34 protein-coding genes and 4 pseudogenes are annotated in these 42,991 nt (G+C 70.2%); 21 read left to right on the top strand and 17 right to left on the bottom strand.

The window, feature by feature from the left end:
- The 3 genes from EAO72_RS01610 to EAO72_RS01600 form a co-directional block, all read right to left on the bottom strand.
- Positions 1-453 (bottom strand): aminotransferase class I/II-fold pyridoxal phosphate-dependent enzyme (locus tag EAO72_RS01610; RefSeq protein ID WP_148015527.1); only part of this gene is annotated, 453 nt, incomplete at its 3' end.
- A 4-nt stretch (positions 454-457) separates the two neighbouring features.
- Complete coding sequence (gntD, locus tag EAO72_RS01605) at positions 458-1,459, bottom strand: guanitoxin biosynthesis L-enduracididine beta-hydroxylase GntD (protein WP_148015360.1); 1,002 nt, start codon at positions 1,457-1,459, stop codon at positions 458-460.
- A gap of 260 nt (positions 1,460-1,719) precedes the next feature.
- On the bottom strand, positions 1,720-2,757 hold the full coding sequence (locus tag EAO72_RS01600) for an ornithine cyclodeaminase family protein (RefSeq protein WP_148015359.1): 1,038 nt from the start codon (positions 2,755-2,757) through the stop codon (positions 1,720-1,722).
- 177 nt (positions 2,758-2,934) lie between these two features.
- Here EAO72_RS01600 and dpgD point away from each other — a divergent pair, with 177 nt between their 5' ends.
- The 6 genes and pseudogenes from dpgD to EAO72_RS01575 all read left to right on the top strand — a co-directional run bounded on the left by dpgD (position 2,935) and on the right by EAO72_RS01575 (position 7,382).
- Positions 2,935-3,738, top strand: coding sequence for an enoyl-CoA-hydratase DpgD (dpgD, locus tag EAO72_RS01595; RefSeq protein ID WP_222724059.1), 804 nt, complete (start codon positions 2,935-2,937; stop codon positions 3,736-3,738).
- Between the two features lie 141 nt (positions 3,739-3,879).
- A complete protein-coding gene (locus EAO72_RS01590) occupies positions 3,880-6,000 on the top strand; it encodes an ArnT family glycosyltransferase (RefSeq protein ID WP_222724058.1) in 2,121 nt (706 codons plus the stop codon).
- Positions 6,001-6,124: 124 nt separating this feature from the next.
- Positions 6,125-6,211, top strand: a pseudogene (locus tag EAO72_RS43745) (cold-shock protein); the annotation flags it as partial.
- 162 nt (positions 6,212-6,373) lie between these two features.
- The gene (locus EAO72_RS43740) at positions 6,374-6,514 is read left to right on the top strand and encodes a hypothetical protein (RefSeq protein ID WP_315986283.1); all 141 of its coding nucleotides are present in this window, start codon (positions 6,374-6,376) and stop codon (positions 6,512-6,514) included.
- A 44-nt stretch (positions 6,515-6,558) separates the two neighbouring features.
- Complete coding sequence (locus EAO72_RS01580; RefSeq protein ID WP_148015358.1) at positions 6,559-7,098, top strand: GNAT family N-acetyltransferase; 540 nt, start codon at positions 6,559-6,561, stop codon at positions 7,096-7,098.
- Between the two features lie 98 nt (positions 7,099-7,196).
- The gene (locus tag EAO72_RS01575) at positions 7,197-7,382 is read left to right on the top strand and encodes a hypothetical protein (RefSeq protein ID WP_148015357.1); all 186 of its coding nucleotides are present in this window, start codon (positions 7,197-7,199) and stop codon (positions 7,380-7,382) included.
- A 1,347-nt stretch (positions 7,383-8,729) separates the two neighbouring features.
- On the opposite strand, the gene EAO72_RS01560 is transcribed toward EAO72_RS01575, so the two are convergent.
- Genes EAO72_RS01560 through EAO72_RS01550 form a run of 3 tightly spaced genes read right to left on the bottom strand, consistent with a single transcriptional unit; the run spans position 8,730 to position 12,600 of the window.
- Complete coding sequence (locus EAO72_RS01560) at positions 8,730-10,916, bottom strand: protein kinase family protein (RefSeq protein WP_148015356.1); 2,187 nt, start codon at positions 10,914-10,916, stop codon at positions 8,730-8,732.
- The gene (locus EAO72_RS01555) at positions 10,913-11,746 is read right to left on the bottom strand and encodes a hypothetical protein (RefSeq protein ID WP_261991267.1); all 834 of its coding nucleotides are present in this window, start codon (positions 11,744-11,746) and stop codon (positions 10,913-10,915) included. Before EAO72_RS01555 ends, EAO72_RS01560 begins: the two co-directional genes overlap by 4 nt.
- A 17-nt stretch (positions 11,747-11,763) precedes the next feature.
- Positions 11,764-12,600, bottom strand: coding sequence for a vWA domain-containing protein (locus EAO72_RS01550; protein WP_148015354.1), 837 nt, complete (start codon positions 12,598-12,600; stop codon positions 11,764-11,766).
- Positions 12,601-13,063: 463 nt separating this feature from the next.
- On the opposite strand from EAO72_RS01550, the pseudogene EAO72_RS43945 reads away from it, so the two are divergent.
- Positions 13,064-13,314: pseudogene (locus tag EAO72_RS43945) on the top strand (nuclease-related domain-containing protein); the annotation flags it as partial.
- A 660-nt stretch (positions 13,315-13,974) separates the two neighbouring features.
- Here the strand turns inward: EAO72_RS43945 and EAO72_RS01545 are convergent.
- The 4 genes and pseudogenes from EAO72_RS01545 to EAO72_RS01530 form a co-directional block, all read right to left on the bottom strand.
- On the bottom strand, positions 13,975-15,138 hold the full coding sequence (locus tag EAO72_RS01545; protein WP_187284886.1) for a caspase, EACC1-associated type: 1,164 nt from the start codon (positions 15,136-15,138) through the stop codon (positions 13,975-13,977).
- Entirely contained in the window at positions 15,135-15,497 is a 363-nt protein-coding gene (locus EAO72_RS01540) for an effector-associated constant component EACC1 (RefSeq protein WP_148015352.1), read from the bottom strand. Before EAO72_RS01540 ends, EAO72_RS01545 begins: the two co-directional genes overlap by 4 nt.
- Positions 15,498-15,697: 200 nt before the next feature.
- Positions 15,698-15,924, bottom strand: a pseudogene (locus tag EAO72_RS01535) (transposase family protein); the annotation flags it as partial.
- Between the two features lie 128 nt (positions 15,925-16,052).
- Entirely contained in the window at positions 16,053-16,475 is a 423-nt protein-coding gene (locus tag EAO72_RS01530; RefSeq protein WP_148015351.1) for a secondary thiamine-phosphate synthase enzyme YjbQ, read from the bottom strand.
- A gap of 131 nt (positions 16,476-16,606) precedes the next feature.
- On the opposite strand from EAO72_RS01530, the gene EAO72_RS01525 reads away from it, so the two are divergent.
- Complete coding sequence (locus tag EAO72_RS01525) at positions 16,607-17,698, top strand: NAD(P)-binding domain-containing protein (RefSeq protein ID WP_148015350.1); 1,092 nt, start codon at positions 16,607-16,609, stop codon at positions 17,696-17,698.
- A 7-nt stretch (positions 17,699-17,705) separates the two neighbouring features.
- Here the strand turns inward: EAO72_RS01525 and mltG are convergent, their stop codons facing one another.
- Together mltG and EAO72_RS01515 are read right to left on the bottom strand one after the other, a co-directional pair.
- The gene (mltG, locus tag EAO72_RS01520; protein ID WP_148015349.1) at positions 17,706-18,557 is read right to left on the bottom strand and encodes an endolytic transglycosylase MltG; all 852 of its coding nucleotides are present in this window, start codon (positions 18,555-18,557) and stop codon (positions 17,706-17,708) included.
- 415 nt (positions 18,558-18,972) lie between these two features.
- Positions 18,973-20,784 (bottom strand): ABC transporter ATP-binding protein, encoded by a 1,812-nt coding sequence (locus EAO72_RS01515; protein WP_148015348.1) that lies wholly within the window; start codon positions 20,782-20,784, stop codon positions 18,973-18,975.
- 246 nt (positions 20,785-21,030) lie between these two features.
- On the opposite strand from EAO72_RS01515, the gene EAO72_RS01510 reads away from it, so the two are divergent.
- Positions 21,031-21,474 carry a MarR family winged helix-turn-helix transcriptional regulator gene (locus EAO72_RS01510; protein WP_148015347.1) on the top strand — a complete coding sequence of 148 codons (444 nt, stop codon included), beginning with the start codon at positions 21,031-21,033 and terminating at the stop codon, positions 21,472-21,474.
- Positions 21,475-21,517: 43 nt separating this feature from the next.
- The gene (locus EAO72_RS01505; RefSeq protein WP_148015346.1) at positions 21,518-24,451 is read left to right on the top strand and encodes an FAD-binding and (Fe-S)-binding domain-containing protein; all 2,934 of its coding nucleotides are present in this window, start codon (positions 21,518-21,520) and stop codon (positions 24,449-24,451) included.
- Between the two features lie 125 nt (positions 24,452-24,576).
- Here the strand turns inward: EAO72_RS01505 and EAO72_RS01500 are convergent, their stop codons facing one another.
- Entirely contained in the window at positions 24,577-25,293 is a 717-nt protein-coding gene (locus tag EAO72_RS01500) for a L,D-transpeptidase family protein (protein WP_148015524.1), read from the bottom strand.
- 287 nt (positions 25,294-25,580) lie between these two features.
- Between EAO72_RS01500 and EAO72_RS01495 the strand changes: the two genes are divergently transcribed.
- Entirely contained in the window at positions 25,581-27,431 is a 1,851-nt protein-coding gene (locus EAO72_RS01495; protein WP_148015345.1) for an ABC transporter transmembrane domain-containing protein, read from the top strand.
- Positions 27,428-29,209: an ABC transporter ATP-binding protein gene (locus tag EAO72_RS01490; protein ID WP_148015344.1), complete on the top strand. Its 1,782-nt coding sequence runs from the start codon at positions 27,428-27,430 to the stop codon at positions 29,207-29,209. Before EAO72_RS01495 ends, EAO72_RS01490 begins: the two co-directional genes overlap by 4 nt.
- 165 nt (positions 29,210-29,374) lie before the next feature.
- Here EAO72_RS01490 and EAO72_RS01485 read toward each other — a convergent pair whose 3' ends face one another.
- A complete protein-coding gene (locus tag EAO72_RS01485) occupies positions 29,375-30,955 on the bottom strand; it encodes an MFS transporter (RefSeq protein ID WP_148015523.1) in 1,581 nt (526 codons plus the stop codon).
- 93 nt (positions 30,956-31,048) lie between these two features.
- On the opposite strand from EAO72_RS01485, the pseudogene EAO72_RS43735 reads away from it, so the two are divergent.
- Positions 31,049-31,297: pseudogene (locus tag EAO72_RS43735) on the top strand (hypothetical protein); the annotation flags it as partial.
- 107 nt (positions 31,298-31,404) lie between these two features.
- A complete protein-coding gene (locus EAO72_RS01480) occupies positions 31,405-32,208 on the top strand; it encodes an Lrp/AsnC family transcriptional regulator (protein ID WP_261991279.1) in 804 nt (267 codons plus the stop codon).
- Positions 32,209-32,230: 22 nt separating this feature from the next.
- On the opposite strand, the gene EAO72_RS01475 is transcribed toward EAO72_RS01480, so the two are convergent.
- Positions 32,231-33,022 (bottom strand): metal-dependent hydrolase, encoded by a 792-nt coding sequence (locus EAO72_RS01475; RefSeq protein ID WP_148015343.1) that lies wholly within the window; start codon positions 33,020-33,022, stop codon positions 32,231-32,233.
- Positions 33,023-33,192: 170 nt separating this feature from the next.
- Here EAO72_RS01475 and EAO72_RS01470 point away from each other — a divergent pair, with 170 nt between their 5' ends.
- Both EAO72_RS01470 and EAO72_RS01465 read left to right on the top strand, forming a co-directional pair.
- The gene (locus EAO72_RS01470) at positions 33,193-35,706 is read left to right on the top strand and encodes a DEAD/DEAH box helicase (RefSeq protein ID WP_148015342.1); all 2,514 of its coding nucleotides are present in this window, start codon (positions 33,193-33,195) and stop codon (positions 35,704-35,706) included.
- A 46-nt stretch (positions 35,707-35,752) separates the two neighbouring features.
- Positions 35,753-36,634: an acyl-CoA thioesterase gene (locus EAO72_RS01465; RefSeq protein WP_148015341.1), complete on the top strand. Its 882-nt coding sequence runs from the start codon at positions 35,753-35,755 to the stop codon at positions 36,632-36,634.
- A 29-nt stretch (positions 36,635-36,663) separates the two neighbouring features.
- Here EAO72_RS01465 and EAO72_RS01460 read toward each other — a convergent pair whose 3' ends face one another.
- The gene (locus EAO72_RS01460) at positions 36,664-36,888 is read right to left on the bottom strand and encodes a DUF6011 domain-containing protein (protein WP_148015340.1); all 225 of its coding nucleotides are present in this window, start codon (positions 36,886-36,888) and stop codon (positions 36,664-36,666) included.
- A gap of 133 nt (positions 36,889-37,021) precedes the next feature.
- On the opposite strand from EAO72_RS01460, the gene EAO72_RS01455 reads away from it, so the two are divergent.
- The 3 genes from EAO72_RS01455 (at position 37,022) to EAO72_RS01445 (ending at position 41,113) form a co-directional block, all read left to right on the top strand.
- A complete protein-coding gene (locus EAO72_RS01455) occupies positions 37,022-37,711 on the top strand; it encodes a hypothetical protein (RefSeq protein ID WP_261991265.1) in 690 nt (229 codons plus the stop codon).
- A 199-nt stretch (positions 37,712-37,910) separates the two neighbouring features.
- Positions 37,911-39,680: a cation:proton antiporter gene (locus EAO72_RS01450; protein WP_148015339.1), complete on the top strand. Its 1,770-nt coding sequence runs from the start codon at positions 37,911-37,913 to the stop codon at positions 39,678-39,680.
- 92 nt (positions 39,681-39,772) lie between these two features.
- The gene (locus tag EAO72_RS01445; protein ID WP_148015338.1) at positions 39,773-41,113 is read left to right on the top strand and encodes a chloride channel protein; all 1,341 of its coding nucleotides are present in this window, start codon (positions 39,773-39,775) and stop codon (positions 41,111-41,113) included.
- Positions 41,114-41,145: 32 nt separating this feature from the next.
- Here the strand turns inward: EAO72_RS01445 and EAO72_RS01440 are convergent, their stop codons facing one another.
- Positions 41,146-41,586 (bottom strand): DUF7144 family membrane protein, encoded by a 441-nt coding sequence (locus EAO72_RS01440; RefSeq protein ID WP_148015337.1) that lies wholly within the window; start codon positions 41,584-41,586, stop codon positions 41,146-41,148.
- A gap of 168 nt (positions 41,587-41,754) precedes the next feature.
- Between EAO72_RS01440 and EAO72_RS01435 the strand changes: the two genes are divergently transcribed.
- Both EAO72_RS01435 and EAO72_RS01430 read left to right on the top strand, forming a co-directional pair.
- Positions 41,755-42,324 carry a helix-turn-helix domain-containing protein gene (locus EAO72_RS01435; RefSeq protein ID WP_148015336.1) on the top strand — a complete coding sequence of 190 codons (570 nt, stop codon included), beginning with the start codon at positions 41,755-41,757 and terminating at the stop codon, positions 42,322-42,324.
- 13 nt (positions 42,325-42,337) lie between these two features.
- The gene (locus EAO72_RS01430) at positions 42,338-42,904 is read left to right on the top strand and encodes a GNAT family N-acetyltransferase (protein WP_148015335.1); all 567 of its coding nucleotides are present in this window, start codon (positions 42,338-42,340) and stop codon (positions 42,902-42,904) included.
- Positions 42,905-42,991 lie beyond the last annotated feature (87 nt).

Genomic DNA, 42,991 nt, shown 5'->3' with positions numbered 1-42,991 from the left:
GACCAGGCCGGCGAGCTCGTCGACGTCGGGGTGCCAGTCCCGCGCCGGGTCGAGGTGCCAGTCCTTGATGGTGCAGCCGAGGGCGGTCACGTACTCGACGAGCAGGTGGTACCCGGGCCGGACGACGACGACCTCGTCGCCGGCATCGAGGAGTGCGGACATCACCAGGGCCAGTGCTTCGCCGGAGCCGCTCGTCGTCATGACCCGGTCCGGGTCGACGCCGCCGGTGTGCCGGGCGACGGCGGCCCGTACGGAGGGGGCGCCGAGGGAGTAGCCGTCGTCGAAGACGAGCCGGTCGAGGTCGTCGTGGCGGAGCGAGGTCATCTCGCGGAGTTCGGCCATGGAGTACGAGTGGACGCCGCTGGAGCTGATGTCGAGGTCCGCGGTGAAGTAGGACTCGCGGAGCCAGTCCTCCAGGGGGGCGGGCCGGAGCCGCCTGGGTACGGAGGTCATCGGCTCAGGCCCCCGCTCGGATCGCCCTGGCGTCGCGGGCGCCGCGGGACTTGCGCAGGTCGCCGGTGACGTTGATCCGCTTGAGCCAGCGGTCGGTGCCGTCGTGGCGTGCGGTGAAGGGCTTGCGGCCGTGGACGACCCGGAAGTTGTCGAGGAAGCAGAAGTCGCCGCTCTCGAGGACGAGGTCGAACATGGCCTCGTCCATCGCCTTGCAGAGCGCCTCGAGGGCGAAGCGCGCCTCGGCGTCGTCCTCGGGGACGTCCATGAAGTACGGGTCGGCGCGGACGTAGGGCCGGTCCGGGACGCCGAAGAGGATGGCCACCGGCTCGGGGTTGGTCTGCATCATCTCGATGTCCTCGAACGTCTCCGCGTCGGCGGCGGAGTTGTTCTTTCTGAAGTGGGACTCGTCGGGACGGATGGTGAACCGCTTCTCGAAGAGCACGTCCCTGACGTCGTCGGGCAGGCGCAGGTCGTCGGCGTAGCCGACGGTGGTCGCCGCCTGGTAGGGGTTCCTCAGGCAGGCGAAGGAGAGGAAGTCGCCCCGGAGCGGGTGGAAGGCGTCCTCGGTGTGCCAGGTCAGGAGCGCCTTGCTGCTGGAGCCGAGCTGCTCGTGCTCGTGGCCCTGGATCGGGATGATGTCGTGGATGAGCCGGCCGTCCTGCTGGGTCGCCCAGCAGAAGGGGTCGCCGATCAGGGAGCTGTACATCATGAGGAGGAGTTCCTCACGGTGACTGGGCGACGGCTGCGCCTGTCCGCGCCAGTGCGCGGGGGTGCGTCCGAGGCGCTTCTCGTCAACCTGGTAGCCGGATATGCACAGCACTCCGGAGAGCTGTTCCAGCCGGAACGCGTTGAGGTGGTGCCGGATCCGGCGGGGCAGTTCGTGGGCGAGCAGGGTGGCGCGGTGCAAGGCGTCCTCGGAATCGAGGGTCTCGAACTCGCCCTCGACCGTGTCGAGGAGCTCGTCGACCGCGCCGATTTCGGTCACGTCGAGGATCAGTTTTTCCATGGTGGAACTACCTCCGTGCTTTTCAGGGATGACTGCATTTCGGATACGCCATCGAGAAGTTCTCTCCGGCCCGTTGAGAAGGTGCCAACCGAGCGGCGCCTCAAGGGCGCAGCTGGTCGCGATCCTTCGACATCGACATCCGCACATGGGATTGCTGCTGTGTGCTCTGCGCTGCCGCAGCGAACGCTGGTTCGCACTCCTCACCGGGCGATGGGCGCTTCCGCGCGGTGACATCGCCGGTCAAAGCAGGAGTCGCTGGGTCACGTCACGGCGGCTCCCGCGAGGGGAGACGACGTCGTGCCGAGGTGTGCTGTGTGGATCCGGCCCGCGACCGCCACGTCGTGCAGGGACATCCCGAACGGGTTGATCACGACGCGGTCGGTGGGGGACGTGCGGGGCGAGGCGGTGCCGCTGATGATGTCGCAGAGTTCGGCGGCGACCTCGACGCTGCGGGGGGTGTTGCCGTCGGTCTGGCGTGCGCGCGGCGGCTGGACGTCGCCGGCGCGGTACATCCTGCCGAGCAGCCGTGTGGTGTCGGCGGCGACGAGGCTCCAGTCGTCCACGATCACCTTGTCGGCGCTGGTGAACACGTCCGGCAGCAGGTCATCGAGGGACACGTTGACGACGACGGCTCCTTCCGCGATCCATTCCGCGGGGATGTAGCCGGTGGTCGTGGTCGTGGCCGGGATGACCAGCTCCGCCTCGCGTACGGCCTCCTCGGCCGTGTCCGTGGCCTCGAAGGCGACGTCGGGGTGGGCGGCTCCCAGCCGTTCGGCGAGGAGCGCCGCCCGCTCGGGGACCCGGTCGTGGAGCCGTACGGTCCGCAGGGACGGCCAGCGGCGCAGCGCCAGCCCGAGATGGGCGTCGGCGAGCGCCCCGGAGCCCACGACCGCGACGGAGCGGGTGGGGTGGGCCCAGCTGAGCTCGGTCGCGAGCACGCTCACCGCCGCGGTACGGGCCGCCGACACGCGGGCCGCCGGCATGAGGCAGACCGGGCGGGCGGTGGTGAGGTCGAAGAGGAGGACGAGGCCGTCGGCACGCGCCAGTCCGCGGTCGGGGTTGCCCAGACTCGCGTTGATGATCTTCGTGCCGGCGAATCGTGTGCCGCCGATCTCGACCAGGCCGGGCATGTTGAGGCTGCGACAGGACTCTCCCTGGTCGTTGGTCCAGCGCAGGCAGCTCTCCTCCGGGAGCACCGTGCGCTGTGCCGCGTGGGCCAGGAACACCTCGCGTACGGCATCCACGACGTCGACCGTCTCGATGAGCTTCTCCACGTCACCGTCGGTGAGCTGAAGCACGGCCCCTCCTGCACTTTGTTCGCGTCACACGGGGACTGGAACGGAAAGCGCGAATCGCGCTCTCCGTTGCACTATGGCCCGGCCGTGCGCCGGACATCAATATGCGGCTCGAACGGCAATTCGCACGTTCAACTGCGTCCGCGCTCCGGTTGAACACGGATATCTACAGTGCGGGCCATGATGAATCTGTCGCGGGTGCGCTACGAAAAGGCTGATCACGTCGCCCGAATCACGTTGAACAGGCCCGAGGTCCTCCATGCGATGGATCTTCGTATGCACGAGGAACTCTGCGAGATATGGGACGATTTCGAGGCGGACGACGCTATGCGGGTCGCCCTGCTGGCCGGTGAGGGCACCCGCGCTTTCTCCGTGGGCCAGGATCTCAAGGAACTGGCGGCCCGGGAGCGGGCCGGTCTCGCCGCGCCGTCGACGTTCGGCAGCCGTGGGAAGCCCGGCTGGCCGCGGCTCACCGAGCGGTTCGACCTGACCAAGCCGGTCGTCGCGAAGGTGCGCGGTCACGCGCTGGGCGGTGGTTTTGAACTCGCCCTGGCCTGCGACATCGTGGTGGCCTCCGAGGACGCGCGGTTCGCGCTGCCCGAGGCCGCGCTCGGGCTGATCGCGGGGGCCGGCGGCGTGTTCCGGCTGTCCCGGCAGGTGCCGTGGAAGACGGCCATGGGGCACCTGCTGACCGGGCGCCCGATGGGCGCCGTGCGGGCGTACGAACTCGGCCTCGTCAACGAGGTCGTACCGCCCGCGGAACTGGACGACTGCGCCGAGACGTGGGTGGCGGACCTGGTGCGCAGCGCCCCGCTGTCGGTCCGCGCCATCAAGGAGGCGGCGACCCGGTCGGTCGGTCTGTCCCTGGAGGAGGCTTTCGCGGCCGAATACCCTTGGGAGCGGCGGCGGATGCACAGCGCGGACGCGGTCGAGGGTCCTCGCGCGTTCGCCGAGAAACGCGAACCGAAGTGGCAGGGCCGCTGATCGGCCGCATCCACATCGTCGGATTCCGCCGACACCGACCGGCCGAATCCCTACCCCCGGATTCCGCTCGGCGTGGTGTTCGGCGCCAGCAACACCCAAGCTTCCTGCCATGGACACATCACGTTGTGAATGCGGTCGACGATGACCGCCCCGCCGGTCACCACCGCCGACGCCCCCACGTCGGAACGCGAGCCGGCACCGCCCGGCCGCCGCAGACGCTGGGAGGTGTGGAAGTCCCCCACGGACCAGGCCCGTTGGGCGAGACCCGCACTCCTGGGCATCGCCGCCCTCGCGGCCCTGCTCTACTCCTGGAACATCACCACGAGCGGCTACGCCCCCTTCTACGCCGTCGCGGCCCGCAGCATGTCGGAGAGCTGGCGGGCCTTCTTCTTCGGCGCCCTTGACCCGGGTGCCACCCTCACCCTCGACAAGCTCGGCGGCTTCCTCTGGCCTCAGGCGCTGTCGGCCCGCCTCTTCGGGTTCCACGCCTGGTCACTGACGCTGCCTCAGGCGATCGAGGGCGTCGTCAGCGTCCTCGCGCTGTATCGGGTCGTACGCCTCTGGGCGGGCGTCGTACCCGGCCTGCTGGCGGCCGGCATCATGACGCTGACCCCCGCGGTCGCGTCCATGTTCGGCCACTCCATGGGCGACGCGGCGATGACCATGTGTCTCGTCCTGGCCGCCGACGCCTGCCAACGCGCCATGTTCAGCGCCCGGTTGCGCCCGCTCCTGATCGCCGGGGTGTGGATCGGCCTGGGCTTCCAGGCCAAGATGCTGCAGGCATGGCTGATCCTGCCGGCCCTCGCCGTCGGCTACCTCGTGGTGGCACCCGCGCCGCTGCGCCGCAGGGTGGTCCACGTGCTGACCGCGGGCGCGGTCACCCTCGCGGTCTCCCTGTCGTGGATCGCGGTCCTCACGTTCGTACCGGCGTCGGAACGACCTTACGTGGACGGAACCACCGACAACAGTGCGTTCAGCATGGTCTTCGGCTACAACGGCCTCAACCGGTTCTCCCGCGACCTGATCTCCGGCTCGGTCAGCCAAATGAACGACACGGTCGGCCCGCCACAGGGCGAGCACGCGCCGGGCATGCCGGACCAGACGGGCTCACCCGACTCGGCCGGCGCGCCGAACCCGGCCGGCGCGCCCGACACGTCGCCGGGCGGCCACCCCTCCGGCGGCGGGTCGGTCCCCGGCAAGCTCCTCGGCAGCCGCTTCGCCCCGCAGGTGGGCTGGCTGTACCCGCTGGCGCTGACGAGTCTGATCCTCTGCGCCGGCTGGCGGCGCAAGGTCCCGCGTACCGACCGGCTGCGCGGAGGATACGTCCTGTGGGGCGGCTGGCTGGCCATCAGCGCCCTCGTGCTGAGCGCCATCGAGGTACCGCACACCGCGTACGTCGCCATGCTCGCGCCCGCGCTCGCCGCGCTGTCGGGGGCCGGTCTCGTGGCCCTCTGGCAGGCGTACCGGGAGGGCCGGAGCGTGCGGGTGCTGCCCGCGGTGATCGCGGTGGAACTGGTGTGGAGCGCCTTCCTCTGCTTCCTCTACCCGGACTTCCTGCCGTGGCTGCCGTGGCTGCTCATCCTGACCGGCCTCGTCGCCGTACCGTCCCTCGTCCTCGCCCACCGCAAGGGCCGACGGACCGGCAGGCTGGCCCTGGTCGGGCTGGCGGCCGGACTGGTCACCCTGTTCGCCGGGCCCGCGGCCTGGTCCCTGTCGGTGCTCGACCCGATGTACGCGGGCAGCGCGATGGACGCGTCGGCCGGCCCGTTCGCCACGGGCGGCAGCGCGGTGCGACGGGCGGCCAACGTCGTCGGGGTCGGCAACGCGCCGCGCGGCACTGCCGCCGCCGCGGCGTCGCTCAACGAGTCGGACGTCCTCACCGACAGCCAGCACAAGCTGCTCACGTACACCCGACAGCACGGTGACGGCGCCAAGTTCGTGTTCGCCAACGACTCCGCCGTCATGTCGTGGAACTACATTCTGGCCACCGGCGCCCCCGTGCTGCCGATGGGCGGATTCAGCGGCGGCTCGCCGACGCCCGCACCGGCGGAGGTCAAACGGCGCGTGGCCGAAGGGGAGTTGCGCTTCGTGCTGCTCAGCGCCGACGGCTGGCAGGGCTACGCGCAGACCCAGGGCCACAAGAACGCAGCCGTGGACGCGGTACGCGCATGGGTGAGGACCGACTGCACCGCCGTACCGCCCTCCACGTTCGGCGGCAACGACAAGGACATCCAAGGCACTCTCTACCGCTGCGGCAACTGACCCGACAGGACCGTTCAATCGGCGGCCCTCGCCTCGACGGCACGGTCACCACTACGCTCTCCCACCGGAATCCTCGGGCAAGGGGCCCGTACGGGCACCGGGCCCGGTTCCGGTGGGAAACGTCATGGTTACCGGTCGCGTGGTGCGTTTCGACAGTGTGCGGGGTTATGGGTTCATCGCGCCGGAGACCGGCGGGGACGACGTGTTCCTGCACGTGAACGACACGCACGTGGCCGAGGAGCTCGTGCGCCCCCGGTGTGAGGTTGGAGTTCGAGATCGAGAACGGCGAACGCGGGCCGAAGGCGTCCGCGGTCCGCCTCGCCCCGGGCACGGAGGACAGGCCGGCGGTCCGTTCGACGACTCGCTGTGCGACGTGCTCAGCGCGGAGGAGTTCCTCCGGGAGGTCACCGAGGTCCTCCTGACGTCGGCCCCGTCGCTCACCGGCGAGCAGATCCTGCAGGCGCGCGCCGGGCTCGCCCGGTTCGCGAAGGGCCACGGCTGGACAGAGGGTTAATACCCGCTCTATCCCTGGCGGCACAACCCTGGAATTCTTCCGGGATGCAGATCGAAACCCCCCGTCTCCGGCTCAGACGTTTCCTTCCCACCGACGTCCCGGATTTCGCCGCCTACCGCTCGGACCGCGAGGTCGCCCGTTACCAGAACTGGGATTTCCCCTTACCTCTCGCGGCGGCCCGCCGTCTGGTCGCCGAATACTCCCGCCGCGATCCCGCCCGTCCCGGCTGGTTCCCCTACGCGATCGAACTGAAGCAGGACGAGCGCCTCATCGGCGACATCGCCGTACACCGGCACCCGGACGGCGCGACAGCCGAACTGGGCTTCAGCATCGCCCGCCCCCGACAAGGCCAGGGCTACGCCTCCGAGGCCGTCCGCGGCATACTCGCCGAACTGTTCGGCCAGGGTCTGCGGACGGCCGTGGCCGAGTGCGACATACGCAACACACGCTCCGCGCGCCTGCTGGAACACCTGGGCTTCACGTACACACGACAACACGGCTTCTTCGACCGGCAGCGACACACCACCGTCGAAATCAGCCAGTTCCTTCTCCCCGCAGAGCGATGGGCGACGCCGAAACAGTAGCGCCGGGCGCCGCCGAAGAATGGCCGAATTCAGAAGGGCGTCGTTCCTCGTCCGTAGACTGGATTGCCCGGACTCTCATGAGGAAAAGGAAGTGCCGCATGACCAGGTCTCACGGAACCACGCGTCGACGGGCTCTCAGGGCCGGCGTGACGGCACTGGCCCTCGCGGCCGCCCTCACGGCCTGCGGCACCAACGACAAGGAAAAGGCCCCCGACCAGAGCGGCGCCCCTACCCTGAGCTCCACCCCGACCCCGTCCAACACGCCCTCCCCCAACGCTTCGTGAGCCTCCACCGGGCCGRCCGGAAGCCACGCTCGGCGTGAACCGAGGCACCCGGGGCCGAAGCCTCCGGCAGTTCTTCGCGAGAGAAGACCTGCCGGAAGCCCGGCCCCGGCCGGCCCGAGGTCGATCCCCCGGCTGCGTCATGCGGCGCTTCCCCGACGTCCGACGTCGAGACCATCACCAGGCGCACCACGGGCCATGCCCGGGTGACCGCTGAGAAGGTCTGACTCCCGCCGCACGGCATCAGGGACTGGACCGCGATCGGCTCATCGGCGTTGCCACTCCTCTGCCAGGTGTCGGTAGGAGCGGACCCGGGCGAGGTGGTCGTGGGTGATGGTGTGCTCGCCGGGGTCCGGGGCGATGTCGGGGGAGCGTCCCGCCCGGGTCGTAGGCGAACAGGTCCCGGTTCCAGACGTGTTCGAGGTACGTGATCGCGGTCCGGCCGATGACCTGCCGGCGTCGTACCGGCCCGGGGCTGGTGGTGGTGCGCAGCATCGCAACGCCTTGCCACAGGTATCCGGCGGCTGCCGCGAGAACGATAAGCCCGGCGAGCCGCCCGTCTGTACCTCCTGCGGTCTCGTCGCGCATCTTGTAGGCGGTTGTTCAGGCAGTCGACGACATTGCGGCCGAGCCGGTCCACCGCTGCGGCGACCAAGCCGTCGTACGGGCCCTTCTCGTCACGGAGCCACGGGCCCAGGCTGGGGCGGATCACGGGATCGGTGGCTCCGGAGACCTCCCGGTCGTCCGCCCAGCCGATGATGTGAGCACCGACGGAGCGGCGGCGGTGAGCACGTTCTCGCGCCGGCGCTCAGGCGAAGACGTCGCCGGCTTCACGCGCGACAGCCGCCGCACTCCGAGCAGGCACGTGCCGCATCCGTCGTAGGGTCGTTCGATCGCATTAGGTCCGTACCGCGCATATCTCCTCCCCGTTCGAGCGCGCATGGTACGGAGAATCGGCGGCACGACCCAGCTGAACGATCTTGGTCAGCCCAGGAAGCTCAGCCGCACCTGCCGGTCCGCATTGTCGACGTTCGTGTCCACCAACCTCCGTTAAGACAACCCCAGGCTATCCGCTGCCTGCGCACGCACTGTGCCCGTGCGGCGCCCCTCCCGGGAGAGGGCATCGCGGACGGAGCACCAGCGAGGTACAGGAAAGCCGACCGCGGCTGCTCCGCCGCTCTGGGATCACAGCATCGGGCCAGGCTCAGACTTTTCCGCGTATCACGACGGGGCATTGCCGCCAGTGACAAGGCATTCGGGCAGTCGAGCGCCTGCCGAGTAGCCGGTCCGGACTACGAAGCAGTTACGACGCTGGTCAGCAGGTCTGACGCGACGATAGGGCGCGATTCCTCAGCGCCCGATGTAGAGGAACCATACATAGTGCGCGTAGGACAGCCCTCGTCGTCGGAGCCTGGCTGTGTCCACCGAGTCGCTGAGCGCCCCGTGGAGCGCACTGTTCTCCTGGAGAGCGACGGTCCGTCGGCTGAACTCCTGCCGCTGTCGCGCAGCGTCTTCGCCTGCGAGCGCGTTCTCTCGGGCAAGCCGCTTCTGGCCATCCTCCCATCGTTTCCGCGCCGATTCGCGCAGCGCTTCGGTAGCGGACTCCAGGGTCTGGCGCTGGCCGGTGAGCTGAGCCCGGCGGCGGGCGTTGTCCTGCTCAATCGGCAGTCGCTCCGTCGGGGTGAGAGCGCTTGGCTGACGGGCGACAGCGGAGTTGTACAGATCCTTGCGCCAGATATCGAGTGCGACGGCCTTCGCCTCACCGATGCCCGGGACATTCACGAAACGGCCGCTGCGCAGCTTGAGTTCAGCGCCGACGCTGTTGTAGGAATTGTTCTGCACTGCCCGGTAGCCCGTGAAGTCCGCTGCCGTCCGGATGCCGACGTCGGCGAGACGGGCAGCGAGTGTCTTCCCGATGCCGTGCGGGGGGGACTGGGCGATCAGCCGCCGGTCGAGCTGATCCCGGACGTACGCCGTCTGCTTGGCAGCGAGCGCCTTCGCCAGGGCCTTGCTGAGCTCCTCCGAGAGCCCGTCGATCTTCTTGGCGATGTCGCGTTGCTTGCGGATCTTGCGCTGTTCAGCTTCCTTGAGCTCGGCGTGGTATCGGGCTATGAGCTTCTCCTGTTCCTTGGGGTACGCGGCGGTCCGTTTCGCCTCTTGGGCGTCGAACTTCGCCTTCTGCTTGCGCAGCTTCTCGGCTGCCTTGACCGGGTCATCGAGCTGGGCCAGTTGTGCCGTGAGCCCCGTCAGAACGGCCTGGGACTGTGCCCGCTCGACCCGGCGGCTCCAAGCAATCATGGTGATGGCGGCAGCGATGACGACGGGCGCCCCTATTCCAGCCGGCGGCAGCGGGCCTCCGACGACGAGCAGAAGACCGCTCATGGCCAGCAGCAGTGGCACCAGCACGGCCGTGACCACGTCCAGGACCGCTCGAGTGCGGAAACAGTCCGGTGCCGCCCCGGGTGGCGCGACCTGCGGTGGCACCGCTTGCGGTGTGACGTGCCCGTTCATCCAGCCGGGGAGTCCGCCCGCGCCACCGGGAGCAGTAGTCACGGGGGCAGCCGGTGCGCTGGTCGTCGTAGCGGCGGTGCGTTGCTTCGGGATGGCATCGGAGAGCGGGGGGAGCAGATCGAGCGGCTGAAAGGCCAGGGACCTCACCTGGTCAGCGAGACTGCTCACCGCCCGGTCGGGATGAGCGAGCAGCGTCTGCAGTCCAGTGGAGCCGCCCGGCCTCTTGAAGTCATCCTCCGTGAGCAGCAAAAACTCGCCACTCGGCTCGTGCAGCCTGTTCCAGAGGGCAGGGTCGGTGGCGATCGACTTGAGCGACATGAAGATGACCCATGCCGAGAACCTGTCCAGCGTCACACCGAAGTCGTCGTTTCCGCGCAGAGGCGACTGATAGTTACGGTGCCCCCGCTCCGTGCCGCCGAGCCCGGACAGCGCCGGCACATACATGCCGTCGTAGTCGACCAGGCGCAGGGTGTCGTCGTTGGCGACGAGCAGGTTGCCGTGCTGCAGGTCCCCGTGAGCAATCTCGTGCCGGGACAAATCGCCGGTCAGAGCTGCGAACCGGTCGGCCAGGCGGTCGACGGCGAACCTGTCCGCATGGTTGGCGTCGAGCCAGGAGGACAGGGTGACCGCCTCGATCCACTCCATCTTCAGGACGGGATATCGCTCCTGGCCCACAGTGATCGCGTCAGGGAGATAGTCGAAGCCGAGGTTCCACGGCTGAGAGAGCTCGGCCTGGTCCAGGCGTGCCAGGCGGGCGCTGATGGCCTGATAGCGCCGTTCCTGATCGGGGACGTAACGGGTGAAGCATTTGACCGCATACCGGCGACCCGACGTGGGCGAGGTCAGCGAGAAGACACTCGCGAAGGCGCCGGAGATCGCGCGAGGCAGGCCGAGCTTGGTCACTTCCGGTCGCGCGCCCCTGAGTTCGGGGTGCTGGAAGCACAGTTGGGTGTGCTGCAGCGCCTCCGCGTAGGCGGCGCCACTGGGAAACTGCCGCTGCGGAACGGTGGGGGATCCCACGGTCATCGCCCTTCGAAATCGATCCGTACGACGGCAACGTCGTCGTTGCGTAGCTGCTGACGCTCCCGGAGACCGTTCAGCCAGTCCACGAACGCGCCACGGTCGTCGGGAGCGGAGAACTCCAGCAGTTCCCTCAGCGCTTCGGCTTGGTCGGGTACCGACAGGAACCATGCCGCCAGTGCGTCGGTCATGAGGAACAACCGGTCGCCCGGCAGGCACCGGCCTCCGGTGTACCGCGTGCGGCCGGCCAGCAGGGCCGCATCACGGTTTCGGCTGCCGAAGAGGTCGGGGACGGTACCGAACTCTTCGGCGGACCCCACCGGGAAAGCCTCGACGAGCTGGTCGTTCCGCAGATGGAACAAGCAGCTGTCCCCCAGGGCGGCAGCCTGCCACCGCCATGCCGGGGAAAAGGCCTCGGCGTCCGTCTCGGAAACGTTTTCCGGGTCCACCCGCACGGTGAGCAGGGTTGCGTACGCACCCTCGGCAAGCTTGGTGTGCTCGTACCACTTCAACGGGCGCCCGTCCGCGACGCGCTCCTTCGTGTACTGCTCGAGCCAGGGCTCCCACTGGTCCACGACCGACGCCGCGAACTCTTCGAAGGCGTGCCCGCCTTGCAGCAGGTCGGGCCGCTCCAAAGCATGCTCGGCCGCCGCACGGGACAGAAGCCGGGCCCAGTCCTTCGCCAGAGCGCTCTCAGTTGCCCCGTCACAGACACCGGCAGTGATCGGTTCCCGCAGCATGTGGTCATGCGGATGGTCTGGCAGCACGACGACGGCGTCCTCGCATTCCGCCTGCGTGCTGCCGTGCTTAGGGGCTACGAGGTGCGTGACGTACACGCAGGAAGGTGGTTGTGTCACCGCAGTTCAGTGGCACGGGTGCCGATGTCGAGAAACTGCACGACCGTGGTGATGTCCGCGTTGTAGACGAAGCCACGGGTGGTCTCGCTGACCCGCTGCCCCTGCGAGGCCGCGTATGAACGCATATGGCTGGGCAGAGGGCTGGACATGGAGAAAAGGGTGCGGGCATAGCTGTCGGGGAGCCCGTCGGTGGTGTCCGGGAACGCGGTGGGGGTGCCGCCCGCGGCGGACACGTGGAGGTTGAACAGGAGAGCCGCACCATCAGCCGTTGCATGCGAGGTGATGGCCTCGGCGGCAGCCGTGGGATCGCCGTCGGTCGACTCCCCGTCCGTCAGGTTGATGACGATCGGCGGGAAGCTCGCCGGGAAGCGCTCAGTCCAGCCGGCAACGAGGCTCTCGGCATACTGAAGAGCGCGGTTCATCGGCGTCCCGCCATGGGCTACCGGGTCCATCCACAGCGGGAAGTTGACCGAGGTCTCGACCAGGCCGCCCGCACCGTCCGGCACCTTCTTGGTCCGCTCGTCGACGCGGGCCGGGTTGTCCGCCACCTCGCTGAGCGGAACGATGTCCCGTCCGCCGAGCGCACCGGCAAAGGCGGAGCCGACGGTGGCGCCGTAGCCGACAACCGCTACGTGGAAGTAGTCGCGGACGCCCTCTTCCTTCGCGCACTTGACCGAGAGCTCGGTGAGGAGCCGGTTGATGGCGTCGGCGACGACATCGGCCTTCTGTTGAGGGACTTCACCGCCGATGGGGTCGCTCATGGAGGTCGACTGATCGACGAGGAAGATGATGCTCGTCGGATTGCTGCGGCTGATCTCGGCCGTGTACGGCACGTTGCGCTCCTGGCGGACTGCGAAGTGATCGGTCGTCGGAGGAGCTCACGCGACGCACATACGTTCCGACTCCCGGCACAGGCCGGGACGCCGAGACCCCCCGGTCGCATCGTAATCCGACGAACTTCATGTGCGGGCGGAAGCTATCAAAGTGCCTCCCTGTCTTTTTCGTGCTCGCCTCCTACGATCGCGGCATGCACCGCGCCTCCCAGCTCGGCGCACGAAGGTGATCGCGACGTCGTCGCCTCCAAGGGCCCGACGCAGGTTCCCAGTTGGGTGCGGAACGTGGCGCATTCACTCCGCAGCATCGCTCTCCGCTCCGGCCCCGCGCACATGCCCGACTCCGCTGCAGTGCCTCTGTCCCGGATTCCGACGTCAGGCTTTCCCCAGGGCCTTTCTGTCGTCGGCGCGCTCGACAGGGCAGGTCGACCGATTGTAACTACGGGGATACGCGATCCAATAGGTGGGGAATGCGCATGCGAGAAGGCTGATCACCGAGTCGGAGCTCGACCATGAACGGCGTGGCCTCAATGCCATCCGGGAGAAACTGCCGGACGGCGCCCCGTGACGTGCCTGGTCGAACTTCACCTTCACCGGGAGCAGCGGTCACGTCTGCGAGGTGGACCTGCTCGTCGTCGCCCCCGGCGGCATCTGCATGGTTGAGCTCAAAAGATCTGGCACGGCTCCCTGCCTAGCGAGAACGGCACCTTCCTAGCGAGGCAGAGGGCAACCATGATGAGACGGCCCTCTCCGACGAGGGCAATCGGCTTCGATTGAAGGCGGCGGAGCCTTCCGAAAGAGGCGCGCGGCCCGTTGCGCGCAGTGGTCAAGGCCGCCTGCCACGCGCAGGCGCGGCAGGGAGGCGACCACCGCCGCTCCGCTCCTGGACCTCGCCCGCGATTATCCGCTCCTTGTATTTCTAGAGCTTCTCCCGCTCCTCCCACATCAGATATTCAGCCAGCTTGTCCACCTCGTCCCACGCGGCAGTCCCCCCTGGCAGAAGGCGCTCCCGACTCGTCGTGCGATCAACCCACGCCATCGGATTCCGGCCTGTACGCCCGAAGGCGCCGACACGCACAACAGAGCCCTGCCACAATCCCTCTCGGGACGAGCTACTCGTCCCCATCGGCTTGCGAGGAAGGATCAGCAGTGGCGCAGAGCCGCAAGGGGCATTACCGGGCAGCGACTTACGTCAGGCCCACGACGGTCTCCCGACGCATGAAGAAGCCCGCCACTTGGGTCGTGGTGACTCTGGCAGTGCTCGCCATCGCCGCCTGGAACACCCTCTTCGGCGGCGGTTCCGATGCTCCCGCTACAACACCCCAGCAGACGACTCCCACTGCCCAGGTGTCGCCAGCCCGATAGGCCGAGAACTCAACCCCGCTCGGGACGTACGGTACTACCATCCTTCCTCCGCCAGAGTCTCCTGGCCCATGTCTGGGGCTTCCGGTCTTCTGCCGCAGAAGGCGTCAAGTCGCGGACGCTGTCAGCCTGTTCTGCGCGGATCCTCTCCCACACCTCCTTCCACTGCCGCACCTGGTCCTCAGGTACTCCGCACGCAGACAAGTACGTGGGGATCGCAGTCCAGGTACGCGGAAGCGTCTCGCGATTCAGCAAGTTGCTGACCGTGCCGTCCGCAATCTTGCGGCCCGATCGTTGACTGATCGCCTTCTGCGACAGCCCGGACACCACACGGACGTCCCCGAGCCGCGTGATGAACCCCTCGGCTGTCCGGATACCACCGGGCGAGGGCCAGGCGCGGAGGGACGGATCCAGGCCACCGGACATGCCGACGGGAAGGTCCGGGTCGAACGCCCGGTTTCGACCGAGAGCCAGTCGGGCTCCCGTGTTCCGATTTCTGGCCTGTGGCTCGGGGCGCGACTGAGCGGCCAACGCCACCCGCAGGTGCCGGTACACCGCGTCGAGCTCCAGCAGCTCGGGACCTCCGACTATTCCGCTGCGCAGAACTTCCAGCAGTTGGCCGGTGAAAGCCGTGTAGGTCTCACCTGGCGGAGCGAGAGCGGCACTCGTTTCCGAGGATGCGGCTAGAAGGTAACTCCCCTCCACTGAAGCGTGATCGACCAGCTTCGGGGGGCCGCCGGCCATGGTGCCCAAGGCGAGTCCGCTGAAGCAGCAGTCCAGCAGGAGGACCTGCCGTTCCGAGCGCCCCGCCAGGACTGCCTGCCGCAGCCATTCGTAGTGGAGAGACGACTCCGGCCAGTCCTGCTGGGATTTGGGCAACGCCAGCTGCAAACGACTTTGCAGATCGACCAGGCCGTGTCCGGCATAATATACGAGCAGGGTGTCCCGGGCCTCCAGGGCAGCAGCCCGCAGCGCGGCCATCACCTCGTCGGTGGACCCGGGGTTCGCCAAGATCACACAGTGCTCCGGCCGCAGCTGCCATGAGGTGGGCGACGCGAGCGCTTCGGCGAGTGCGGCGAGATTGTTGGTAACGGCTGGCAACGGCTCAAGGTGATCGAATCGGCTCGATCCGATGAGGACGGCACGCGATGCTCCCGGATCAGGCAACACACTCACTCGCCTCGGCTCTCCCCACTCTGCCCGTCGTCGAGGACGCGGATCACACGCCGCACTTCGTCGTCGCTGCAGTTGGTGAGCGCAATGGTCGTGGCGTCCCTGGTGATCGTGATCTGCGGGCTCTGCGGTCGAGTCTGCTTCCAGGCGACGACAGCCATCACGAATGAGGCCGCACTCCAGCCATTCTCGGTCACCATCTTGATTACTTCCAGGGTCGACCCCATTTGCCCCGGCTGAGGGGGCCCGTCCGCCTTCACCTCCGAAGTGGAGGACCGCCGCACGGCTGCGTCGTTCCGCAGCCAGGCATGAAGCGACCGCAGTTCGCCGGTACCTTGCTCCATACGCAGATCAACGTGCATGACGCCTCCCGATTCCCGACCTGCTGTCCTACTCGAACCTGCGGATACATCGTCGTTCAAAGTTCGGTCGGGCGAGGGCAGTTCCCTGGAACTTCCGCATGGTCAAGCCAGGAGGGACGTGACCGCCGAGGGCACCACCACCAGCGACGGCCCCCGCGCCCCGGCCGCCGACACGGCCGGCTCCGAACGCGGGGGCTGTCTTCGGCAACGTAGTGGTGGGCGGTCGTGGTTCCGACCGCAAAAGCCAGCGGCGAGCTGGGCATAGGCGTGTCCGACGCGGAGGTGGGCGAGTGCGAGGAGGGCTTGGCGGCCGGCGCTCAGCCGCCGCCACCGGGGCCCGATCGCGCGGCGGGTGCCCTCGCAGCTGGTGTGCGAGGAAGCGCAGCGTGAAGCTGGACACGTCGATGCCGGATGGATAGACAAGCATGCGAAGCCTCTAATTAAGACGGCTTTCTTGGTCGAAAACCCATCTACCAGGGACTTCATCCTGTTGTCAGCTCAACTGCACGATGAGCGACAGTGGTTGGAAAGAGCTCAGTGACGGCAGACGCAGCCCTATCCGAAGAACGACAGACGGACGTGACGGTTTGCATTGTCGCGATTTGTATCCACGAGGCACACCGACTGCCAGGTTCCCAGCTCCAGGCGCCCCCCGATCACGGGCAACGTCGCGTGCGGCGGGACGAGAGCCGGGAGCACGTGGTCGCGGCCGTGGCCCGGGCTGCCGTGCCGGTGTTGCCAGCGGTCGTCCGCGGGAAGCAGGGCGTGCAGGGCGCTGAGGAGGTCGTCGTCGCTGCCCGCGCCGGTCTCCAGTACCGCGATCCCGGCGGTCGCGTGGGGAACGAAGACGTTGAGCAGGCCGTCGCGGCCCGCCGCCGTCCGGGTGAGGAACTGTTCGCAGTCGGACGTGAGGTCGGTGACGGTCTCCGTCGTGCCCGTGGTGATGTGCAGGACGCCGGTGGTGAACGCAGAGGACATGGGCACATTGTCCTGCCCGCACCGCGGGATCGCGCGACCACGCACCGAGCTTCCCGGTCGGATGAGCCGAAGGCGGCCGCGGGAAGATCCGCGCAGTCGATGCGGTTGGTAGAAACGTGAACAATCTCGGGATGCGCTCAGTGGATGTCGTGGTGATCGGCGCCGGGCAGGCGGGGCTGTCCGGTGCGTATCACCTGCGTCGCAGCGGTCTGGTACCGGACCGCGATTTCGTGGTCCTCGACCATGCCCCGCGTCCCGGCGGCGCCTGGCAGTTCCGCTGGCCCTCGTTGACGTACGGCAAGGTGCACGGCATGCACGCCCTGCCCGGCATGGAGCTGACGGGGGCCGACGACAGCCGGCCCTCGTCCGAGGTGATCGGGGAGTACTTCGACACCTACGAGCGCACCTTCGGGCTGCGGGTGCACCGGCCCGTGGAGGTGAGCGCCGTGCGTGAGGGGACGGGCGGGCGGCTGCTCGTCGAGACGTCCGAGGGGACGTACGCGACGCGCGCCCTGCTCAATGCCACCGGGACCTGGGACCGGCCGTTCTGGCCGCGCTACCCGGGGCAGGAGACCTTCCGCGGGCGGCAGTTGCACACGGCGAACTACCCGGGGCCCGCCGGGTTCGCCGGGCAGCGGGTGGTCGTCGTGGGCGGTGGGGCCTCCGGGACGCAGCACCTGATGGAGATCGCCGAGGTGGCGGCGGACACCTACTGGGTGACGCGCCGGCCGCCGGTGTTCCGTGAGGGCCCGTTCGGTGCCGATCAGGGCCGGGCGGCCGTGGCCATGGTGGAGGAGCGGGTACGGCGCGGGCTGCCGCCGCAGAGTGTCGTGAGCGTCACCGGGCTGCCCGTCACGGACGCGGTCCGGCGGGCCCGCGAGTCGGGGGTGCTCGACCGGCTGCCCATGTTCGACCGGATCACTCGGGATGGCGTGGCCTGGGACGACGGTCGCACCGTCGAGGCGGACGTCATCCTCTGGGCCACCGGGTTCCGGGCCGCCGTCGACCACCTCGCCCCGCTGCGGCTGCGTGAGCCCGGGGGCGGGATCCGGGTCGAAGGGACGCAGGCCGCGCGCGACGAGCGCGTCCATCTCGTCGGGTACGGGCCGTCCGCCAGCACCATCGGCGCGAACCGGGCCGGCCGTGCCGCCGTGCGCGGGATCGGCCGGCTGCTGGAGCGCGCCGAGTCCGCCTCGGAGGGGGCCGTGTCCGTGTCCGCGTGAGCACGGTTCAGCCGGTTCCCGAGCCGCGGCGGTTGCGGTTGAACTCGGCCACGTTGCGCTGCTGCTCCGCGTAGTCGTCGGTGAAGCGGGTGTCGCCGGGCGCGACCGTGACGAAGTACAGCCAGGGGCCGGGGGTGGGGCTGATCGCTGCCACCATCGCCTGCTCACCGGGGTTGCCGATGGGCGTGGGCGGGAGTCCCTTGAGTGCGTAGCTGTTGTACGGGCTGTCGGTCTTCGTGTCGCCCGTGCTGGTGTCCAGAGTGCTGCGGTTCAGCGCGTAGTTGAGCGTGGAGTCCATCTGGAGGGGCATGCCGCGGTCGAGCCGGTTGTGGATGACCCGGGCCACCTTGCCCATATCGGGCGCGGTGTCCGCCTCGGCCTGGACGATACTGGCGATCGTCACGGTCTGGTACACGGTGACGTTGTTGCGCTGCGCTCCGGCCGTGATGTGGTCCGCACCGAAGCGGCTCCTTGCCGTGTCGACCATGTAGCGCAGCAGGCTCTTCGGGGTCGTGCGTGAGGTGACGGGGTACGTCGCCGGGAAGAGGTAGCCCTCGGGATTGCCCTTCGCCTCGGCCGGCAACGGCAGGTCCGCCGTCGCGACGGCCTTCTTCGTGGTGCCGACGGTTTGCCCCAGAGCCTTGTCGGTGGCCATGTACACCTGTGAGGCCCGCCATCCCTCCGGAATCACCAGGGAGCGAGCCTGTTCCGCGGTCTTGGGCTCCCTGGTCAGCAGCGGCACGAGGACGGCGGCGGCCAGTCCGGCTACGAGCACGGCGGCGATGAGCAGCAGCAGACGCCCCCTGCGGGTCGGGCGGATCCTGCGGTGGGGACGGGTGTCCGGGGACTCGTTCACCATGCAGGCACGCTATCCCGCGCGGATCGTGCCGTCGGTACCTCGTCCGTGACGACACGCGGCGGGCACCATGCGACGCGAACACACGAACAGGGGATCGGGTGTTCGCTGGAACGCGTGATCGTATCGGCATTCGTTGCTCAACGGCCTGACGGCGGTTGATGATTACAGGGCGCAAGCGACGGGCTGCAGACCGCGACTGTGCTGTCCCAGAGATTCACCATGCACAAGGAGAAACACCCGATGAACCTGATCACCAACCTGCTGGCCGGCGTCGTCCACTTCGTGGGTTGGCTCATCTGACCATTGCTCCACCCGGCGCCGTCGTTCCCCGTCCCACGGGAGCGGCGGCGCCGTCGCGTGCGGCCACATGCCCCCGGGGTGAGCCCTTCGCCACCACTCCCCCGTACGCGGCCGGTCAGCCCGCCACGGGGGCGGCGAGCCGGGTGTCGTCCCTGCGGACCAGGGCCGCGTACCGCCCGTCCTGTCGCAGCAGTTCCTCGTGGCTGCCGCGCTCGGCGGTGCGGCCTGCGTCGAGGACGACGATCTGGTCGGCATCGCGCACGGTGGAGAGCCGGTGGGCGATGGTGATCGTCGTCCGGCCGGCCGAGAGCGCGTCGATCGCCTCCTGTACGGCGAACTCGGTGCGGGTATCGAGGGCGCTCGTCGCCTCGTCGAGGATCAGTACCGGGGGGTCGCGCAGGATCGTGCGGGCAATGGCCAGACGCTGCTTCTCGCCTCCCGAGAATCGGTAGCCGCGTTCACCGACGAGCGTGTCGTAGCCGTCGGGCAGAGAGGCGATGTGATCGTGGATCTGTGCGGCGCGGGCCGCCGCCTCGATCTCCTCGTCGGTCGCGTCCGGCTTGGCGAAGCGCAGGTTCTCGGCGACCGAAGCGTGGAAGAGGTACGTCTCCTGGGAGACCACGCCGACCGCCCTGGCGAGGGTGTCGAAGTCCAGTTCGCGCACATCGACCCCGTCGAGCGTGACCCGGCCGCCGGTGACGTCGTAGAGCCTCGGCACGAGATAGCTGAGGGTGGACTTGCCCGAGCCGGTGGGACCGACGACGGCCAGGCTGGCTCCGGCGGGCACGGTCACATCGACGCCGCTGAGGGTCGGACCGCTCTTCTCGTCGTAACTGAAGTCGACGTTCTCGAAGCGGATCTCACCGCGGATCCTCTCCAGGCGCACCGGCTTCTCGGGCTCGGTGATATCCACCGTGAGGTCGAGGTATTCGAAGATGCGCTGGAAGAGGGCGAGGGAGGTCTGCATCTGCACCCCGGTGGAGAGCAGGCTCACGGCGGGCCGGAAGAGGCCCTGCTGGAGCGAGACGAAGGCCACCAGCGTTCCGATCGAGACGCCCGGACCACCGGACTGCAGGGCGATTCCGGCTGCCCAGTAGATGACAGCCGGCATGGCGGCCATCACGATGCCGATCGTCGACATCCGCCAGCGTCCGGCCATGCTGGAGCGCACTTCGAGGTCGACCAGGCGCTCGGACTCCTCGGCGAATCCCTTGGTCAGCGAGTCCGAGCGGCCCATCGTGCGGCCGAGCAGGATGCCACTGACGGAGAGCGATTCGGTGACGGTGGCCGCCATGGCGGCCATCTGCTTCTGGCGCTGGGTGGTGATCTTCTTCCGCTCGCGGCCGACCCGGCGGCTGATCCAGACGAAGACCGGCAGCAGGAGCAGCGAGACGACGGTGAGCCGCCAGTCGAGCGCCAGCATGGCGACGACCGTGGCGATGACCGCGGTGAGGTTGGAGACCAGGGAGGTCGCCGTCGAGGTGACGGTGGCCTGCATGCCGCCGATGTCGTTGGCGATCCGGGACTGGACCTCGCCCGTGCGGGTCTTCGTGAAGAAGGCGAGCGGCATCCGCTGGAGCTGCGTGTAGACGGCGGTGCGCAGGTCGTGCATGACCCGCTGGCCGACCGTGGTGGAGATGAGGGTCTGGAGCACGCCGAAGACACTGTTCATCACCGCGGTGAGGATCATGCCGAGGGCCAGCAGCGAGAGCAGTCCGGTCCGCCCCTGGGGGATGGCGGTGTCCAGGATCTCGCGCAACAGGAACGGCGAGGCGACCGACACCAGCGACGAGGCGCCGACGAGCAGTCCGACCACCGCGAGGCGGCCGCGGTAGGGATGGAAGAGGCGGAGGATGCGGCGCAGCTCGGCGGGTGGCTGGGCGGCTTCCCGGGGCGGGGGTGTCCACGTGGGTTCGTCGGGTTTCATGGGCTCCTTCGTCAGGCGTGCGACTACAGGTGGGGGCGGGCGCGGGGGCTTGCGACAGCGAGCGCGTCCACAGCGCGGCAGGGCGGTGGCCGGGTGACCACCGACGGGCCCGTGGCCCGGATTTCGCAGGCCTCACAGACCTCGCAGTTTCCGCGGACCTCTCGGACCTCGACGGTGGAACAGACGAGAGCATAGCTCATTGTTACCTATACTCACAATGAACAAGGTCCTGATATTGTTCCCGCCATGGACACCCCCGACCCCGACGGCATGCTCGCCGAACAGCTGCTGCGGCTGACCCGCAGGCTCCAGCGCATTCAGAGCCGCCAACTGGAACCGATCGGCATCACCCCCGCGCAGTTCCGGCTGCTGCGCACCGTCGCGCACTACGACGGCCCCCCACGGATGGCGGATCTGGCGAATCGCCTCGACGTCGTCCCCCGCGCCGTGACCACGCTGGTCGACGGACTGGAGGCCAGTGGCCGGGTGCGCCGGACACCCGATCCGGACAGCCGCCGCGTGGTCCGGATCGAGATCACGGACGAGGGCATCGCCACGCTGCGCTCGCTGCGCAACGCGCGCCGGGCCGCCGCAGAGGAGATCCTGGCTCCACTGACCGCCGATCAGCGTGAGGTGCTCGGGGGTCTGCTGACCGCTCTGGTCAACGGAATGCCGGAGCGCACCTGCTGACCGGGCGCGAAGCGTCGCGCCGAACCACCGAGGGGATCTGGACATGCCACTGCTCGAACCGAACCCGGAATCCCTGCGCCCCGGGGTCGCGCGTCCTCCGTCCCACGACCGGGTTCCCGACGCGCAGGCACCCGGCACTCCCGAGCCGCTGCGGGGCGATCTGACCGCCCTGCTGGGCCCGCAGAAGGTGCTCTGGAAGATCTCCGACCTGGTGCGGTACGCCTCCGACGCCAGTCCGTACCGGTTCGTTCCCCAGGTCGTCGTCGTTCCGGAGGACATCGACGACATCTCCGCGATCCTTTCGTACGCCCATGGCAAGGGCCGCAACGTCGTGTTCCGGGCGGCGGGCACCAGTCTGAACGGGCAGGCGCAGGGCGAGGACATCCTCGTGGACGTACGCCACCACTGGGCGGGTATCGAGGTCCTGGACGGGGGCACGCGGGCCCGGATCCGCCCGGGGACGACGGTCATGCGGGCGAACGCCACCCTCGCCCGGCACGGCCGGCTTCTGGGGCCGGACCCGGCCAGCGCGATCGCCTGCACGGTCGGGGGCGTGGTCGCCAACAACGCCTCCGGGATGACCGCCGGAACCACCCGGAATTCGTACCGCACCGTCTCCTCCCTCACCGTCGTGCTGCCCAGCGGCACGGTGGTGGACACCGGCGACCCGACGGCGGACGAGGACCTGGCGCGCGCGGAGCCGCAGCTCTGCGCGGGGCTGCTCGCCCTGAAGGCGGAGATCGAGGCCGACGCCGCGCTCACCGCCCGGATCCGCGCCAAGTACGAGATCAAGAACACCAACGGCTACCGGCTGGACGCCTTCCTGGACGGATCGACGCCGGTAGAGATCCTGCGCGGCCTCATGGTCGGTTCGGAAGGGACCTTCGGATTCATCTCCGAGGTCGTCTTCGACACACTGCCCCTGGACCGCAGGATCTCCACCGCGCTGCTCTTCTTCCCCTCCCTGACCGCGGCTGCCGCGGCCGTCCCGCTGTTCAACGACGCCGGGGCCATCGCCGTGGAGCTGATGGACGGCAACACGCTGCGCGCCTCGGTCAGCGTCCAGGGAGTGCCCGCCGACTGGGCGGGGCTGCCGAAGCAGACCGCGGCCCTGCTGGTCGAGTTCCGCGCTCCCGACGAGGCGGGCCAGGAGGCGTACGAGGAGGCGGCCGCGGGGGTCGTACGGCAGCTGGACCTGGTCCGTCCCGTCACCTCGGTGACCAATGAGTTCACCCGGGACGCCCGGACCATCTCCGGCTACTGGAAGGCCCGCAAGGCCTTCGTCACGGCCGTCGGCGGCTCCCGCCCGTCCGGTACGACGCTGATCACGGAGGACTTCGCGGTCCCGCCCTCCCGGCTGGCCGACGCCTGCGAGGCGTTGCTGGAGCTCCAGGCGGAGCACGGTTTCGATGCCGCCGTCGCGGGCCACGCGGCCCATGGCAATCTGCACTTCCTGCTGGCGTTCGACGCGGCGAAGGAGTCCGATGTCGACCGGTACGCCGGCTTCATGGAGGACTTCTGCCGGCTGACCGTGGAACGCTTCGACGGATCGCTCAAGGCGGAGCACGCCACCGGCCGCAACATCGCGCCCTTCCTTGAGCTGGAGTGGGGCCCGCGGGCGACCGAGCTGATGTGGCGCACGAAGCAGGTCATCGACCCCGACGGGGTCCTGGGCCCCCGGATCGTGCTGGACCGTGACCCGAAGGCGCATCTCCGCGGGCTGAAGACCATTCCCAAGGTCGAGGCGGTGGCCGACCCCTGCATCGAATGCGGCTTCTGCGAGCCGACCTGCCCCAGCCAGGATCTGACCACGACACCGCGCCAGCGCATCGTGCTGCGCCGCGAGATGATGCGGCAGCCGGACGGCTCGCCGGTGGAAGCGGGACTGCTCGACGCCTACGGGTACGACGCCGTCGACACCTGTGCGGGCGACTCCACGTGCAAGCTCGCCTGCCCCGTCGGCATCGACACGGGCGCCATGATGAAGGACTTCCGCCACCGGCGGCACTCCCCCCGCGAGGAGCGGATCGCCGCGCTCACCGCGAAGAACTTCCGCGTGGTCGAAGCGGCGGCCCGGCTGGCGGTCGCCGCGGCCGACAGGATCGACGACCGGCTGCTCCAGGGCGTCACCGGACTCGTCCGCAAGGCCGTACGCCCCGATCTGGTACCGGAATGGCTGCCGGAGATCCCGGGCGCCGCGGCCCGGAAGCTGCCCCGCACCTCCAGGGTGGGGGCGAGCGCGGTCTACTACCCGGCCTGCGTCAACCGTATCTTCGGCGGCCCGCAAGGGCATCGTGGCCCGTCGCTGCCGCAGGCCGTGGTCCTCGTCTCGGCCCGTGCCGGGAAGCCCGTCTGGATTCCGGAGGACGTCGCGGGCACCTGCTGCGCGACGATCTGGCATTCCAAGGGGTACGACTCCGGGAACGCGGTAATGGCCAATCGGATCGTCGAAGCCGCCTGGGGCTGGACCGCCGGCGGAAAGCTGCCCCTGGTCGTCGACGCCTCCTCGTGCACGCTGGGCATCGCGCACGAGGTGGTGCCGTATCTGACCGAGGACAACCGGAAGCTGCACCGGGAACTGACGGTGGTCGACTCACTGGTGTGGGCGGCCGACGAGCTCCTGCCCGAGCTGACGGTGCTGAGGAAGTCCGGCTCGGCGGTGTTGCACCCGACGTGCTCGATGGAGCATCTCGACGACGTCGGCCAGTTGCGCACGGTCGCGGAGGCCTGCGCGGAGGAGGTCGTGATCCCGGACGACGCCGCGTGCTGCGGCTTCGCGGGCGACCGGGGCATGCTGCACAAGGAGCTGACGGCTTCGGCCACGGCGAAGGAGGCCGCCGAGGTGAACACCCGGGAGTACGACACCTATCTGTGCGCGAACCGCATGTGCGAGATCGGCATGGACCGGGCGACGGGGCGTTCGTACCACTCGGCGCTGATGGAGCTGGAGCGGGCGACCCGTCCCGGTCCCGCGTGAGCGCCCGGGGGCCCTGCCTCGCCCCCGGCGGCCCTGCATGAGCACCGGGCGCCCCGTCGCCCCTGGGCCCGCACGAGCGCCGGGCAACCCGCCCCCGGCCCGCGTGAGTTCGGGGCGGCGGCCGCTCAGGCCTTGAGTTCTGCTCGGTCGCCCATCACCACGACCGGGTTCTGCTTCGGGTCAAGGGTGCGCAGCAGCTTCACCATGGCCTCCTTCGGCAGGCTCACGCAGGCCGATGTGCCGCTGCCGTGGTCCATGTGCAGCCAGATGCTGCCGCCCTTGGACTGACCCTGCGGGCGCGTCGGGTCGTTGGGGGCGGTGCCCTTGACGCGGTTGTAGTCGATGGCGATGACGTAGTCGAAGTCGTGCCAGTAGGGCTTGGCCCAGTAGCGGGGCGCCTGGATGGCGGCCGACTCGGTGTACGGGAGCAGCGCGCCCGGATCGGGGAGGGCGCCGCCCGCGTCGGTGAGGGTGAAGACGCCGACCGGGGAGCGTTTGTCGTCCTCGTGGTGGTCGGTGGTCCAGCCCTTGCGACCGTTGTGGGCCTTCCAGCCGGCGGCCTTGTCCCAGGTGGATCCGGTCCGGGTGTACAGCACGACCGTGGAGTCCGCGGAGTTCTTGCCCGCGCCGTACACGGCGACGACCTGGCGGGAGCCGTCCGGGATCTGTGACTGCAGCCGGTCACCCACGTCAGGGATGCGCTTCAGGCGTGTGGTCTGCTCGTCGGCCTCGTCCTCGCGGGCATCGGCCGACCGCGCGTCGGCCTTCTTCGGTTCCTGTCCGTCGCCGCACGACGTCAGGGTCGCGAACAGGACACCGCAGGCGGCCGCCGAGGCCACCACTCGTACCGCACCGGCTATACGCATCCGTCCATGCTCGCACCATCCAGAGCCCGAGCCGTCCTCGTCTGCGGCTTCGGGCCAATGCGTGCCCAATCTTTACCCCGTGGACCGGCCCGCCCCGGCCCGCGGGGCCCACCCGCCACTGGCCGCCCCGGCCCGCCCTAAAAGGGTTTGCCTCAGCTCCTGCGGAGAGCGAGGCTTGGACGGTTTGGTCCCCCCACACGCCTCCCCCACGTGTTTCTGGAGATCCTCGCGGATCTCAGCTCCTTCCGATCTTTTGGGACATCATGCACATTCGCGATCTTCCGTATGCGGATCCCGGCGATCCCGATGTCCGGTCGGGCCCCCGCTTCCTGCTCTGGCTCGGCCGCAACCAGATCCGCGGACAGCTCAAGTCCATGGCGTGGGGTCTGCTGCACCAGTGCTCCATCGCGGGGCTGCCGCTCGCCGTGGGGTTCGCCGTCCAGTCGGTCGTCGACCGGTCCGGCGGACGGCTGGCGCTGGCCGGCGGCATGATCGCGGTGCTCGGTGTGCTGATCGCGGTGGGCGACACGATGCTTCACCGGACCGCCGTCACCAACTGGATCACCGCTGCCGCCAGGGTCCAGCAACTGCTGGCCCGCAAGACCGCGGAGCTCGGCTCGGCACTGACGCGCAGGGTCGCCGCGGGCGAGGTCGTCGCGGTGTCCACCGGCGACGTGGAGAAGATCGGCTGGTTCGTCGAGGCGCTCTCCCGCTTCGTCGCGGCCGCCGCGGCCCTCGTCATCATCTGTGTCGGGCTCGTCCTCTATCTGCCCTCCCTCGGCGTGCTCGTGGCGCTCGCGATGCCCCTGCTCGCCCTGGCCGTACTGCCGCTCCTGCCCCGGGCCACGCGCCGCGCCGACGTCCAGCGAGAGAAGGCCGGAAAGGCCACCGAGCTGGCCTCGGACACGGTGGCCGGACTTCGCGTGCTGCGCGGCATCGGCGGCGAGGAACTGTTCCTCGGCCGCTACCGGCGCGCCTCCCAGGAGGTCCGCAAGGCCGCCGTGCGCAGTGCGCGGATGTGGTCGCTGATCTCGGCGATCCAGGTACTCCTGCCGGGCGTGCTGCTGATCTCGCTGGTCACCTACGGCGCGGCGCTGGCCCGGGACGGGAAGATCGACGTCGGCCAGCTCGTGACGGTGTACAGCGCGGCGACGCTGATGCTGTTCCCGTTGCGGCACTTCGAGGAGATCGCCATGGCGTACTCCTTCTCCCGGCCGTCCGCCCAGCGTGCGGTCCGGGTCCTCTCGCTGAGCCGGGTGGCCCGGCCGTCCACCGTGGACGCCGTTGCGACCGGTGACCTGTACGACCCGGTCACGGGGCTGCTGGCTCCGGAAGGCCTGTTCACCGCTGTGGTCTGCGGCGACCCGGACGAGGCGGGGCGCCTCGCGGACCGGCTAGGCGGCCATGCCCAGCCGGCCGTGGCGAAGGAGGGCGAGGCCGAGGAGGCCGAGGCTCCCGCGGCGCCGTCGGTCCTGCTCGGGGGCGTACCCCTGGACGAGCTGGAGCTGGATGCGGCCCGGACCGCCGTACTGGTCCAGGACAAGGACCCGGTGCTGCTCTCCGGAACGCTGCGGGAACTGCTGGACGTGCCGTCGTCCGGGCGCGTGGCCGCCGCTGACGCGCTGGCTGCCGCGCAGTGCGGCGATGTCCTGGACGCGCTCGCCCAGGCGTCCGCCGATACCGAAGGCGACCCCATGAACACCCGGATCACCGAGCGCGGCCGGTCGTTGTCCGGCGGCCAGCGGCAGCGGCTCGCCCTGGCGCGGTCGCTGGTGACCGATCCCGAGGCGCTGGTGCTCGACGAGCCGACGTCCGCCGTCGACTCGCACACCGAGGCGCGGGTCGCCGAGGGAGTCAAGGCGCTGCGCAAGAACCGTACGACGGTGGCGTTCGCCTCGTCACCGCTGCTGCTCGACCTGGCGGACCGGGTCGCGCTGGTCCACGGCGGGACCGTGGTGGCGGTCGGCACCCACCGTGAACTACTGCGTGACGAACCGCTCTACCGCGCGGTCGTCACCCGGGAGACCGACGACGAGATCGCCGCGTCGGCACCGGACCCGACCCAGGACATCGACACGATCGGCACGATCGAGGAAATCGAGGAGAGGGCATGACCGGCCTCGCACCACCGTCGTACGACCCGGCCGCCCCGGAGTCGGCGACCACCCTGCCGGTCGGCACCCCCACGACCGTCCGGACCTACGTCCGGGAGCTGATGCGGCGCCACCGGCGGCCGTTCGTCGTGGTCACGGCGCTCAACTGCGTGGCGGTGGTCGCGTCGATCGTGGGCCCGTACCTGCTCGGAGGGCTGGTCGAGGACCTGTCCGACGGGGTCACCGACCTTCATCTGCAGCGCACCGCCGCGGTGTTCGCGCTGGCGCTCGTCATCCAGACCGTGGTCACCCGGATGATGCGGCTGCGCAGCGCGATGCTGGGCGAGGAGATGCTGGCCGATCTGCGTGAGGACTTCCTCGTACGGTCGGTCCGGCTGCCTCCGGGCGTGCTGGAGCGGGCCGGCACGGGAGACCTGCTGTCCCGGATCACCACGGACATCGACCGGCTCGCCAACGCGATGCGCGAGGCGGTGCCGCAACTGGCCATCGGTGTGGTGTGGGCGGGGCTGCTGCTCGCCGCGCTGGCCGTCACCGCTCCTCCGCTGGCGCTGTCGGTGCTCGTCGCGCTGCCGGTGCTGATCATCGGCTGTCGCTGGTACTTCCGCCGGGCCCCGTCGGCGTACCGCTCGGAGGCGGCCGGATACGCGGCGGTCGCGGCGATGCTCGCGGAGACGGTCGATGCCGGACGGACCGTGGAGGCGCACCGGCTGGGGGCGCGGCGGGTCGCCCTGTCGGACCGGCGGATCAAGGAGTGGACCGCGTGGGAGCGGTACACGCTGTTCCTGCGGTCGGTGCTGTTCCCCGTCATCAACGCCACGTACGTGACGATTCTCGGCGCGGTCCTGATGCTCGGCGGCTGGTTCGTCATCGAGGGGTGGCTCACCGTCGGTCAGCTGACGACGGGTGCGCTGCTCGCGCAGATGATGGTCGATCCGATCGGCCTGATCCTGCGCTGGTACGACGAGTTGCAGGTCGCCCAGGTGTCACTGGCCCGGCTCGTGGGGGTCCGGGAGATCGAGCCGGACGCCGGTGACGCGGGCGTGGCGCCGGACGGCCGCGAGGTGCGCGCCGACGAGGTGCGTTTCGGCTACCGGGCCGGTCTCGACGTGCTGCACAAGGTGTCGCTGGATGTGGCTCCGGGTACGCGGATGGCGCTGGTGGGTCCGTCCGGTGCGGGCAAGTCCACGCTGGGCCGGCTGCTGGCCGGGATCTATGCCCCGCGGACCGGCGAAGTGACGCTGGGCGGTGCGGAGTTGTCACAGATGACGGCGGAGCGAGTCCGTACGCACGTGGCCCTGGTCAATCAGGAGCACCATGTGTTCGTCGGCTCGCTGCGGGACAACCTGCGCCTCGCCCGTACCGGCGCCGGTGACGCGGAGCTGTGGGCCTCGCTGGCCGCGGTCGACGCGGACGGCTGGGCGAGGGCCCTCGACGAGGGGCTGGATGCCGAGGTCGGGTCGGGCGGCCTGGTCCTCACCCCGGCGCAGGCGCAGCAGATCGCGCTGGCGCGGCTGGTGCTGGCCGACCCGCACACGCTGGTCCTGGACGAGGCGACGTCGCTGCTCGATCCGCGCGCGGCCCGGCATCTGGAGCGATCGCTCGCCCGGGTGCTGGACGGGCGTACGGTCGTGGCGATCGCCCACCGGCTGCACACGGCGCACGACGCGGACGTGATCGCCGTCGTCGAGCAGGGCCGGATCAGCGAGCTGGGCAGCCATGACGAGCTGGTGGCGGCGGACGGCGCGTACGCGGCGCTGTGGCGGTCCTGGCACGGCTGACCGGGCCGTGCTCATGGCATACGGCGGGCGGGCTCGATCCTGAGCCCGCCCGCCGTATGCCATCGCGGTATGCCATCCCGGAGGCTGTCGCGGTCGGCCGGGTCGCGGTGGTGCCGTCAGCCGGTTCGCCGCACGTGACCGGGTCGCGGTGTCGCGGTGGTGCCGTCAGCCGGTTCGCCGCACCGTGACCGGGTCGCCGCCGCCCGCGGGTGTGACCGCGTCGGGCGTGGCGCTGCCGGGAGCGGACTGCGCGGCGACCTTCACCGTGGCGGCGGACGACGTGCGCGGCCGGAGCAGGACCGCGGACACCAGCGCGGCGAGCAGCGTGAGGGCCGCGGCGACGATCAGGCAGAGCCGGAGGCCGTCGAGGAAGGCGTCGCCCATCGCGCCCAGGGCCTGGCCGGTCTGTGCGCCCAGGTTCATCTGGGCGACCGCGCCGAGGCCTCCCTCGCGGGCGGTGTCCGCTATGTGCTGACGGCCGGCACCGGAGATCCCCGCGTCCGCGAGATGGGCGGGGAAGGTGTCCAGGGCGCGGGAGGTGAGGAGGGCGCCGAGAACGGCGGGGCCCAGCGCGCCGCCGATCTGGCGGAAGGCGTTGTTGCCGGCTGCGGCCATGCCGGCCAGGTGCTGGGGGACGGAGGCAACCGCGGTGGCTGTCATGGGCGTCAGGATGCCGCCCATCCCGATGCCCAGCAGGGCCAGCCGCCACGCGATGGAAGCGAACGACGTGTCCGCGTCGAGGGTGGTCATCGAGAGCAGCGCGCCGGAGACGACGAGCAGCCCGGCGGTGATCAGGGTCCGGGCGGGAACGCGGTGCATGAGGCGTGAGACGGGACCGCCGACGACGATGGAGGCGGCGGTGACCACGAACAGGCGCCAGGCGGCCTGAAGGGTGTCGAGCTGCTGCACCAGGCCGAAGTAGAGGCTCAGCAGGAAGAAGAAGCCGATGAGGCCCAGGAAGGTGATCATCGCGACCAGGGTGGTGGCCGTGAACGCCGGGCTGCGGAACAGGGCCAGGTCCAGCATCGGGCTGTCGCTGCGCCGCTCCGCCCCGACGAAGGCCGCCGCGCCGGCCACGGCGATGAACAACGCCACCAGGACCTGGGCGTCGGTGAAGGAACCGGCACCGCCCTCGATCACGCCGTACACCAGAGCGGTGATCGCGACGGCGGCGGTGATCTGGCCCGGCCAGTCGAGCCGGCGCCCGTGCGGGGCACGCGAGTCCGTCAGCAGCCGCGCGGCGAAGACCGTCGCGACGAGGGAGACGGGAATGACCAGGAGGTAGATCCACCGCCAGTCCGCGTGCTCCAGGACCAGTCCGGCGATCAGCGGGCCGATGGCCAGCGCCAGCAGGAGCGAGGTGGCCCACAGGCCGATGAACTTGCCGCGCTCCCGGTGGTCGGGCACCGCGTGGCTGATCAGGGCCAGGGTGGTGGGGAGCAGTGCGGCGGCGCCGAGTCCGGCGAGTGCCTGGCCGGCCCAGAGCACCTCGATCGACGGGGCGGACAGCGCGACGGCGGCGCCGGCGGCGGAGAACAACAGGCCTGCCTGGAACACCTTCTTGCGCCCGTGGACGTCGCCCACCACTCCGGCGGTCAGGATGAACGCGGCCATGGGCAGAACGAACGCGTCCTGGACCCAGGACAGTTGGGCCGTCGACGCGTCGAGCGCCGCCTGGATGGCGGGCAGGCTGACGGCGACGGTGGTCACCGGCAGGTAGGCGACGAAGACGCCCAGGCAGGCCATGACGAGCGTGGCCGCCCGCCGGTCGGGCCGGCTGCTCGCCGCGGGTGTGACGTTCAAGGAAGTACTCCTCTGCGACGCGGTGCGCCGCGGTTGATGTCCTGTCCGGAGCGAGGGCCGACGTCTCCCGGCCCTCGCGCCCCCTACCGGGAACGGTGCCGGATCGGACCCCAGCATCGACGACACGACGCCGAATCAACGAAGCGAGCCGGGTCCACGGGCACAAACCTCCATGTCCATGCGTCCGCATGTCACACTTCCACCGTGATCGACGACGTGGACATGAGAATCCTCCGCACGCTCCATCGCGCGCCGCGCGCCCCGTTCCGGCTCATCGGCGAGGTGGGCGGGGTGTCGGAACAGACGGCGGCCCGCCGCTATCAGGCCCTGCGCCGGGCGGGCGTGATGCGGGTCGTGGGCCTGGTCGATCCGGCCGTACATGGTGAGGCTCAGTGGGTCGCCCGTATCCGCTGCCGTCCCGACCGGGTCGCTCCGCTCGCCGACGCTCTGGCCCGGCGGCCCGACATCGCCTACGTGGGCATCGCCTCGGGCGGCTCGGAGATCATCTGCGTCATCCGCTCACCGCTCCACGCCCCGCGCGCGGACATGCTGCTCCAGCAGCTGCCCCGGTCCACGGCCGTCCTCGACGTCAGCATCGATCTGCTCATCCATCCCTTCGGCGACCCTCGCACGGCCGGCTGGACGGGCTACGGCGGGCATCTCACCGCCGAGCAGGAACAGCTGCTGGCGGGCAGCCCGTCCCCGGTCCCGGACGGCCGGCTCCTTCCCCTCACCGCGGAGGACGGCTGCTCGACGCCCTCGCCGAGGACGGCCGTACCTCGCACACACAACTGGCCGAAGCCACCGGCTGGTCCAAGGGCCGCGTCGCCCGCAGGCTGGAAGCCCTGGAGACGTCCGGCACCCTCGCGTACGACATCGACCTGCTGCCGGAACACCTCGGGTTCGCTCTCAACGCCACCCTCTGGCTCCGCGTCGCCCCGGCCCGGCTGGAGCGCGCCGGAGACGAGATCGCCGGCCACGACGAGGTCGCGTTCGCCGCGGCCACCAGTGGCGACCACAACGTGATGGCCATCGTCATCTGCCGCGACGCCGAGGAGTTCTACCGCTATCTGACCACGCGCCTCGCCGCCACCCCCGGGGTCGACGCCTACGGGGTCAGCATCCGGGTGCGCCGGCTCAAGCAGGCCGCCTCCCTCATCTCGCACGGCCGCCTGGTCCCTCCCGCGCCCGTGTAGGCGCGGGGCGGACCGCCGGCCGTCAGATGAAGTTCATGGCGGCGGCCCCGCCCACTCCCCCGAGCACCATGAACACCGGCATCAGCACCTTCAGCTCCACCCAGCTGCCGGCCCTGAACCGCATGGCCTTCGGCGGACCGATCGGGTACCAGCGCTTGCGGCCGACCGGGATCGGCCAGAGGATCGGGCAGCCGGACACGGTCAGCGCGTCGCCGATGTCGTGGACGAGGGCGCCGAGCACGATGGGCAGACCGAGCCAGAGGTACTCCTGGCCGGGGGCGTTGAAGAGCCAGTCCGAGCCGTTGCCCGGCTTGTCCAAAACGCCCGCGAGAATCCATGCGCTGGTCGCTCCGAGCAGCCACACCAGGACGTCGCTGGACATCCGGGCAGCCCGCCAGAGCAGTCCCTCGACGGCGAGCACCAGGTGGACGAAGAGGATCGCCAGCACCGCCCACCGGCCGCCGGTGATCGCCGCCGCGGAGGCGCCCGCTCCTATCAGGACCGCCCACAGCCAGGTGTGCGTGAGCGTCCGGTGGCCCCCGTTGCGGTTCGAGTCGCCCCGCATCTTGGTGGCCTTGTAGACGGCGTGCGAGAGCTTGTCGACGATCTCGCAGAGTCCGCGGGAGACCGGCCCGAAGGCGCGCGAGATGGTCGCCGACTTGTGGTCGAGGTCCGGGGCGAGCGCCGCGCCTGCGGTGATCAGCGCGCCGACGACCAGGACGGGCCACGGCATGGTGTGGCCCGCGGCAGCCGCCGCCGCGCCCACCCCCAGCCAGGCCGCTGCCCCTGACAGAGAGTGTGCCGGTCCCATCATGGCTGTTTCCGCCCCCGTAGGTGTCGTGAGGTGCGACAGGCGTCGCCCGTGCACATGTTCCGGCCATCATCGTTGTGGTGCGGCCGAGTTGAGTGGGCAGCGTATCGTCCGTGATCTTCGTACCGTCGTCCGGTTCCCTCATCGGGGTGGAAGACAGGCAAGATGGGGGCGTGACCCTTATCGATCAGCTGCCCCCGACCGACGACCCCGACGCCCTCTTCGAGGCCTTCTCGTCATGGACCGAGACGCAGGGGATCACTCTCTATCCTGCTCAGGAGGAGGCGCTGATCGAGGTGGTCTCCGGGGCCAACGTGATCCTTTCCACGCCCACCGGGTCCGGAAAGAGCCTGGTCGCGGCGGGTGCGCACTTCACCGCGCTGGCCCAGGACAAGGTCACCTTCTACACCGCTCCGATCAAGGCTCTGGTCTCGGAGAAGTTCTTCGACCTGTGCAAGCTGTTCGGTACGGAGAACGTCGGCATGCTCACCGGAGACGCCTCGGTCAACGCCGACGCCCCGGTGATCTGCTGCACCGCCGAGGTGCTGGCGTCCATCGCGCTGCGTGACGGGAAGTACGCGGACATCGGCCAGGTCGTCATGGACGAGTTCCACTTCTACGCGGAGCAGGACCGCGGCTGGGCGTGGCAGATCCCGATCCTGGAGCTGCCGCAGGCCCAGTTCGTCCTGATGTCGGCCACGCTCGGTGACGTCCGGATGTTCGAGGAGGACCTGACGCGCCGCACCGGCCGCCCCACCTCCGTGGTGCGCTCGGCGACCCGGCCGGTCCCGCTCAGCTACGAGTACCGGCTGACGCCGATCACCGAGACGATCACCGAGCTCCTGGACACCCGGCAGTCGCCGGTCTACATCGTGCACTTCACGCAGGCCGCGGCCGTCGAGCGGGCGCAGTCGCTGATGAGCATCAACATGTGCACCAAGGAGGAGAAGGAGAAGATCGCCGATCTCATCGGCAACTTCCGCTTCACCACCAAGTTCGGCCAGAACCTCTCCCGTTACGTACGCCACGGCATCGGTGTGCACCACGCGGGCATGCTGCCGAAGTACCGGCGGCTGGTCGAGAAGCTCGCCCAGGCGGGGCTCCTGAAGGTCATCTGCGGTACGGACACGCTCGGCGTCGGCGTCAACGTGCCGATCCGCACCGTGCTGTTCACCGCCCTCACCAAGTACGACGGCACCCGGGTCCGGACCCTGCGGGCCCGTGAGTTCCACCAGATCGCGGGCCGGGCCGGGCGGGCGGGCTTCGACACGGCGGGCTTCGTCGTGGCGCAGGCCCCCGAGCATGTCGTGGAGAACGAGAAGGCGGTCAAGAAGGCCGGCGACGACCCGAAGAAGAAGCGCAAGGTCGTCCGCAAGAAGGCCCCCGAGGGCTTCGTCGCCTGGTCCGAGACCACCTTCGACAAGCTCATCCAGTCCGATCCGGAGCCGCTGACCTCCCGTTTCCGGGTCACGCACACCATGCTGCTCTCGGTGATCGCGCGTCCCGGCAACGCCTTCGACGCGATGCGGCATCTGCTGGAGGACAACCACGAGCCCCGCAAGGCGCAGCTGCGCCACATCCGGCGGGCGATCGCGATCTACCGGTCGCTGCTGGACGGCGGCGTGGTGGAGCGGCTGGACAAGCCGGACGCCGAGGGCCGCATCGTGCGGCTCACCGTCGATCTCCAGCAGGACTTCGCGCTGAACCAGCCGCTGTCCACGTTCGCGCTGGCCGCGTTCGAGCTGCTGGACGCCGACTCGCCCTCGTACGCACTGGACATGGTCTCGGTCGTGGAGTCGACGCTCGACGACCCGCGTCAGATCCTCGCCGCGCAGCAGAACAAGGCGCGTGGTGAGGCGGTCGGGCAGATGAAGGCCGACGGCATCGAGTACGAGGAGCGGATGGAGCTCCTCCAGGACGTCACGTACCCGAAGCCGCTGAGCGAACTGCTGTGGCACGCCTACGACGTCTACCGCCAGAGCCACCCGTGGGTGAGCGACCACCCGGTGTCGCCGAAGTCGGTGATCCGCGACATGTACGAACGCGCGATGACGTTCACGGAGTTCACGTCGAACTACGAGCTGGCCCGCACCGAGGGCATCGTGCTGCGGTATCTCGCGAGCGCGTACAAGGCGCTGGAGCACACCATCCCGGACGACATCAAGTCCGAGGACCTGGAGGACCTCATCGCCTGGCTCGGGGAGATGGTCCGTCAGGTCGACTCCAGCCTCCTCGACGAGTGGGAGCAGCTCGCCAACCCCGAGGTGGAGACGGCGGAGCAGGCGCAGGAGCGCGCGGACGAGGTCAAGCCGGTCACGGCCAACGCGCGCGCCTTCCGGGTGCTGGTGCGCAACGCGATGTTCCGCCGGGTCGAGCTGGCCGCGCTGGACCGGGTCCGCGATCTGGGCGAGCTGGACGGGGACGCGGGCTGGGACGAGGACGCGTGGGGCGAGGCGATGGACGCGTACTGGGACGAGTACGAGGAGCTGGGCACCGGTCCTGACGCCCGCGGGCCGAAGCTGCTGAAGATCGACGAGGATGCCGAGCACGGCCTGTGGCGCGTCCGGCAGACGTTCGCCGACCCGAACGGCGACCATGACTGGGGCATCAGTGCCGAGGTCGACCTGGCCGCGTCCGACGAGGAGGGCCGGGCGATCGTCCGGGTCACCTCCGTGGGCCAGTTGTGAGCGCGCCCGTACCGGTGGCGCCGCTGCGAGAGTGGAGAAGAACCGCATGACGAACCCCGCCGAGCGTCTGGTCGACCTGCTCGACCTGGAGCGGATCGAGGTCAACATCTTCCGCGGCCGCAGTCCCGAGGAGTCCCTGCAGCGGGTCTTCGGCGGGCAGGTGGCGGGGCAGGCGCTGGTGGCGGCGGGCCGCACCACGGACGGGGACCGGCCGGTGCATTCGCTGCACGCCTACTTCCTGCGGCCGGGCCGTCCCGGGGTGCCGATCGTCTACGAGGTCGAGCGCGTCCGGGACGGCCGGTCGTTCACCACCCGCCGGGTGACGGCCGTGCAGCAGGGCCGGACCATCTTCAATCTGACGGCGTCGTTCCACCGCCCGGAGGAGGCAGGTTTCGAGCACCAGCTGCCGCCGGCCCGTGTGGTGCCCGATCCCGACGAGCTGCCGACGGTCGCCGACGAGGTGCGCGAGCATCTGGGCGGGCTGCCGGAGGCGCTGGAACGTATGGCGCGCCGTCAGCCCTTCGACATCCGCTACGTCGACCGGCTGCGCTGGACGCAGGAGGAGATCAAGGACGCGGACCCGCGCAGCGCGGTGTGGATGCGCGCGGTCGGCCCGCTCGGCGACGACCAGCTGGTCCACACGTGTGCGCTGACGTACGCGAGCGACATGACACTGCTGGACGCGGTACGCATCCCGGTGGAGCCGCTGTGGGGGCCGCGCGGCTTCGACATGGCGTCGCTGGACCACGCGATGTGGTTCCACCGGCCGTTCCGGGCCGACGAGTGGTTCCTGTACGACCAGGAGTCGCCGGTGGCGACCGGCGGGCGGGGGCTGGCGCGCGGCAGGATCTACGACCGCGAGGGCAACCTGCTGGTGTCGGTGGTGCAGGAAGGACTGTTCCGGCGGCTGGGCGAGCAGCGGTCCTGACTGACCGGCCGGGTACGCCGGCCCGCGCCTCAGACGCCCGGCAGCGGGTCCTGTTCGACCTCGTGCCTGCGGGTGCGGATGTCCGGCGGAGCCGGATGCAGTTTGGCGTCGCACGCGGGACCGAGACCGGTGCGGCGCGAGGCCGTGCCGGTGAGCGGGCGCCCGCACATGCGGCAGCGGACCGGGCGGCGGCCGGTGGCCGCGGCGGTGCCGGGCAGCGGCTCGGCGTCGGGGGCGGGTTCTGGGGACTCCACGCGTCGATCATCCCAGGGTTCCGGGCCCTCCACGCGCCCGCGCCCCACGGCTCCGGGCACTCCACGCGCTGCCCGTCCCAGGTCCCCGTCTACCCTTCGACTTCCGGTCGCGCACAACGGAGGAGTCTCGAAGGTGACCCACGCCCTGAAAGTGATGGCCCTGCCCACGGACCCGAACGCCGGCGGCGTGCCCCGGCCGGGTGTGGCCGAAGGCTTCGGCCACGTCGTGATCGACACGTCCCAGGGCCACTTCCACGTGGTCGCGTACCTGGAGCGCGAGCTGCCGCCGGGCGGCATACCCGCGTATCTCGCGGCGCGGAAGGACGGTGCCCGTTCCTTCGTGCTGTGGGCCGAACCGGAGCGCCGCACCAGGCTGGCCACGCTCGTCACCACCTCGGCGGGCAACGGCGTCTCGGCGTACCAGGTGTGGGGCGGGCAGGGCGAGCTTCTCGGCACGTTCGTGCGGGAGAAGGCCCTGTCCGGCAAGGGGCTGCGCACACGCTGGACCGTCACCCCGGCCGGCGGCCCGGAGGCCGTCGGGCTCAAGGGCCGGGTCTTCTGGTGGTACCTGTGGTGGCCGCTGTTCCCCCTGTGGGTCCTCATCGGCGTGGCGAGCCTTTTCAGCGGCGGCGGCGATGTGCCGCGCGGGCCGCGGCGCATCGTCTGGCGGGCCGGTCGGGAGGCCCCTCTGGAGTACCGGTCCGACGACCGGGTCGTCGTGCACGCCCCCTGGGTCGACCAGCGGCTGGCGGCCGCGCTCACCGCGGTGGTCCGCTCGTTCGACAGCTGGATCGGCACGCCGTGGGACGACAAGAAGAAGTGACGGTCGGCCGGCCGGTCCTCGTGCCGCACCCCTCGCGTCGTTAGGCCATTGGATGGATACCGCGGCCCCCTGCCCTCGGTGGGCGCGCGCCTGACCGCCCTGCCGCGCTCCCGCCGCGGAAGGTGGTCGCGCGCGGTGTTCCGCGGGCCGCGACCGCGGCCCGCGGCACCGGAGGGATGTCGTCCGAGGAGGCGCTGCTATGACGGCCGATCAGGTGCTCGTGGGTCTGGGACTGATCGTGGTGCTCGCAGTCGCCTCGCAGCTGCTGGCGAACCGGTTGCGTGTCCCGGCCCTGCTCATCCTGCTGCCGGTCGGGTTCACCGCCGGGGCGTTCATCGACTCCGTCAGCCCCGAACGGCTCCTGGGGGCCGCCTTCTCCCCGCTGGTGTCCCTGGCGGTGGCGGTGATTCTGTACGACGCCGGGCTGGGCCTCGACCTCCAGCGGCTCAAGGGCCACACACGGCGGGTCGTGCACCGGCTGCTCGTGCTCGGTACGGTGCTCACCGTGGTGTCCGCCGCGCTGTTCGCCGTACCGGTCCTGGACATGTCCATGGGGGCGGCGGTGATGCTCGCCTCGATCCTCGTCGTCTCCGGGCCCACCGTCGTCGGGCCGCTGCTCGGCTTCGTCCGGCCCTCGGAGCGGCTGCAGCGCATCCTCATCTGGGAGGGCTCGCTGATCGATCCGGTGGGCGGCATCCTGGGGGCGCTCGTCTTCCACGGGGTTGTCGTGGGCGAGCGGCCGGGGTTCGGGCGCCAGGTGGGCGAGTTCGCGGCCAGTACGGCGGTGGGCGTCGCCGGCGGCGCGATCGGCGCCGGCGTGCTGTGGCTGCTGCTCAGCCGGGCGCGGCTCAGTGAGGAACTGGCCACCTCGGTGCAGCTCGCCGCGGTGATCGGCATGGCGACGGCCTGTGACGCGCTGCGTGACGACACGGGGCTGATCTCCGCCGTCGTGATGGGAATGGCCATGGCCAATCTCCCGGGCCTGGACCTTCCCGTGCGCCGGCCCTTCTTCGACACGCTCGTCTCACTGATCATCGGGCTGCTGTTCGTCTCCATCTCGGCCACGGTCACCCCGTCGTCGCTGCGGCACGTCGTGCTGCCGTCGCTCGCGCTGGTCGGACTGCTCGTCCTGGTGACCAGACCTCTGGTGGCGCACCTGGCGACGCTGCGCACCGATGTGCCGGGCGGGGAACGGTGGTTCATCGGCTGGATGGCTCCGCGCGGCATCGTCGCCGCGGCCACGGCGTCCACGTTCTCGGCCGAGCTGATCGACAAGGGCGTGACGGGCGCCGAACGCATCCTGCCCGCCACCTTCGTCGTGATCGTCGCCACCGTGATGCTGTACGGGCTGACGGCGTTCCCGGTGGCCCGGCGGCTCGGGGTGCTGCGCCCGGCACGGTCCAGGCCGCTGCTCGTCGGCGGCGCGCCCTGGGTGGTCGACCTGGCGTGTGCGCTGCGCTCGGCGGGGCTGGACGTCCTGATGTGGGCCGGCGCGGAGGATGAGCGGGAGCGGATCGTGGAGGCCGGGCTGACGCTGGCCCCCGGTGAACTGCTCGCCGCGGCGACCGGGGCCGGCGCGGAGCTCGAAGGAATCACCGGCGTGCTGCTGCTCACGGACGAGAACGACTTCAACGCCCTCGCCTCGACGACCCTGCGCGAGAGCGTCGACGGCTCGGTCCACCGGCTCGCCTCGCCGTCGGCGAGTCACGGGGTGGTCGCGCCCTACACGGGCGGTGAGTCGCTGTTCGGTGAAGGTCTCACCGGGCCCGAGCTCGCCCGCCGGTACGAGGTGGGTGCCCGCGTGGTGGTCCGGCCGGCCGCCGCCGCGCTCCCGGACCGCCATGCGCTGCTCTTCGTGGTGAGTCCGGACAAGCGGCTCACCCCGGTCACCGGCACCGGGACGCCCGCTCCGGGTGCCGGCGACACCGTCATCCTGCTCAGTCCGCCCACGGGCGTGCTCACCGGCTGACCGCCGCGGCGCGGCCGGGGACCGGCCGGACCGCGTGACCCGTACCCCGATCGACCCCGCACGAGCATTCCTGAGCCGAGGAGACAACGCACATGTCGGCCGAACCCGCCGGAGCGCCCGCCGCCCCGCACCCCGACCCCGCGGCCCTGATCCGGACCCGGGGCTACGCGGTCCTGCTCGTGATCGTGGCCGTCCTGGGAGTGCCGATCTCGGCGGGGGCCTTCGGCTTCCTGGCCCTGGTCTCCGAACTGCAGTCCCTGACGTACGACGACCTGCCCAAGGCTCTCGGCTTCGCGGGGACGCCCTCGTGGTGGCCGGTGCCGCTGGTCGGTGTGTCGGGGCTGCTGACGGGGCTGGCCATCCGCTTTCTCCCCGGACAGGGCGGGCACAAACCGGCCGAGGGACTGGTGAGCACCGGTGCGCCCTCGGCCGCGCAGCTGCCCGGCATCGCGCTCGCGGCCATCGCGTCGCTCTCCCTCGGCGCGGTGCTCGGCCCCGAGGCACCGCTCATCGCCCTGGGCGGCGGTGCGGCGGTGTACGCGGTGCGGCTGATCAAACCGGACATCGATCCCGGGGCGAGCGCGGTGGTGGGGGCCGCGGGCAGTTTCGCGGCGGTCAGCGCCCTGCTGGGCTCGCCGCTCCTCGGCGCGTTCCTGTTGATGGAGGCGTCGGGGCTGGCCGGGCTGATGCTCGGGGTGGCTCTCGTGCCGGGGCTCCTGGCGGCCGGGATCGGTGCGTTGATCTTCACCGGCCTGGGCTCGTGGACGGGGCTCGGCACCTACTCCCTGGCGCTGCACGAGGTACCGCCGGCCGACAGCCCCACCGCCGCCGAGTTCGGCTGGGCCGTCGTCCTCGGGCTGGGTGCCGCCCTCGCGGGGGCGGGAATCCAGCGGCTGGCGCTGTTCCTTCAGCCGCGGGTGGAGCGGCGCAGGGTGGTGGCCACGGTGGTCATGGGACTCGTGGTCGGGCTGCTCGCCTTCCTGTACGCCGAGATCACCGGGAACTCCCCCTCGCAGGTGCTGTACTCGGGCGAGCACGCGCTCGATCCACTGCTCGCCGACAGCGCCCGGTACTCGGCGGCCACCCTGGTGGTGCTCATCGTCTGCAAGTGCCTGGCCTACTGCGCCTCGTTGAGCGCCTTCCGGGGCGGCCCCATCTTCCCGGCCATGTTCGCCGGTGCGGCGGGCGGCCTCGCGCTCTCCCATCTCCCGGGCCTGAACCCGACCTCGGGGTTCGCCATGGGGATCGGGGCCATGTGCGTGGCGATGCTGAAGCTCCCGATGACGTCGGTGCTGCTGGCCACGCTGCTGCTGGGTTCGCAGGGACTCACCGTGATGCCGCTCGTGATCGTCTCGGTGGTCGTCTCCTACGTCGTCACGCTCAGGATCACCGCCCCGCCGGCGGCGTTCGCCACGAAGCCGCCCGTACCGTAGCGACGTCGCCGGCGGCTGCGGCTCGTTCTGTCTCAGACCCGCTGGCGGTCTCCGCCCGCGCAGAGCGCCCAGATGATGAAGACGTCCAGCGCGATGAGCACGATGGACCACAGCGGATAGTGCGGCAGCCAGACGAAGTTGGCGAGTGCGCCGAGTCCGGCGAGGACGATGCCGACGGCACGGGCCCACGCCGCCCCGGTGAACAGGGCGCAGCCCGCGAGAACGATGACGATGCCGAGGATGAGGTGGATCCAGCCCCAGCCGGTCAGGTTGAACCGGAACACGTAGTTGCTGGTGGTGACGAACACGTCGTCCTTGGCGATGGCCGCGATGCCCTGGAAGATCGCCATGGCCCCACCGAAGATCATCAGGATGGCGGCGAAAGCGGTCCAGCCCGTCCGGAACGGGTGGGGGTGGGCGGATTCCGCGGCGGCGCCCCGCGCCGTCCCTGGCTGGTTGCTGGTACTGGCCATGTGGGCCTCCTCGGGTAGCGGAACCACCCGGCAGGACCGAAGCGCCCGGCCGGGCGTCCTCAGGGACAAGCCTGGCACGTCGGAGCGCTACCGGCAGCGCGGGGAAGCCCGGCCTGCCTGCCGGGCCACCCACCGGCGCCCTCTCCCTATGGAGATATGCTCTCCGATATGAGAAACGAAGCCGGGGCCGTGGAGGCCGGGCTCGCGGTTCGCCTGGGCGAGCTGCGGAGGGAACGGGGCTGGTCGCTGGACGAGCTGGCCCGGCGCAGCGGGCTGAGCCGCTCGACGCTTTCGCGGCTCGAACGCGGCGAGCTGAGCCCGACGGCCGGCCAGCTCGGCCGGCTGTGCAGCGTCCATGAGCGGACCATGTCCCGGTTGCTGCTGGAGGTGGAGGCGCAGCCGCCGCAGCTGGTGCCCGCCGGGCGTCAGGCCGTATGGCGCGACGAGTCGACGGGCTTCGTCCGCCGGTCCGTCTCGCCTCCGCACGCGGGGCTGCGCGCGGAGGTCGTCGAGGGCCTCCTCGACGCGGGTGCCGTGATCGCGTACGAGCATCCGCCGGTAGCCGGTCTGGAGCAGCACATCTGGGTTCTGGAGGGGACGCTGGAGGTCACCGTCGACGCCACCGCGCACACGGTGGGCCCGGGCGACTGTCTCCGGTTCCGGCTGCGCGGCCCCTCGCGTTTCCACTGCCCGGGCCCGGAGCGGGTCCGGTACGCGCTGATGATCGTCGCACCGTGAAAGGACCTGCCGCATGACCGAGATCGTTCCGGTGTCCGGACCCGAACTGGTCACGTACGCCGATGAGCTGGCCGCCCTTCTCGTGGAGACGGTCGACGGCGGATCGTCCGTGGGCTTCCTCGCCCCGCTCGGCCGGGAGGCCGCCGCGCGCTGGTGGCGTGAGCGCGCCGGGTCCGTGGAAGCGGGGCGGCACCGGGTCTGGATCGCCCGGGACGCCGAGCGGATCGCGGGCACCATCGGTCTGGCCCGCGCGCCGCTGCCGAACGCCCGCCATCGCGCGGAGGTCGCCAAGCTGATGGTCCGTCCGTCGGCGCGGGGCCAGGGACTCGGCAGGCGCTTGCTCGACGCGGCCGAGCGCTCGGCGGCGGAGGACGGCGTCACGCTGCTGGTCCTGGACACGGAGAGCGGCAGTCCGGCCGAGTGGTTGTACCGCTCGGCCGGCTGGACGGAGTGCGGCTCCGTGCCCGACTACGCCGCCGACCCGGCGGGGGTCCTGAAGCCGACCACCTTCTACTACAAGGCGGTCGGCCGGGACGGTTCGGGGTCCGTTCAGGCGGTGAGCCCCTCGACGTCCTTGTAGGCGACGCCGTCCTTCATGACGACCAGGATGTTCGCCGGGTCGCCGAGGGCCCGGATGTCGTCGAGCGGGTTGCCTCGGGCGATCACG

Origin of the sequence: Streptomyces sp. OR43 (genome assembly GCF_008042275.1) — a bacterium.
Lineage (GTDB): Bacteria > Actinomycetota > Actinomycetes > Streptomycetales > Streptomycetaceae > Streptomyces.
This window is presented reverse-complemented; position numbering and strand designations above follow the sequence as displayed.

Coding starts and splice junctions, on each gene's coding strand:
- EAO72_RS01560 (WP_148015356.1), bottom strand. CDS start 10,916: ATGACCGTGGGATCCCCCACCGTTCCGCAGCGGCAGTTTCCCAGTGGC.
- EAO72_RS01450 (WP_148015339.1), top strand. CDS start 37,911: ATGACGGCCGATCAGGTGCTCGTGGGTCTGGGACTGATCGTGGTGCTC.
- EAO72_RS01490 (WP_148015344.1), top strand. CDS start 27,428: ATGACCGGCCTCGCACCACCGTCGTACGACCCGGCCGCCCCGGAGTCG.
- EAO72_RS01580 (WP_148015358.1), top strand. CDS start 6,559: ATGCAGATCGAAACCCCCCGTCTCCGGCTCAGACGTTTCCTTCCCACC.
- EAO72_RS01485 (WP_148015523.1), bottom strand. CDS start 30,955: ATGGCCTGCCTGGGCGTCTTCGTCGCCTACCTGCCGGTGACCACCGTC.
- EAO72_RS01515 (WP_148015348.1), bottom strand. CDS start 20,784: ATGAAACCCGACGAACCCACGTGGACACCCCCGCCCCGGGAAGCCGCC.
- EAO72_RS01445 (WP_148015338.1), top strand. CDS start 39,773: ATGTCGGCCGAACCCGCCGGAGCGCCCGCCGCCCCGCACCCCGACCCC.
- EAO72_RS01575 (WP_148015357.1), top strand. CDS start 7,197: ATGACCAGGTCTCACGGAACCACGCGTCGACGGGCTCTCAGGGCCGGC.
- EAO72_RS01525 (WP_148015350.1), top strand. CDS start 16,607: ATGCGCTCAGTGGATGTCGTGGTGATCGGCGCCGGGCAGGCGGGGCTG.
- gntD (WP_148015360.1), bottom strand. CDS start 1,459: ATGGAAAAACTGATCCTCGACGTGACCGAAATCGGCGCGGTCGACGAG.
- dpgD (WP_222724059.1), top strand. CDS start 2,935: ATGATGAATCTGTCGCGGGTGCGCTACGAAAAGGCTGATCACGTCGCC.
- EAO72_RS01510 (WP_148015347.1), top strand. CDS start 21,031: ATGGACACCCCCGACCCCGACGGCATGCTCGCCGAACAGCTGCTGCGG.
- EAO72_RS01540 (WP_148015352.1), bottom strand. CDS start 15,497: ATGCACGTTGATCTGCGTATGGAGCAAGGTACCGGCGAACTGCGGTCG.
- EAO72_RS01530 (WP_148015351.1), bottom strand. CDS start 16,475: ATGTCCTCTGCGTTCACCACCGGCGTCCTGCACATCACCACGGGCACG.
- EAO72_RS01475 (WP_148015343.1), bottom strand. CDS start 33,022: ATGATGGGACCGGCACACTCTCTGTCAGGGGCAGCGGCCTGGCTGGGG.
- EAO72_RS01435 (WP_148015336.1), top strand. CDS start 41,755: ATGAGAAACGAAGCCGGGGCCGTGGAGGCCGGGCTCGCGGTTCGCCTG.
- EAO72_RS01430 (WP_148015335.1), top strand. CDS start 42,338: ATGACCGAGATCGTTCCGGTGTCCGGACCCGAACTGGTCACGTACGCC.
- EAO72_RS01440 (WP_148015337.1), bottom strand. CDS start 41,586: ATGGCCAGTACCAGCAACCAGCCAGGGACGGCGCGGGGCGCCGCCGCG.
- EAO72_RS01505 (WP_148015346.1), top strand. CDS start 21,518: ATGCCACTGCTCGAACCGAACCCGGAATCCCTGCGCCCCGGGGTCGCG.
- EAO72_RS01495 (WP_148015345.1), top strand. CDS start 25,581: ATGCACATTCGCGATCTTCCGTATGCGGATCCCGGCGATCCCGATGTC.
- mltG (WP_148015349.1), bottom strand. CDS start 18,557: ATGGTGAACGAGTCCCCGGACACCCGTCCCCACCGCAGGATCCGCCCG.
- EAO72_RS01465 (WP_148015341.1), top strand. CDS start 35,753: ATGACGAACCCCGCCGAGCGTCTGGTCGACCTGCTCGACCTGGAGCGG.
- EAO72_RS01590 (WP_222724058.1), top strand. CDS start 3,880: ATGACCGCCCCGCCGGTCACCACCGCCGACGCCCCCACGTCGGAACGC.